Consider the following 48,009-nt stretch of genomic DNA (forward strand, 5'->3'; position numbering starts at 1 on the left):
CCCAAAACAGGAGTGCAAGGACGTTAATTGTCCGTGCCACGGCACTTTACCGGTGCGCGGCCAGGTGATCACCGGTAAGGTCGTGAGCGACAAGATGATGGGAACGGTCGTGGTTGCCCGGGATTACCTGCACTACGTCCGGAAGTACAACCGGTACGAGAAGCGCATCTCTAAAATCCACGCCCACAACCCCCCCTGCATCCAGGCAAAAGTCGGGGACCTTGTGAAGATTGCTGAATGCAGACCGCTCTCGAAGAGCACGACGTATGTTGTTGTCGAGGTGGAGCAGCCATGAAGGCAAAGCAGTCTAAGACGCCGAGATCGCTTGCAACCGGAACCCGGCTTGCATGCGCAGATAACACCGGTGCAAGGACAGTACAGATCATCTCTGTCTTTGGCTACCACGGTGTACGGCGCCGCCAGCCCAAACTGGGTCTCGGGGACCTCTGCACGGCCAGTGTCCAGAAGGGCACTCCCGACATGAGGAGGAAACTCGTCCGGGCAGTAGTCATCCGCGCGAAGAAGGAAATGCGCCGCCCCAACGGGCTCCGTGTCTCCTTTGACGACAACGCAGTAGTCGTTGTGGATGAAAAGAACGAACCCAAAGGAACCGAGATCAAGGGACCGGTCGCCCGTGAAGTGGCAGAACGGTACCCGAAGCTCGGGTCCATGGCGACAATCATTGTGTAAGGGGGAAAACATATGGTCAGAGTAATCAGTTCACAGCCGCGCAAACAGAGAAAGGCGCGGTACGATGCACCCGCACACATGAGGTCGAAATTCCTCAACGCGCCGCTCTCGGACGCGCTCAAGGAAAAATATTCCAAGAAGACCCTGCGCGTTGTTAAGGGTGACACCGTTAAGATCACCCGTGGCGACCATGTCGGCGAGGAAGGAGTTGTCGACGGCGTCGACACTACCAACTCAAAACTCATCGTGCACGGTGTCACATCCACGAAGGTTGACGGCACCGAGGTCCCGCGCCCGGTCGATGCATCCAAGGTGGAGATCACCAAGCTCAAGCTCGATGACAAGCGCCGCGTTGAAAAACTTGGGGGTAAGGAGTAATGTCAGATCACTTAAAGAGGCTTAACGCGCCCGACTCCTGGCATATCACGAAGAAGACCACGACGTTCGTGGCAAAGACTGCACCCGGCCCGCACAATGCTAACGCGATGCCGGTCGCAGTCTGGCTCCGTGACCAGCAGGGCCTTGCCCGCACCATGAAGGAAGTCAAGCAGATCCTCAAGCAGAAGGATGTTGTCATCAACGGCAAACCCTGCCGCGACCCCAAGATGGGGATCGGCATCTTCGATGTCATCGCCCTTCCCCGGGTCGGCAAGTACTTCAGGATCCTCCGGGACCTCAAGGGCCGGCACAAGACGGTCGAGATCGATGCAGAGGCAGCCCAGAAGCGCCTGTGCAAGATCGAGAACAAGACGGTTGTTTCCGGCGGCAAGGTTCAGCTCAACCTCAGGTACGGCGCAAACATCCTTGCCGACAACACCTACAAGTCCAACGATTCGATCGTTATCTCGCTCAAACCCGAGGACCGGTTTAAGATCCTCGAGCACTTCCCGTTCGCGACAGGCAACATGGCGACGATCATCGGCGGCAAGCACTCCGGCAAGGTTGCCCGTATTGTCGAGATCATCAATACGCCGGGCAGCGTCCCGAACAAGGTTATCCTTGAAGACGAGAAGACCAAGGAGCGTTTCGACACGATCACGCCCTATATCTACATGGTCGGAAAGGAAACCGTCTCAAAGACCAGCTGGGGGCTTGAACAGTGACCGCAATGCGTAATGTCCACATCGACAAAGTTGTCGTCCACATGGGTGTCGGCGAGAGCGGTGAAAGGCTCGTCAAGGCCGAGAATATCATGAAGACGATCACCAAGCAGACCCCGATCCGCACCATCGCGAAGATGACGCAGCCGGCGTTCTCCATCAGGAAGGGCGCTCCGATCGGGTGCAAGGTCACGCTCCGCGGCCAGCCGGCCGAGGACTTCTTAAAGACGGCCTTAACTATCGTCAACAAGACGGTCTTTGAGAGCCAGTTCGACAAGAGCGGGAACTTCTCGTTTGGTATCGAGGAGCACACCGACTTCCCCGGCATGTCCTACGACCCGCAGATCGGTATCTTCGGGATGGATGTCAATGTCGTGCTGGAAAGGAACGGCATCAGGATCACCCGCCGGAGAATGCAGCAGAAGAAGCTGCCCGAGAAACAGCGCGTGAAAAAGGAAGATGCAATCGCGTTCCTCAAGGAGGAATACTCGGCGGAGGTGCGCTAAATGGGTGGCGAAAGGAAGAAGATCTACGGTCGCGGTGCGAACGAGTGCAAGATGTGCGGGCGCAAGCAGGGGCTTGTCCGCCGGTACCACATCATGTTCTGCCGTCAGTGCTTCCGTGAGTGGGCACAGAAGATGGGCTTTAAGAAGATGAACTAAGGGAGTGAGCAAGATGACACGATTAAACACCATCGCAGACGGGATGAGTGCGTTAAAGAACGCAGGCGACACCGGTAAATCCGAGGTTACCATTGAACCCGCAAGCAAGCTCCTCGGCGCAATGCTGCGCATCATGCAGGAAGCCGGCTACATCTCCGGTTTCGAGTTCATCGAGGACGGCCGCGGCGGCCAGCTCAAGGTGCACCTCACCGGCAAGATCAACAAATGCGGCGCTATCTGCCCGCGTTTCTCGGTCCAGCTGGATGAGATGGAATTCTGGGAGAAGCAGTACCTGCCCGGCAAGAACTTCGGGCTCATGATCCTTTCGACCTCGCGCGGCGTTATGTCGCACATGCAGGCACGTCAGGAAGGCATCGGCGGCGAACTGCTCGGGTATGTCTACTAAGGGGAGATGTGAATCATGGCAAGCATAAGAAAAGTCAAGATCCCCGAGGGCGTCAAAGTCAAGCTCGAGGGATCGCAGCTTACGATTACCGGGTCCAAGGGCACGCTCGTCAGGAGCGTCCGGTTCCCCCAGGTAACCGTTACCTGCGACGACAAGGAGATCCACATCTCAACCGAGTCGGACCGTAAGGCTATCACCGCAATGGTGGGCACCTTCGAGGCACATGCAAAGAACATGTGCCGCGGTGTATCCGAAGGATTCGAATACCGTATGAAAGTGGTATACAGCCACTTCCCGATCCAGCTCAAGCTGCAGGGGAAGCGCCTTGAGATCGCCAATTTCCTTGGCGAGAAGAAGGCACGGTACGCAGATATCGCCGATGGCGTAACCGCCAAGATCGCAAACGACGAGGTCATCCTGACCGGCATCGACCGCGAACTGGTGGGGAACACTGCGGCAAACATCGAGCACGCAACCCATATCCGTTACCGGGACCCGCGGGTCTTCCAGGACGGAGTATACATGGTCCACAGGGGCTGAACTGATCAATGACAACGGAAACCAAGCGACTGATCCGTGTGCGCACAGAGAAGAGTGCTGTCTTCAAGCGCAGCGGGTTTGGTACAAAACCACAGCTCTCCGATTCCTGGAGAAAGCCCCGCGGACAGCACAACAAGCAGCGGGAACAGAAAAAGGCAAAGGGAGCACTGCCCAAGCCGGGATATGGAAGCCCGGTAGCAGTGCGCGGCATGCACCCCAGCGGGTTCTTTGAAGTGATGGTATTCTCGGAAAAAGATCTCGAGAAACTCGATATAAAGACCCAGGCGATCCGGATATCAGCCGGCGTCGGCGGGCGCAAGCGCAAGGCCCTTCAGGAAAAGGCAGCAGCGGCCGGCTTTAAGATCCTTAATACGAAGGTCATCAAGGACCTCGTGAAGAAGGAGAAGCCTGCCGAAGAGAAGAAAGAAGCGGCAAAGGACAAGAAAGAGACGAAGGACGCGAAAAAGGCGGCTCCGGCAAAGAAGGGCGCAGCAAAGGCAGAAGATGCCAAGAAGAAGGGCGCTGAAGAGAAGAAGCCGGCAGCAAAGTCTGCTTCCAAGTCTGCAAAACCTGCCGCAAAGCAGCCGGTAAAGAAAGAGGAGAAGGCCGCAGCAAAGCCCAAGGCAAAGGAAGCTGAAAAGGCCCCTGCAAAGAAAGCAGCTCCTGAAAAGAAGCCGGCAGCAGACAAGACCGGTGCAAAGAAGAAATCGTCCGGGGTGAAGAAGAATGACTGATGTAGCCGGCCAGAAACGCCTCGCAGCATCGCTCCTCAAGTGCGGTGTCAACCGCGTCTGGTTCGACCCCGAGCGTCTCTCCGACATCGAGAACGCCATCTCGCGCGAAGACCTCCGCGGTCTTATCACCGAGGGCGTTATCAAGGCGCACCAGAAGAAGGGCGTCAGCCGCGGCCGTGCACGCGCGCGCACCGCGCAGCGGTCATACGGTCACCGCAAGGGTGCCGGGAAACGCAAAGGTGCACAGGGTGCAAGAACTCCGAGCAAGCAGGCATGGATCCAGAAGATCCGCGCCATCAGGAAAGCACTCGTCGCACTCCGCGAAGAAAAGACGATCGACTCCCATCTCTACCGCGTGCTCTACCGCAAGGCAGCCGGCGGGCAGTTCCGGAGCGTCGCACACATGAAAGCTCAGATGGAGATCATCGCCGGGAGGCTGAAGTAACATGGCAACCGGACCACGGTATCTGGTCGCTTTCCGCAGGCGGAGAGAAGGCAGAACCGATTATTACCAGAGAACCAAACTCGTTGTCGCCGACGCACCCCGTATGGTTGTACGGCGGACAAACCGGCATGTTATCGTCCAGCTGGTCACTGCCGAGATGGACGGGGACAAGACCCTTGTATCGGCAAATTCGGCCGAACTGGAAAAGTACGGATACACCGGGGCAACGGCAAACACCCCCGCAGCATACCTGACCGGCATGCTCTTTGCCGCAAAGGCAAAGAAGGCAGGACAGGACCGTGCAATCCTCGATATCGGCCTTGCCCGGGCAACTCCCGGGGCACGGGTCTTTGCGGCGCTGAAAGGTGCTGTTGACGCCGGCCTCGAGATCCCGTACGGCGAGAGCATCCTCCCCACCGAGGACCGTCTCAAGGGTGAGCATATCGCGGCTTACAACGATAAAGCCAAAGATATCGTCAAGAATGTCGAGCAGGTGGCAGCCGCCATAAAGAAGGAGCTGGTGTAAATGGCATACGAAAAGGCAGAATGGCGCCCGGTCACCGGTCTTGGCAAGCAGGTCGCATCAGGAGAGATCAAGAGCATTGATCAGGTCCTCGAGAGCGGCCGGCCGATCAAGGAACCCGAGATCGTTGATATGTTCCTCCCGGACCTCGAAGACGAGGTCCTTGACATCGCCATGATGCAGAGGATGACCGACTCAGGCCGCCGGGTCCAGTTCCGTGCCGTCGTTATCGTCGGCAACCGGAACGGGTACATCGGCTTTGGCCAGGGAAAAGATGTCCAGGTCGGCGACGCGATCAAGAAAGCAATCACAAAAGCAAAGATGAACCTGATCAAGGTGGGCCGCGGGTGCGGCAGCTGGGAATGCGGGTGCAATGTCCTGCACTCTATCCCCCGGGAAGTCCAGGGAACCGCCGGCAGTGTCCGGGTCACCCTCAAGCCCGCCCCGCAGGGTATCGGCCTTGTCACCGGTGATATCAGCAAGAAAGTGCTCGAACTCGCCGGGATCAAGGATGCATGGACGTTTGCGCGCGGACAGACCCGCACGACGATTAACTTCGCCAAGGCAACGTTCAACGCATTAAAAGAAACCAACATGATCCGCACCGGGAGGTCGGAGTAAATGTACGCAGTCGTGCAGGTCCGCGGCGTGGTCAACACGCGCAAGGACATCAAAGACACCTTAAAGATGCTCCGTCTGCACCACATCAACCACTGCGTGCTTGTGGCAGACACTCCCGAAAACCTCGGGATGATCCGCAAGGTCAAGGACTATGTCGCGTACGGCGAAGTGGATGCAGCGACCTTAGAGACCCTGCTTTCGACCCGTGGCCGTGTTATCGGTGACGCACCGTTAACGGACGAGTACATCAAGTCCAACTCGACCTTTGGCAGCATCGTCGATTTCGCCCAGGCTCTTGCCAAGGGCGAGACCCGGCTGCGCGATATCCCTGGCCTCAAGCCGGTCCTCCGGCTTCACCCGCCACGGAAGGGGTACAAGACCACGAAGCGCACGCATGTTCAGGGTGGAGCGCTTGGCTATTATGGTCCGGAGATCAATACTCTCCTCTATAAGATGAGGTGAAGAGATGCCAACCAACAAACGTTCAAAATACCGCGGAACGCGGACGTGCGGCGGCGGAACCCACAAGAACCGCCGGGGTGCAGGTAACCGCGGCGGAAGGGGTCGCGCAGGCATCAATGCCCACCACTTTGTCAGGTGGTATAAGGAGTTCGGAGGCCCGGTCTTTGGCAAGAACGGGTTCTTCCATAACCCTGCGGTCTCGGTTTCCGCTATGGATGTCGGGATTATCGACCAGATCGTACCTTCGCTTCTCGCGCAGGGAATTGCCAAGCAGGAAGGAGACACCATTGTCCTCAACGCTGCCGACCTCGGGATCGAGAAGATCCTGGGCAGCGGCAGAGTGACAAAGAAACTCTCCATTACCGCAGCGGCATACTCCGAGCAGGCCAAGGCAAAGATCGAGAAGACTGGTGGAAAGGCGCAGGTTGCCTGATCCACTAAAAAAGTAATTTTTTGGTGAAATAATGGGAGACCTGCTGGATCGAATGGAACCCATTCTTGCTGCGATGCCCGCAGTCAAGAGCCCGGAGGGGCATGTCCACTTCAAAAACAAGCTGTTGTGGACACTGGGAATCTTAGTTCTGTATTTCGCGCTCACGAATATCCCGGTATTCGGACTTGCATCCAGTTCACAGGATGTGTTCATGTACTGGCGCGCCCTGCTCGCCGGTGCGAGCGGTTCGATCGTTCACCTCGGTATCGGTCCGATCGTCACGGCATCCATCGTGCTCCAGCTCCTGAAAGGTGCCGATATCCTCCATATCGATACGAGTGAGGCCCGCGGACAGGTCATATACATGGGTCTCCAGAAGATCCTCATCATCGTCATGATCCTGATCGAAGCTGCGCCGAACCTCATCGGCGGGTTCATGAAACCCGATCCGGCGATCGCGGCACAGTTCTTCGGTGGCAACCTCTTTGCCGTCTCTCTGCTGATCTTCATCCAGATCTGTATCGGTGGTATCCTCGTCGTCTTTATGGATGAAGTGGTCACCAAGTGGGGTATCGGTTCCGGTGTTGGTCTCTTTATCATCGCCGGTATCTCGCAGGCGCTCGTGAACGGGTTCGTCAACTGGTTCCCAGTAAGCGATCCCTACCCGGTCGGGTTCTTCCCGCGCCTGTTCTCCGTCCTGCTCGATGGCGCCAATTTCATCCAGTACTTTGGCAAGGATCTTCTGGCATTTGCCACGACTATCATCATCTTCCTCATCATCGTATACGTGGAATCCACCCGTATCGAGATCCCGCTTGCCCACGCGCAGGTCAGGGGTGCCCGTGCACGGTTCCCGGTAAAACTGATCTACGCCAGTGTCCTGCCGATGATCCTCGTGCGTGTGCTCCAGGCAAACATCCAGATGATAGGGATGTTTTTGTCCAACATCGGCATCACGATCTTTGGTACCTTTAACGGCCAGACACCGCAGAACGGCCTGATGTACTTCTTAGCGCCTATTAACGGCCCGTCCGACTGGATGTGGTGGACGACCGATCTCGGTCACGCCCCCTGGGAAGTCCTCTTAAGGATGGGTATCGATGTCACATTCATGGTTGTCGGGGGTGCGATCTTCGCGCTCTTCTGGATCAAGACCGCAGGTCTCGATTCAAAGGATGTCGCCCGGCAGATCCAGATGTCCGGGATGTCTATTCCCGGGTACCGGAGAAATCCGCAGGTGCTTGAGAAGTACCTGGACCGGTATATCCCCCGTGTCACCATCATCGGCGGTGTGTTCATCGGTATCCTGAGTGTGGTCGCAAACCTCTTCGGTGTGATCGGCTCTGTGAGCGGTACGGGGCTGTTACTGACGGTGAGTATCACGTACCGGTTGTACGAAGAGATAGCCAGTCAGCAGATCATGGAAATGTATCCGTTCATGCGGACATTCTTTGGCAAGGAGTAGTAAACAGGCAAGTGAGAGGCAATGGCAGCAGGAAAAAAGGTCATCATCACGGGTGTACCGGGTGTCGGTAAGACCACGGTCATCAACGAGGCATTACAGAAGTTAAAGAGCGAAGGGGTAGACTACCAGCCCATCAATTTTGGCACCTTCATGTTCGAGGTTGCAAAAAACGAGGGGCTCGTGGCAGACCGCGACCAGATGCGCACGCTTGACCGCGCCGACCAGAAAAGGCTCCAGCAGCGGGCTGCGCAGGCGATCGCAAAGATCCCCGGCAATGTCATGATCGACACGCACGCATCGGTCAAAACCCCCAAGGGCTATCTCGCCGGGCTCCCGGAATGGGTGCTCCGCGAGATCATGCCCGATATTATCGTCCTTGTTGAAACCGACGATGACCAGATCCTCATGCGGCGTCTTTCCGATGACACGCGCAACCGTGACAGGGAAGGCGCCCGCTCCATTGCCGAGCACCAGGCATTCAACCGGTCGATCGCCGCGGCATACGCGATGATGACCGGCTGTACCATCAAGATCATCACCAATCCCGACCACCTGCTCGACCTTGCGGCGGCAGAGATGGCCGATGTCCTCCGGTAAATTCCTTCTTTAGGGTGACGTCATGGATTTTGGCAAGTTCTGGGACAAGTACGGGTTATACGTCGCACTCCTCTTCATGTTTGCGATGATGATCTCGTACAGTATCGAGTGGCTGCGGGTCGGCGTCGGAAAGGCCCTTGATTCGGTCTTTGCGCCGCTTGTGGAGACGTTTGGCATACCGTTTTTCATCCTGATCGTAATTCTCTCGGCAGCGACCGGCCTGTACTCGTCCATTATCCAGAAGTACACGATCGATTACGAGCGGATGAACGAAGTGCAGGAGCGGATGAAGGGCTTCCAGAAAGAGTACCGCGAAGCCCTGCTCTCCAAGGACGAGAAGAAGATCAAGAAAATGGATACGAAAAAGGACCGGATGATGAAGGAGCAGCTCGAACTCTCCCAGCAGCAGTTCAAGCCCATGGCGTACATCCTCGTCCTGACCGTTCCCATCTTCTTCTGGCTCCTGTACCGGCTCAGCCAGCTGCCCAACGAGACGATCACCCTGCCTTACCAGGCCGGGGCGATCAGCCTGACTGCCCCGATGTTCTGGATCCTGCCGGCATGGATCGTCTGGTACATGCTCTGTTCGATCACCGTCAGCCAGGTGATCCGAAAGGCCCTCAACATCGGGGGGATCTGATGCGGATCACCGTGAGCGGGCTTCCCGGCAGCGGGACGACCTCGCTCTCACGGTACCTTGCAGAGCGCCACAATTTTACCATGATCTCGGCGGGGGAGGTCTTCCGCCAGTGTGCGAAAGAGCACAACATGGAACTTGCCGAGTTTGGCAGGCTTGCCGAACAGGATCCTGCCTTTGACAAGATGATCGACGCCCGGCAAAAAGAGATCGCCGAATCAAAAGACAATATCATTGTCGAGGGCAGGCTCTCGGGGTGGATGGTGGATAAGGCCGATCTTAAGATCTGGCTCTTTGCCCCCATCGAGTGCCGGCTCGAACGGATCGTATTCCGCGACCAGATCGCCGATCTTGAGACGGCAAAGAAGATCACGCTCGAACGCGAGCACTGCGAAGCGGTCCGGTACCGGCAGTACTACGAGATCGAGATCGGGGATCTTTCGATCTACCACATCATCCTGAATACCCAGCACTGGGGGATCAATGATCTCGGTGCGATTGTCGATACTGCCATTGCCCGGTTAACCGCGCCAAAGAACGCGGCATGACCGGAAATGCCAGCACCCGATAGTATATCTGTAAAGCCAGAGACCTCTTTTTATGCATGCCAGTCCCCCAAAGGAGGCGCATAAGTGACTTCCCGCGAGGGAGGTATCCGCATATCCCTTGTCCGGTCCTGGGATGCCGCGGAGATCGTTGCACTCTACCGGGCCGGGGGCTGGTGGAAGGACGAGTACGATCCGGCCGAAATTCCCGGGCTGATCCGGGGCAGTTTTGCATTTGCCGTTGCCCTCGACGGGACGGGCAGCCGGGCGGTGGGGATGGGGCGTGTGATCTCGGATGGCGTCTCTGACGCGTATATCCAGGACCTCGTGGTGCTCCCGGCCTACCGGAAGCAGGGCGCGGGAAAGGCCCTGCTCGAAGCGCTCCTCTCGGCCTGCAAAGAGGCCGGGCTCTCGTGGATCGCGCTCGTTGCCGAGCCCGGCTCGGAACCGTTCTACCGGGAGCTCGGGTTTTTGCCCATGAAAGGGCACGTCCCGCTCATGTACCGGGGTGAACCCTGATGCTCACCCAGGAGGATTTCCGGCCCGTGACCCTTGCGGACCGGGCGTTTTTCGAGGCGCACTACGCAAAGTACCCGCAGACCCACAGCGATAATACGTTTACCAATATGGTCTGCTGGAACCACTTCGCTCAGTACCGGTACGCGTACGTGAACGGGAACGTGATCCTCGCAAGCACGATCGCCGGCGCCACCCGGTTCCGGCCGCCTATCGGCCCCCGCGATCCCGCGCTCATGAAAGACCTGATCCGTTTCGCGTTTGAGTACGGCGACGATACGCCGGTTGTGGTCCTGGACCCGGCAACCGCCCAGTGGATCCGCGACCTCGATCCCTCCATCACGATCGTCCCGGACCGGGACCATTTCGAGTACGTGTACCGTGCGCTCGATCTTGCGGAACTCCCGGGCAAGAACTACCTCAAGATCCGCAGCCAGATCCACAAGTTCCGCAAAAACTGCCGGCACACGGTCGAGCCGGTCACGGCAGCAAACCGCACCGAGGTAATGGAATTTTTAGTGAAGTGGTGCGAGTGGAAGGGGTGCGAGAACGATCTCGTGCTCGCCCATGAAAAGGAGGCGGTCTTTTACGCCATCGACCATTTCACCGAGCTTCCCCTGCGGGGCCTTTTGATCCGGGTGAACGGGCAGGTCGGTGCCATCTCCCTCTTTGAGCGCCTGAACGCGGACACGGCGCTCGTACATTTCGAGAAAGGGCTGCCGGACTGCGAAGGGATCTACAAGGCGATAAACGCTGAGACCGCTACGGTCCTTGCCGGGGAAGTCGAGTACATCAACCGCGAGAGCGACCTCGGCGTTGCCGGCCTCCGCGAGGCAAAACTCCGGTACCACCCCCACCACATGGTCGAGGTCTTCTCGATCCGGCGCTAAAAAAATGCTTTTTTTTATATGACGATCGGTAACCCGAGCGTCCCGATGATCCCCGAGAAGATGATCTTGATGGCGATTGCCGCCACGAGCATCCCGAGAACCCGTCCCATGATATCCGTGATCACGGTCCCGAGGATATTTTGGATGGCAGCCGAGTAGTAGAGGATGATCCAGGTAACGGCAAGACAGAGCGTGATCGCAATAAAGGGGACGAGGATGCCGTAGTCTTTTGAAAGGAGCATCACGGTGGTAATCGCGCCCGGCCCGCAGAGGATCGGGGTGCCAATGACCACACCGGCCGCGGTGGGCATCGAGTCCTTGGACTTGCAGAGATCGATCCCGAGCGCCATCTCCATACCGAGCAAAAAGAGCAGGATGCCCCCGGCAACCTGGAACGTGGAGAGCGTGAGTCCCAGGACATTGAAGATGGCCGTGTTAAAGACCAGGAAGATGTACATCAGGATGCCGGCCACGGCAACGGCGATGAACGCCTGCTTGTGGATCTCCTTTGAGGTCTGCCCTTTGGTCATGCCGGCAAAGATCGGGACCGAGAGGATCGGGTCGAGGATCACAAAGAGCGCCGCAAACGCGTAGATGATACTGGATACGAGGTCAGCTGCCATACTTTTCCTTTCTGATCATGGGCAGTCCGGACGAATAAACCGGGCGGTTGTCCCTCCCCTCGCCGGTATGTATCGTTCACAATATATATTACCCGGGAACGGCCATCCTCCGTTAATGCGGGCGCCGGTTCCCGGCATAGCAGTCCGGAACCCGGGCCCGGCACGAGAGGAGGATATCAGGTATGGCTGGATCTGCATCTGCCACAGCAAAAGCAAAGGCGAAAAAACCCCGGGTGCGCCCGGTAACGATCCCGGAGAAACCCCGGGTTCCGCCGGCAAAGAAGCCGGTGACCACGGCAAAGAGTGCGATTGGAAGAAAGAAGACCACGGTTGCCGCCCCAAAGAGCAGCGATCCGAAAAAGCGGGCCGGCGCAAAAAAAGCCGCAAAGAAGGTCCCGGTATACAAGCTCATGCGGTACCGCTGCCGGCTCTGCGGGTACATCTATTCCCCCCTGCGGGGAGAACCGCAGCACGGGATTCCCGCGGGAACCCCGTTTGAAGACCTGCCTGAGGACTATGTCTGCCCGGTCTGCGGGTACCAGGGAAAAGGAAAGATCGGGAAATGGGGCTTTGACGAATGGGTCCCCACCCAGTACATCTGTTCGGTTTGCGGGTACGTGTACAATGAGAACCGCGGCGAACCCCACCGGGGGATAAAACCCGGTACCCGGTTTGAGGATCTCCCCGAAGATTATTCCTGCCCGGTCTGCGCACAGGACCCGAAAATCTCCGTCCGGTTCGGGAAGGTGTTAAAACAGGGCTTTGAACCGCTCTATATCCCGTAACGTCCCGGGTGCTGTTCTCTCCGGCACGATCCTTTTTTACCACGCGGTAAAAAAGGGCGTGCCTTAATACCGTACACGTCCATGCTGAATGTGCAACTATACGGATGTATCTGATTCCCTCTTTTTTTGGGGGAAGGGTGATGGTTATGCACAAGAGTCCGGATCCGGCAATGCAGCAGAAGCACGAAGCGCTTGCCCGGTTCCTCAATGTGGATAAATCCCAGCTCCGTGTCTCGAACGGCCACCTGTACGGCTTTAAGGCATTCTTCCATGGGAACGATGAGGCATACCTCGTTCTTACCGATGAAGAAGCCACCAAGGCGGCAGAGAATGCCGTGCAGGACAAGCTCTGGCTGATCTCCTTAGAGACCCTCTTTGCCTATTTCGATATCAATGCCTACCCGGCGGATCTCCTGGGAAAACTCAAAACTAAGGAGATCCGGCAGGCCAACGAGGAGATCAAAAAACTGATCTACCATACCTGCGGCATGGAGCCGCTCCGGCAGCGGATGCTCTCGTATGGCAACCGCAAGAACCTGCTTGCCGATTACGACCAGGAAGAGCACCGGCAGGACGGCTTTTTCATCTACCGGCTGTACTGACCGAATTGCATATCTCCTAGAGAAGGTGACAAGTTGCCGAAGAACAATATCAGGCTGACAAAATATTGGGCCGAGATCACCCTTGCAGGTATAATTGGTTTAGCGTGTTTTCTCAATCTCTGGAACCTCTGGTATGCGGGATTTGAAAACCCCTATTATGCAGCTGCGGTTCAGGCAATGCTTACGAACCCCCCGCTAGCATTTTTCAATCCCTATGATGCAGCAGGTTTTGTCACTATAGACAAACCTCCGGTTGGTCTCTGGGTTCAGGCCGCAAGTGCGGCACTTTTTGGATTTCATGGCTGGGCTCTGATCTTGCCACAGGTTTTGGCCGGGATTGGATCGGTATTTCTGATCTATCTCATCATCGAACGTCCGTTTGGGAAACCAGCAGGATTGATCGCCGCATTTATTCTTGCAACAACCCCGGTTTTTGTTACGACTTCGCGAATGGGCACCATGGATCTCCAACTGATATTTGTGGTACTGCTGGCACTATGGGTAGCACTCAAGGCTGCACGAGCCCAGTCCCTGAGTCTTCTTTTAGTGTCCATGGTCCTTGTGGGGATTGCGTTTAATATCAAGATGATACAGGCATTTGTTGTTGTGCCAGCCATTATTGCAGTTTATCTGCTGGGAACCACAGGTTCCCTGCGCCGGAAACTGTCTCATCTTGCCCTTGCAGTGCTTGTGCTTGCAGCAGTCTCTCTTTCATGGGCGCTAGCCGTTGATGCCGTACCTGCCGACCAACGCCCCTACATCGGAACGAGTGGGGATAATTCCATCATGGGGTTGATACTCGGCCACAATGGGGAAGAGGCCTTTGTCATTGATGAAAATGTCTGGAAATTAGATGGAATTGGTAATCCGGGGCCACTCCGTCTCATTGAGTACAACCTCTATGTTGAATTTTCCTGGCTGTTGTTGTTAGCCCTGATCGGTTTGTTTGTATGGTGTGATCGGCGGCATTTTTCCCATGCACTTACTTGCCTGAAAAGTTCCGACCGCTTTTCCGAGAAAGGGATCACACTGATAGCCCTCAGTCTCTGGCTGTTACCGGCGCTGGTCTATTTTAGTTTCACGCATGGAAATTGGCTTGCGTACTATCTGGCTACTATTGCTCCTCCACTGGCGGGCCTTATCGGAATAGGGGTGGTGGAGATGTACACAAATTACCTCAAAGATAGTGTAACGGGATGGTTGCTTGTTGTGGCAATAATTGTAACGGCACTTCTTCAGATCTTTATTTTCAGGAAGATATGGATCTATAATCCAGAAATATATGGGGTGCTCCTTATTCTTCTGGCGGGAGGTATATTTTGTTCTATACTCCTTGCCTGGCAGCGGATAAAACCCGGAACAAACCCTTCTGTCAGGAAATCCACGGTTATTGCAGGTATTGCAGTTATGACACTTCTTGTTGCCCCGGTTGTATGGTCCGGTCTTTCAGTAATTGAGTTGCATCCTGCTGCAAATTCGACTGATAGTAAATTAGAGGGTTTCCTCGTGTCTCATTCGGAAAATACTACCTTTTTAGCAGCAGTACCCAGTAGTTTTGATTTTGGAAGCTCCTTAAGCGTTGATACCGGCAAACCCGTTATGGCAGTAGGCGGTTATTTTGGGACAGATAGGATCCTTTCAATTGACCAGATGCCAGGTCTTGTGAAGAATAGAACGGTTAGGTATTTTTTTCTCCTTCCTGAAAACACATCCATTAATTACCGAATGGCCAGAGGTTATGGGGAAAATGCAGCAATTTATTCCTGGGTAGAGGATCATTGTATGCTCGTCCCCGACACAGACTGGAGGAGGAAGTCTACGGATTATTCATTATACAACCTGTATGATTGTATCGGTGCTGCATAAATCGAATAACATAATCATTCACATGCAAGCCGATTTGGTTTATTTTTCGGATACAGAATAAAAAATCCTACCTGCAGTAACTGCCACGTTTTATTGGGCGATAATTTATCTTTGGGAGACTTACACTGGTCTATACTATTTCCTAACTCCCGTCTCAACAAGGAAACTGCAAACTCTGTACCGTCTGGAATACGAATATGAGAATAGATGGAATACGCAAATATTGGGCCGAAATAATCCTTTTAGGGATTATCTGCCTCGCCGGGTTCCTCAACCTCTGGAACCTCTGGGATACCCCCTCAAATCTGTATTATGCAGCAGCAGTGCGGAGCATGCTTGCAAATCCCGGCATCGCATTTTTTAACTCATTTGATGCGGCTGGATTTGTTACCGTTGACAAACCTCCTGTCGGTCTCTGGGTCCAGGCCGCAAGCGCAGCAATGTTCGGGTTCAGCAACTGGTCGGTAATGCTCCCTTCGGCCCTTGCAGGCATCGGGTCGGTTGGGCTCATTTACCTCATCGTTAAACGGTCGTTTGGAAAACCCGCCGGTCTGATTGCAGCATTTGTCCTTGCGACAACTCCGGCTTTTGTCAGCACTGCACGAAGCAACATCCTGGATCCCCTGCTGATTTTTGTGATCCTGCTGGCGATCTTGGTTGCGCTCAAAGCGGCGCGCGATAATTCGTTCTGGTTCCTTGTTCTTTCATTTATCTGTCTTGGAATCGGGTTCAACATCAAGATGGTTCAGGCGCTCGTGGTTGTTCCGGCCATCATTGCAATCTATCTGTTCGGTGATGCGTTTCCCTCCCGACAGAAGATTATTCATCTCGCCATCGCGCTGCTGGTACTGGCTGCGGTCTCGCTTTCATGGGCGATAGCTGTGGATATGGTACCTGCCGATCAGCGCCCCTATATTGGCGGTAGCGGTGACAATTCTGTTATCGGATTGATGGTGGGTCACAATGGTGCAGAAGCATTTCAGGGTGAAGAACCAGATACTAACATCCCTCCTGCAGGTCTGTTTCGTTTATTCAGTCAGGGAATTGACACGTATTTCAGCTGGCTGATACCCTTTGCTCTGATCAGCTTATTTGTATGGTGGTGGTGGCCGGTATCGTACACACCTGCAGGTATCAGAAATGCCGGTTTCTTTTCAGAAAAAGGAATCACCCTTATTGCGCTTTGCCTCTGGTTGCTGCCGGGGCTGCTCTACTTCAGCTTTACACAGGGACACTGGAGTATGTATTACCTGGCCACAATTGCACCTCCCCTTGCCGGACTTGTCGGAATAGGTGCCGTGACAATGTATCGCGAATACCAAAGTGATCGATTTACCGGATGGGTGCTAATTATTGCGGTTCTGGTAACCGGTCTGGTGCAGATCTGGATGGAATCGCGACTTTTTATTTATGATCCTCTGGTAAACGGTGTGCTTCTTGGGCTTGAGCTGTTCGGGGGTGTTCTTTGCGTGGCGATACTGACATATCTGCGGATAAACAAAATTCAGCGCACCTCCGGAGTTACCCTGTCCGTGGTATGTATTGCCATTGCAGTTCTCCTTGTTGCTCCCGCAGGATGGTCCTGTGCTCCCCTTATGACCGTATCTGCATCGGACAATTCCGGGGAGGCATTAGCCGACTTTCTGCTCTCCCATGAGAACAATGCTACCTACCTCGCTGCAGTGCCTGCAAGTATGGATATCGGGGGATCCCTGATTGTCAGGACCGGAAAGCCGGTCATGGCACTGGGGGGCTATTTTGGGGCAGATCAAATTCTTACCGTTGATAAAATCCCCGGTCTGGTTCACAATGGAACCGTGAGATATTTTCTTGTTCCCACAACGGATTTTACTCAGGTGAGAATGTCCAATGGAGTAAGAGACAATCCTCAAAATGCTGCGATCTATACGCTGGTATCGGAACACTGCAGGAGTGTTCCTGTATCAGAATGGAGTGGAAGCAGGGAGAGCCTGTTGTTACGATCCCGGTATGCACTTTATGACTGCAACGGTGCGCTTTAAACCTCATGAAACCTTTGCAAGCTTCCGGAATGGTGCAGATCCTCGCGAAAAAAATCCCGCCCCGTCTCCCTTTGGGGACCTTGATTTCTTTTCTTCAGGTTGGTATCATAGCCAGCCTTGTCGATTTAGGTCTCCTTTATGTTTTTACTGAGTATTTCGGGATATGGTATCTCCTTTCGGCAGCTGCCTCCTATATCTGCGGTATGATCGTGAGTTACACTCTCAACAAGCGTTTCACGTTCCATAACGTAAACAAGCAGTACATTTGGCAGTTCTTCCTCTTTGCCATTGTTTCTACAAGCGGCCTTATCGTGAATATAAGCGTGATGTTTTTCGCGGTTACCTTTTTTTCGATATACTATCTTTATGCGAAGGTGATCTCCATGTGCATTACCTTTTTTTGGAACTACTCTTTCCAGAGCAGGATTACCTTTCAGGTCTGAATGCAGGGAAGATAAAAGTCTGATTATTGCGTTGTACCTCCTGCTTCATGTGTCCTGATTTCAGGTATTCCGTGCCACGACATTCACCTCTCGTTCTTTCTTTTACCCGGTAATCTTCCCCGTTGCTTCCCCATTTTAGCCCGGCTCCTTTCTCCGACGCGGGTTTCCCGTACCGTTCCGTCGGATCCCTCCCGAAATAAATATACCCCCCGACAGTTTACTTTCATCAATGAGCCTGAACTTCCCCGGATGTTTCCATCCCTCGCGGGCCGCCGTGATCGCGCTTGTTTGTTGTGCCGCGGTCATCCTCCTGCCCGGCGCCTTTGCCGCCGACGAATACTATACCGGCTACCTCGGCGACGTGATCGACCTGCACGGCTACTCCTATGGCGGGGGCAGTCAGGTCTACCTCTTCATGACCGGCCCGGGCCTGCCCGCAAACGGCGTGACCCTGACCGATACCGGCCTGCGTGCCGACCAGGGACATTTCACGATTGTTCCGCTCGACAGCAGCCAGCAGTGGTCGATGAAATGGGACACGTCGAGGATCTGGAACGATATCGACCCGGGCACGTACCTGGTCTACGTGACCATGGAGCCCGTTGACTATGCGCACCTCGGGGGCAGCAACTCGTACAAGACCCTATCAGTGTACCTCAAGGACGACAGTTCCCGCACCGGGAGCTCCAGCGTGTCCTACACCTTAAACCCGGAACGGCACAGCTCGACCGAAACCCCCACGAGTGCGACCCCGCTCCCCTCGGCAAAGGTCTCGGCGCCCACCGTTCCCACGACCCCGGTCCTGGAACCGACAGCACAGGCCCCGCCCACAAACCCCCTGACAACGGCCCGTGCCTCTGCCACAACGCGGGCACCCCTGCCGGGTCTCCTTCCGGTCATTGCCGTCCTTGCCGTGGCCGGTCTCCTGCTCTCGCGGCCGGCCCGCCGCGGGTAACCCCGGGCCCTACGGTATCCTCCCCCTTTTTCCCGGCCGGGCACTTTATCAGATCCTGTGCGTATCACTTCTATGATGGGATATGGACAGCTCCGCACTTCTTGAAACGGCACGCCACCTGGCCCGGGTGGGACGGTATACCGACGCAATCGCAGAATACGATAAGATCCTTGTCGCAGACCCACAGAACACCACCGCGCTCGAACAAAAGGGCGAGGTCTATTACATGCTCGGCCGGCACAAGGATGCCCTCGCCTGTTACGATCTCGCGCTCGAAAAGAACCCGCACCTCACCACGGCCTGGTTCGAGAAGGGCTATACCCTGCGCAAGTCCGGGCAGTTTAGCGAAGCCATCGCCTGTTTCGAACGTGTCCTTGCCCTCGACCCCGAGAACCTTCTCGCCATGGCAAACAAGGGTTACTCCTTAAACGCGCTCGGGAGGTACGAAGACGCCCTTGCCTGCTTCGAACGGACGCTCAAAGGTGGCACCATCAACATCCGGGCGCTGGTCTCCAAAGGAATTGCCCTCGTAAACCTTGGCAGGAACGCCGAGGCGCTTGCCGCCTTCGACGAGGCCGTCAGCCTCAACCCGATCAACTCGTTTGCCTGGAAGAACCGCGCCGATGTCCTCGACCGCATGGGCCGGACCGCGGAAGCAAAAGAGAGCCGCAGCCGTGTAATGGGCGCCTAGAAAGGAAACGTGCTATCCCTGCCGGCCCCTGGTGCCGGACATGGTATCTCTTTTTTTAAGGTAGTTTTGAGAGAAAAAACCCAAAAGAAAAAAATAGATTTAGATAAGTTTGAAAATCGGGTGGCTTTCCGATTTGCACTCGACGCCAAGCTGGCGGGTTGCCTCAAGGATAGTGATATCCGAGTAGGCCTGTGCGGTGATCATTGCTTCAACGTTCTCGATAGGTCCGTACATGATGAGGTCGGCACCGAGGGTGCTTGCAATCATGTTGCAGCCGATATCGGGTGCAGACCATGCTGCCTGCCTCATGCCGTCCATGCCGCCAAGGTAGTGGTGGCTCATCTGTTCGAGGAGTGCATCCTTGCCCTTGTAGCCTGCTGCCTGCACGGAGGGGGTCTTGCTTGTACCCTTCCAGCGCTTGAGCCAGGTCCAGGAGACCGTCATGTTGTGGTATGCACCACCGGTCGGGTATCCGTGGATGGCTTTGCAGGCGAGGATCTCACGGTAGGAACCACCGGAGCCGAGGCCGAGCGGGGTTGCCGCTGTATCCAGGATCGGGCGCTTGATACCGCAGTACTCTGCGATCTCGAGCATACCCTTGGTCTGTCCTGCTACGCCGCCTTCGGTGAGCACTTTCTCACGGCCGGCAACGGACGGGTCTGCGGGGTTGAACGCAAGGACGATGGCTGCATCGACGTCACTGTTCTTGAGTGCCTCAATGCTCTCGGGCAGGATTGAACCGTTGATCGAGTTGTAGATCGCACGGTTTGCAAGTCCTACCTCGGTCACGTACTCGCACGCGTGGGCGAGCGCCTTGGGGACCGACGAGTCCATCAGGAATGCAGTCTTGTTGTCGATACTGTCGAACCACGAGAAGTAGCTCTCGAATGCTTCCCCGTATTCCGCAATAATCTGGATGAAATGCGGAACACCGGTCAGATCGGAGAGTTCCTGACAGCGGTTCCAGAGTGCTTCTGCCTTTACCTTGTCGATCTTTCCTGTCTTGTCGTCAAGGACAATCTCCTGCTTGTTGTAGAAGATTGAAGCACCCAATACGGTCGGGTATTCACCGGGCTGTCCACCGATCTTGGTGCCGTTAAAATCCCAGACACTCTGTTCTTTCTCAAACTTGAACATGTTATTTACACCTCCATTACACCAATGCCATCAACCTAATTTGACGAAACGGAACACGAAAAGTACCAGCACGATCAATCCTGCCACGAGGCCGTACAGTATGCCGATGTCGCGCCCGATCTTTCTCCCAACACGCTGTGCCACTTCTGCATCCACGAATTCGAGTCTCTTCTCGATCTTGTCGAGACGCTTCTCGATTTCGAGGAACTGGGGGTTTGCACCCGCAGCTGCGACTTCAGCGCCGCCGGCCGCTTCCTTGACTTCAACGACCATGGCGTCCGCGGCGAACGCGCCGGGGTCTTTTGCCTTGAGTTCGCTGATCTTGGCCTTGATGGCGGAGAGGTCTTCGGACTCCATGATGTTGACAATGGAGACCTGTTCCTGGAAGCGCTTGATCGCTGCGTCATTGAGGTTCTCAATGAACGGGATTGCGCCTTCAGCTCCGACGATCCTGCCATCTTTTACGCCGCTCTTGTGGAGCGCAATCAAAGACTGGGCCGAGAGGTGACCCTTGACTTCGGTACCACAGAGGAGCACGAACCTGATGTTGGGGTTGGCGATGTAGTTTGCGATGACCTTTTCGAGACCGAGGTTCTCGGTCTTACAGGAACCGCACATTGCAGCACCTGCATCGCAGATGCCCTGTTCGTCGAGGTGAGAGCCCATGGTGATAACAGCAACGGGGCTGTTAGCATCTCCCGTGTGGAAGTCACCCTTGACGAGCGGCCATCCATTTGCCGGTGATTTCTTGTCTGCCATTTCTCTTCACCTCTAGATAAGTAATGCGGGTACCACGATCATGATCACCGCGATCAGCAGCCCGGCGACAAATGCGACAAGGCCGTTTGTGGTCGATGCCGAGTCGAACTTGTTGGTACGGGCCAGGATCTGTGACTTGTAACGGATGTTCTCGACCATGCCGTCGATTGCAACCATCCTGACCGGTCCTGCAGATTTTTCTTCTTCTGCCATCTCACTTCACCCCATCCATATGAATCCGATCAAAGTAAACGAGACGATCAGGCCGATCATTACACCTTCGATCTTCCCTGCATAGACACCTGCGGCAAACCTGTCGCGGTATCCGATGTCGGTCACCATCTTCTCGATGATCTTGATGCGTGTGGTGATGATTGCCATCTCGCCGGAGATCGGGCGTACTTCGCCGCCAGCCTCTTCCCCGCTGCCGCCAGCCGCTTCCTTGACTTCAACGACCATGGCGTCCGCGGCGAACGCGCCGGGGTCTTTTGCCTTGAGTTCGCTGATCTTGGCCTTGATGGCGGAGAGGTCTTCGGACTCCATGATGTTGACAATGGAGACCTGTTCCTGGAAGCGCTTGATCGCCGCGTCATTGAGGTTCTCAATGAACGGGATTGCGCCTTCAGCTCCGACAATCCTGCCGTCCTTGACACCGCTCTTGTGGAGCGCAATCAGCGACTGTGCGGAAAGGTGGCCCTTGACTTCGGTACCACAGAGGAGCACGAACCTGATGTTGGGGTTGGCGATGTAGTTGGCAATGACCTTTTCAAGACCGAGATTCTCGGTCTTACAGGAACCGCACATTGCGGCGCCTGCATCGCAGATGCCCTGTTCGTCGAGGTGAGAGCCCATGGTGATAACAGCAACGGGGCTGTTTGCGTCTCCCGTGTGGAAGTCACCCTTGACGAGTGGCCATCCGCTTGCCGGTGATTTCTTGTCTGCCATTTTATCTCACCATCACAAGCCGGAATGCAATGACTCCTGCAATGAGTAGTCCGATCGCAATCCCGTACCAGAACGCATTGATGCTGCCGCCGATAGCGAGCGTCTTCTCACGGCCGGGGAAGGATGCAACGTAGTTGCCTTCGCCGGAGAGCATGTTGACGAGATCGTCAGTAGATGCTTCGAGGACTGCTACCTTGTCAAGTACCGGGGAGAGCGATTCTCCTGCGGTGGTGACCGTGCCGACCATCGGGTCGGAGACGAGGCCGAATTCCGGAAGGACAATGACGTATGCCATGATTAGTGTCCCTCCACATCAGGAATCGGTTTCGCGTCGAGCCATGCAAATGCGTCGCGCTTCGAGAGCTTGATGTACTCGCAGTAGGTGTATACCCAGCCGATCAGTGCAATGAGGAGCGAGATGATGGCCGCTCCGGCGCTGATGAGGGCAAACGACATGACTGCTGCTACGATCATGCTTAAGAATCCGCACTCAGCGGTGAGCATGAGCATGCGGTCCTGTTTCCAGCCGGGGCCGAGGCACGCGTTGAACGGGTGCTGGACGGCGATGGAACCGAGCAGGAATGCTACTGCCACAAGGCCGCCGCCAATGAAGGAGACCTGGTAGCTGGGCATAGTGATCATGCCAAAGAGCGTGATGGAGCCGGTGGTAAGTCCCGTGAACGTGAAGCTGCCGGTGATTAAGACTGCAAAGCCCATGAGGGTGAGTGCACCGACGACTGCCAGTTCGGTAAGGGACTGGATCATGACCGGGATCTTCATGTTGAGGACCTCGTTTGCGAGGTACCCGAGAATGAGACCGATCACGGCTGCAAGGACGAGCGCAACGATGGGTGCTGCAATGCCGAACTTTGTTGCAAGGAGCATTGCAATGACACCGGAACCGAACGCGATCATACCTGCTGACGGGACACCGGTACCGATACCGTAGCTGCAGAGCACCTTGATGGTGTTGCTGCCCCAGATGAGGGCTGCGACAACGGCAAGGCCGCCGAAGAACGAGAACAGCCCGGTGTTGGTGACCACATTGAGATAAGAGAGGTACAGGCACACGATCGTAGCGACAAGGCCACCGATCATAATCTTGGTGTGCGGAATGCCTCCTTCGATTACTTCAACTTTTACGGACATTTCAGCACCTCTAGAGCACCACGATAAGGATCGCAACAAGTCCGCAGAGTGCAGATGCAACTGCCGATGCTACGACCGACCGGGGCCACCGCTTGAACTTGGGGTCGTGCGGGCCCTCGATGGTTCCCGTAATGTTGTACGCCGTAAGCACTGCGTTCACGAGGAACAGGCCGATTGCGAACATGCCTGCTGTGGCAATGGCGATCGGGAGAACCAGGTCTGCAGATGCGTTCATGACGGTGGGGAGCGTTGCCTTGTAGAGGCCGAGGAGCTCGATGTAGATGAGCGTACCGCCGGCACCACCAAGGATACCGCCGATGACACCGCCGACAAACGAGACGAACGGCAGGCCGTGGCCTTCCGTTCCCTGCGACTTGTACTCAGGCTGGCTGTCCCCGGTGATCGGGTCCTTTAAGACCTTGCCTGAGGCTGCGGGGATACCCATGCCAAAGACGTAGACGAAGTTGACCATCATACAGGTGACGGCCATCATCAGGCCGCCGCCGATACCGCCGGTGATTACCGCGATAAGGAGTCCCTGGTCTGCGGCCCATGCGCCGCCGAAGAGACCGGCAAGACCTGCACCTGCTGCGAGCATGGCGACACCGGTAGCGATACCGGGTGCTTGGCCCATTGCAGCGGGAGCGCCGCCGACCGGCACGAAGTGGACACCGAACCCGATGAGCACACCGCCGACGATGATGCCGATGAGGACCATGAGCACCATGATGCGTGAGTCAACCGGGACGATTACATAACAGACCCCGACAAGGATCAGGAGCAGGACAAGACCGACGACCATGGCGGCCGGGTTAAAGATCTTTCCTGACTGGGGTTTAGCTGCTACTGCGGTCATAACGTTAGGCCTCCTTTGCGGGTGCCGTGTACGGACCGTAGTTCTTGCGTGCCCAGACTTCCATGTACCTGTCGATGATCGTGAAGACGAGGATGATTAAGATACCGACAATGATCGCACCCCAGCCGGCGCCGACCTTCTCGAAGAGAATGGTACGCCAGAGTTCAAGGAATACGATAAGGCCAAAGCACAGGCCCGATGCGGGTCCGCCGAACTTTGCGGTGAAGTACCCGTTGTCGATGGAGTTGCGCTCGCCGGCTTCAGCATACCGGACAATGTTGCCTGATGCTGAGATCGGTACGCCTGCGCCGAACTTCTGGTTCTGGTACTGGCGTTCCTTGCCATAGAACGGGTTGCCGGTGGCAGACCCTGCAGCTCCGAGTGCGATTCCCCAGATGAACCCGAGCAGCGGCAGCGGGAACGGATGTCCCAGAGCGGCGTTGATCAGGTAACAGATGGTGACAGTACAGAAAATTGCTACAAAAGCATGAGCCATGGCGACGGTGGTCATGGACTTTAAGATGTCCACGTAGACCGGCTGGCCGAACTTCGCGAGACTTGCGGTTCTGCCCAGGTATGCTGTTGTTGAATAGATACCCTGAACAAAGACGGCAAGCAACGAGCCCAGGATAATTGCGAGGACCGCGTTAACATGCATGGCGAGAAACGCCCATGCAAGTCCTGCGCCAAGAGCACACCACAGTGCGTATGCCGGGGGTTCGCCTGCAACCGCCTTGTTGAATATGCGGTGCACGAAACCCATCTGCGGTGCGAGCTGAACCTGTGAGTTCGGGTCTCCCTGCGACCCGATGTTGGATTCAGTATCTTCCGCGGAACCGGCTACGGTGGCAAGAGCTCCTGCCAGTGCAGTAATTCCTATGCCAAATACTATTTGTTCCATTTAGCCTCCTCCCTGCGTGCGAATGCACGAGAGTATTCAAAATGCAATGCCACGCACATCGAGTTAAAACTCTTTGTGGTTATGGTAAAATTAGTGAGATCTTGATTAAAAGGTTTCGAAATCATATTCGGAAAAACAGGGTATTTAAAGCCCGAATTATTAAACCGGGTCTCTTGGTGGATTTTCCGGGCATATAGACTTGCGTTAATGAAAAATAGGTTGCGTTTGGGGCAAGCGGAGTTGTGTTTTCCGGGTAAGGGCCGGTCCGGTGCGGGCGGTGTCGTCATCCGGTCAGGAGATCTGTGAAGGTATTTTTGCAGATACTGCCGAACAGGATCCGGGAAGAGGATGTCAGACAATTCCATGATATCCCGGGACGGCTCCGGTCCCGGGCCGGTTGTTTCACCGGCCGGCGCGCCGGAGATCGCGGTGCTTGCCCGGTTCCACCGGCTGATGTTTGAGGAAATCTGGGCAGAGCGGGGTTTTCCCGTTGTTGAAGAGAGCATGCGGGCCGTTGAGGAGCAGTATATACAGAAGCTCCGCGAGGGTTTCTCTGACGGGAGCTGCCGTGCCTGGGTGGTAAAAAAGGACGGCCGCGTGGTCTCGGGCGGGGCGGTGAGCATCGCGGCCTATGTGCCGGTGCCGTTCGATCCGTCCTTGCGGATCGGGTTTGTCCACAGTATCTATACCGAAAAGGACGAGCGCCACCGGGGCCATGCCGGCCGGATCGTGCGGGCGGCAACGGCGTTCTGCAAAGATGCAGGGATCCACCGGGTGTACCTGTTTGCGAGCGCGGACGGGAAGCCGGTGTACGAGAAAGAGGGGTTTAGCGCTGTGGAGAACACGATGCTTGCTGTTCTTAGATAGTATGGGCCGGGTGCGATCATTCTTAGAATGTCAGAATAAGACCGGGACTAAAAAAAAAGAGGGAGTCCCCCCGCTCTTTTTTAGGCCAGCCGGTCTTCCTGCGCCTTAAGCGAGTGCGATAACGCTGTCGGCCCAGTTCTCGACCCGGATCCGAATGCTCTCGTTCTCGTACGACGAGAGCGTGATCTGGCGGCGGGCGATGTTGACGTAGTAGGTCTCGCCGCCGGGGTCGTGGCAGCGGAGCGTTGCAGAGAAGTTGTCTGCGTCCGGAGTGCGGACCGGGGTTCCTTTGTGGGCGGCGGTGTTTGCCAGATTAGCGAGCAGGGCAACGATACCGTCGTTGAATCCCGAGACGGTGTTGTAGGTCTCCGAGGTAACGCCAACGGTCTTTGCGGTGCTGTCCCGGTAGGCAATCCGTGCCGTGTAGCTTTCGCGGATCTTTTTTATGGGTGCCTGGTGTCCGCTCCGTGTCATGTACGAGGAGCAGCCGAACGGGTTGTTCACGATGACGGACTGGACGATTGCATTAAAGACGCCGATGTCCGGGATGGGCCCGGCCAGCATCCGGATGGCACATTTGACGCTGTGGTTCTGTTCGAAGTTTGCCATGGTTTTTTCACCTCCTTTTTTTGGTTCTTTTCTTCCTGTTTGTCTCGGGCGCCCTTTGACACGAAATTATGAGCAGTCTTAACATATATGCTTGCGAAAGGTTTTGGATCCGGGGCAGGAATGAGGCTGGTTTGAGGATCCGGGCGGGGAGCGTTGCGGATACAGTGAAAGGGAGGGGGATTGGGAAGATAAAGCAAAAGAGAAAATGGCTTTCGTTGAAAGCGGGGACAATTCAAAATAATAAATGACTACTTAACCGCAATTACGGTTCAAGCCGCAAAATAATTTATTATCTGCCAGATTGCTGGAGAAACAAGAGCGATATAGATTCCTCCATAAAATGCCAAGTCTAATAAGAAGTCATTCGGGTTAGACCAAAGCAAATAATTAACAAAATCGAAGGGATTGAATGGTGGTGCCAAACAGCATGCAATGAGACTTCCAATGAATAAACCAAGAACAAGGAAAAATAACGATAAAAATCCTATTTCTAGGCTCCACCATAATTCTGGGTTTAAGCCATATTTAGCAAAAATTAGGACTGCGTAATGTCCAATTAGAAAAATTTCAAAGAACCATATAGAAAAAATTAGAAACCAAGAGATAATTTTTTGTTTGTTAATATGTTGATTTTTCATCAAAAGCAGAAAAGATCCGGGAATTGCGAGATAAAAGAGAAGACTGGGAAAAAGTGTAATCCCATTCTTATCCGGAAATCCAATAAACACCACAATCCCTAAAATTAATGTAATATTGAATATTAGATAAACAAAGAACTCCCCAGATATTTTTTTGGCAATTTGTTGTTTTGGATTATCATATAGTGACGAGGAATACAATGTTATAATTAGGACAATTATAATCGCAGAAGCGGCAGTTATTCGAATTGCTTGAAAATAGATTAATGGAATATTTACTGAATTTAAATCCTCTAAATAATCGACTCCTTTTATAAATCCAATGAAAACAGCGATAATTGAAAATAACTTTAGGATATGATCTTGTAAATGAAAAGTTTCATGATTAATATTCTGGATTGATTGATTACATCTTTCACAAACGTCATCTCGGTCAAAATTCTCTTTTCCGCAGGCGGTACAAATTTTCATGTTTCTTGCTCTTATTTGGAGGTTGATTTTAAGTTAATTATTCGATAGATCGCTCTAGCTGAATAAAAATATTCTTTATCTTTGCATTTTTTTTGGGAGGTATCTTTCAGTTCTTCTTCGTAATCGGTTCTCATGAGTGCCTTACCCACACACCCCCACATGTGGGGGAGGGTACCCCCCACTTGAAAAATAGAAGGTAGGGGGGGTGGGGGGCACCCCCCTCCCCCCAGTGTCCGCAAATCGCAACCTCTTTTGCATGACCGCGACCTGTGTTTCGCGTGGAATTGTCGTCGAAGATTGGAAAAATGTGGATTTTTTGGAAAATCCGGATTGCCTGGTTTTTTTCTTTGAAGGGGGGGAGGGTGCCCCCGGTTTTTCCGGAAGAGGGGTGGGGGGGTGGCCCCCACCCCCTCCCCCTTGTTGCTTCGCGTACACCCGGTTTCGATTGCTGTTTTCCAGCGATTTTTTTTTGGAAATGTCCAGAACCTTTTTGTGGTGCCGCATCAACCAATCTGTAAACATCTGTAAATTTTACAAAAATTTACAGGTATTTGGCGATACAGACCGTTTGGGTGCAAGATGAAAAAACCTCATAAGCCGCCGGAACTTGAAAAATTATTCGCAGATAATAATCTGTTTAGTGAGTACGAGGCTCTATTTCTAAAGGCATCTCAAAACAGCGAAGAAAAAAAAGTAATCCATCAATTAACTCACACGTTCAACGAGATAGAATATATCCATTGGGATGATCTTCGCCGTAAAGAGATAAGCTATGACCCTCTCCTTTTCTGGTATTTCCTCAAAGTAACTCGTGAACGCAAGTATCACAAAATCCATATCGGTGAAGAAACTTTCCTCTTCTACATCCCGGAAAACTTCTCCAAGCAGCTCCATCTCATCGACAAGGCATCTCCCGCATCCTTTGACTGGCTGTTCGGGGAATCCCCAAGCGAGGCAAACAAGCAGCAGTATCTTGTCAATTCCCTCATGGAAGAGGCCATCGCATCCAGCCAGCTTGAAGGCGCTGCCACCACCCGGCCGGCAGCAAAGAAGATCCTTCGTGAGAAAAGAAAACCCAAAAACACCTCCGAGCGGATGATCGTCAATAATTACCAGACGATCCGCCGGCTCAAGGAATTGCGGGACAGACCGCTCTCCCGGGAACTCATACTAGATATTCATCACGAGATCACGAAAGGAACGCTGGAGAGCGAGACCGACGAATCCGCCTTCCGTACAACGGACGATATCGTGGTTGGCAGCAAGGCAGATCCCACCCAGATCTACCATTACCCGCCGGATGCTGTAAAAATTCCGGCAATGATCGACGATCTTATCGCATTTGCAAACAGCGATGAGGAGTTCATCCATCCAATTGTAAAAGCCATCATCATTCATTTCCTGATCGGGTATATCCACCCGTTTAACGACGGCAACGGAAGGACTGCACGGGCGCTCTTCTATTGGTTCGCTCTCAAGCACCACTACGATCTGCTGGAGTATATCTCGATCTCACGGATCTTCGTCCACGCCCCGGCCCAGTACTCTCGGGCATACCTGCTGACAGAGTCCGACAGCAACGACATGACCTATTTTATCGATTTTAATATCCGGATCATCAGCCGCGCACTGGATGACTTAAAACAATACATCCTCCATAAAAAAGACGAGGAATCTGCCTCCCTCTGGCTTGTCGAACAGATCCCCGATCTCTCGTTCAGGCAGGCGGAGATCTTACGGGATTTTATCCGGCACCCAACGCGATATTACGCCACAAGCGAGATTGCTGGAAAATACAAGGTATCTTTACCGACGGCAAGGGCCGATCTGATTCTTCTTGAAGAGAAAGGAAAAATCAGGAAGTATCTTGACGGAAAACGGCAGGTCTTCATGTTACGGGGCGAGGGAAAGTAAGCATAATTGTGTATAACCCTGCGTTACAAAACCTGCATTCCGACGCTCAATCTCTTCTCATTGCAATTTTCACCGCGCTTCAAACGGCCCCGGTTTTATAATCCGGTTCGAGGGACTTCCTAGGTGTCCTCCGGCGATCTCCCCCTTTAACGTACACCTCTATACGGTTTATAGCGGTTCCCGCACCGTTTTATCGCCCGTTCCCGCCCGCCCGTTTGCCCGCTTGTCCCGACCGTTGCACTCATTACCTCCGGCTTCCCACACCTTTTCATGGCAAACCTCTCGCACTTCATGATCCCGGCCGACGACGTGGCCCGGGCCCGGCGGTTCTATGCCGCCCTCCTTGGCTGGAAGATCGAGCCGACCGCTGCTCCCGAGACCATGGGACTTGGCGCGATGCAGTACCATGAGATAACCACCGGCCCGGTGGAGCCCGGTTCCCTCAACCACGGGGGATTGTACAAGCGGCACGAAAAGGAACCGATCCTCGACTTCGTCCAGGTCGGGGACATCGAAGGCGTTGTCTCGAAAGTGGAGATGCTCGGCGGAAAGGTCATGATGCCCGTCTCCGAGATCCCCGGCGTCGGGCTCACCGCCATGATCCTCGACACCGAGAACAACCTTGTCGGCCTCTGGTCGCCCGAAGGCCACGAATAACCGGGCCGCAAAGGCGATTTTGTTCCGGCAGCCGTGCCGGGCCGGCAGTCAGCGGGCATCCGGCCCGCCGGCTCTTTTTTCGAACAAAACGGGATGCCAGTCCGGCAAAAAAGAAGGCGTACCGGGATTGTTTAGTTCATCTTCCCGAGCGTAGGCTGGGAGAAGTAATCGTCCAGTCGTTTCGAGAGATCGTCGAGCATCACCGTGTGCCGGGTAAGGCGTTCGTCTTCGGTTGCCGGCGGGCGGCGTGCGCCCGGGACTTTTTGCAGCATTGCCATATCCCGGCCGTCCATGGGCCGGTAGAGAGTTGCGGCGGATTCCATCTCATTGCACCTAAGCACTATTGTGTGTAAGATCGATATATGTATTCTTATCTTTAAACTATAGAGAATACGGAGTCCGGGCGCGATCCGCCCCGATAGTATCGGCAGGTTTATGCAGGGACTGCCAAAATATCCCGCATACAGGTGAGAAGACTGGCAGCACCCTCAGACGAACCGATCACCGTAGTGCGGGTCCACTACGTAAAGGCAGGCTGCGAGGCGCAGTTCGAAGCCGAGCTCAAAAAATACATGGCAGCATTTACCGCCCTCCCCGCAAATCTCGGGATCACGATCTTCCGGCCCGGGCCGTACCAGGACGGCGTGTACCGGATCGTATACAAGTTCGCCTCGCAGGCAGAACTCGACCGCTGGCACGCCACCCCCGCCTATCACGCGTGGATAACAAGCGAACAGCAGCTCGCAATCGCCCCGCCCCGCACCGAAACCCTCTCGGGCCTGGAGACCTGGTTTACCCTCCCCGGGCAGCAGACCGTCCTTACCCCGCCGACAAGGGCCCGGCAGGCGCTCGTCACCTGGATCGCCGCCCTCCCGGTCTCGATTGTCATCTCGATCCTCACCGGGCCGTTCCTCGACAACGAACCGTTCCTCGTCCAGAAGGTCGTCTTCATCACGCTTCTCGTGGTCATCCTTACCTGGGCCGTGATGCCGCTTGCCACCCGGATCTTCTTCCGGTTCCTGTACCCCGGCGAGTCCGGCTCCCCCGTGACAGAGTAAGGCAGGAACCCCAGGGGGGGAAAAAACCGATGTGGTTATTGGGAAAGATAGCCCACCCATGAGCACCATGAAACAAACGGCCCGGGTACTCCTGTGCGGGCTCCTGTTATGCCTCGTTCTCCTCGGAACCGGCTGTACGCAGCAGCAGCCCGGTACTTCCCCGCAGGGCGCGGCCATTGCCCCGCAGGCAGCCGCCACCACCAATGGCTCGTTCGCTTTGTCGACAGCGCAGCCGCCTATGTAACGGCCCATGGCAAAGAAAAAGCCCTTGCCGAATTCAACAGCAGGAACGGCTCGTTCTTTACCGGCGAGCTCTACATCTATGCCTACGATTTCAACGGCACCACCCTTGCCCACCCGGTCAACCCCGAAGCGGTAGGAAAGGTGCGTGAGGGCGCAAACGGCGTCTTTGTCACCGAGTTTGCAGATGTCGTCAAAAACGGGAGCGGGTACTACCCGCTCGTGTACGTGAATCCCGCCCACAACGAGACCCTTGAGACCAAGCTGTGCTATGGCGTAAAGATCGACGATGACTGGTGGCTTGGCTCCGGAATCTACACCGGGCCCGTAGAGCCTGCCGTTACCGCATCGGCAGACGAACCTTCCACCACGCAGGATCTCAAAAGCTTCGTAGACGGTGCCGCAGCATATGCACAAAAGAACGGCAGGGGAGCCGCACTCTCTGCCTTCTCCAATAAAAACGGCCCGTTCGTTACCGGGAACGTGTACATCTACGCGCTGGACTATACGGGCCGCGCCCTCGCCCTGCCCTACCAGCCGCAGCTGGTCGGTACCAGCTTCTCCGACATCAGGGATACCGCCGGCCGGTACTACACCCGGACCGAGATCGCGCTCGCGAAGAGCGGCGGCGGGTACCTCCTGTACCAGTACCCGGACCCGTCCGACAACTTCACCGTGAAATACAAGGTCAGCTACGTGCGCCCGGTGGACGACTCCTACTGGATCGGTGCGGGGGTGTACACCCGCGACGACCTGCTGGTAAACGCCACCCTCCGGCAGTTCGTGGCCGATGCAAAATCCTTTGCCCGGATGAACGGAAAAGACCGGGCCCTTGCGGAGTTCAACAACCAGAACGGCTCGTTTACCCGGGGCGATCTCTACGTCTTTGCCTATGATTACAACGGTACCGTGCTCGCCTGGCCGTACCAGCCCGGCCAGATCGGGACAAACCGGATCAATGCCACCGACCCGATGGGATCGCACCACGTGCAGGCCATGCTCGCCGGCGCCCGGAACGGGACCGCGCTGGTGGATTATTACACGGTAAACCCGGCCACCAACACCACGGAGCTCAAGATCAGTTACGTCACGGACGTGGACGGCACCTGGATGCTCGGCGCCGGCCGGTACATGGAGCCCGGCCCGGTGGTTATCCGGGCATAATACCTTTTTTAAAAAACAGATCCGGGGTTAGTTCCCGTTCCGGTGCAGGGCATTTGCATCTTCCGCATAGTCCGGGTGGATCTCGTCCTTTAGGGCGAAGCTGATGATCAGGAGCGCAAAGCCCAGCACGAGCGAGAGAAGGAACGCGATATCAAAGCCCGCCGAGAGCACCTCCATCTTAATATCCGCCGGGGAGCTGTAGGTCACCGCATAGCGGTTTGCAATGCCCGTGATCCCGACAATGAGGATCAGGTTGAAGATCGCGATCCCGATAGGCATCGGTGCGGTCCGTTCGAGGCTGGTGAGGCTCGAGATCATCCCGGCTTTTGCCTTTGCAACCGACATCATGATCAGCGTTGTTGCCGGGGTTACGATTAAGCCCAGGCCAAAGCCGATGAGCGCAAGGGCAATGACCACGAAACCCGTTGCGGTGTGCACAAAGAGCTTGGTCATCATGAAATAGCCGCAGATCAGCGGCACGCAGGCGATGATACAGAGCCGGCGGGATCCGAGCCGGTTGTATGCCGCCCCGGCGATCAGGCCCGCCACCATCATGGCAAACGAGAGCGCGGTCATGATCAGGCCGGCGTTCGACGTTGAATAGCTGTGCACGTATTCGAGGTAGAACGGCAGCAGGTAGCTGATCCCCGAGAAGCTGAAGAAGACTAAAAAGAGCAGCAGGTTGGCGAGGAAGAAGTTCCTGCTCTTAAAGAGCCGGAGGTCGAGGAGCGGGTCGGCATGAACCAGCTCCTGCCGGACAAAGAGGCCAAGGGCGACAATGGCAAGGGCCGCTGCCCCGAGGATGACGGGAGAGGTCCAGTGCAGCGCCTCGCCTTCTGCCACGGTAAAGACAAGCGATGCAAGGCCCACGAAGACGAGGGCCGCCCCGGCCTTGTCGAGCCCGGTGCCGGTGGCGGGTTTTGGCTGCGATGCCGGGATCACTTTCGCGCCGAGAAGGATCGCAACGATCCCGACCGGCACGTTGATGAAGAAGATCCAGTGCCAGGAGAGGTACTGGGTCAGGATGCCGCCGATCGTCGGGCCGATTGCCGTCCCGAGCGCGGCAAAGAGCATGATGATGCTCATCGCCTTCCCTTTGAGGGTGAGCGGGATATAGGCCGCGATCATGGCAGCCGCCACCGACAGGAGCATGGCAGCGCCGATGGCCTGGAAGACTCGCGAAGCCACGAGCGAGGGAAAGCCGAGGATAAGTTCGGGCAGGACTCCGCAGAAGAACGATCCGAGGGTAAAGATGGCAAACCCGGCAAGGAAGATCTTTTTGTACCCGATAGTATCCGAGATTTTTCCGAAGACGAGCACGCAGCCCACCATCACGAGCAGGTACGAGGTCGTGACCCAGCTCACCGTAGTCGTGGAGAGGTTAAACGATTCGCTGATGGCCGGCAGTGCGATGTTGACGATCGTGCCGTCGAGGCTCGACATGAAGGTTGCAAGCGAGATGGAAAGGATGAGCAGGGTATATCCCTTGACGTTCGGCCCGTTCGGAATTTCCATCTGTTGGAGTTGTAAATACTGGTAAAAGAGAGTTGCGGATAATTCCCGCCTAAAAAGTTACCAGATGACCGGGCGCTCGCTTGCGTTCCGGTACAGGGCATCGCCCGGCGTAACCTCAGGGAAGGCGTCGTAGAACTCCGGGATATTAAAGACAACGCCGTCTACCCGGTATTTGTTGTCCGAATGGGGATCGGTATACACCCAGGTGCGCCGGGCATCGTCCCGTGCATTCTCCCTCCACGTCTGCGCAGCCGAGAAGAAGAACTCCCGGTCTGCGGTATGGTTGGATGCCGCTATCCCTGTGGTCTGGTTTCCTGTCTCCTTCCATGCATGGTAGGAGAGCGTCAGGCCGCCGAAATCCGCGATATTTTCTCCCAGCGTGAGGTTGCCGTTACTATAGAGCCCGGGGAGGACCTCGAAGGTGTTGTACTCGGTTACGAGCAGGCTGGTGCGGTTGTTGAAGTTTGCCGCATCCTCTGCCGTCCACCAGTCTTTGAGATTCCCGTCCTTGTCGTACTGCCGGCCCTGATCGTCAAAGCCGTGTGTCATCTCGTGGCCGATCACCCAGCCGATAGCCCCGTAATTGTGTGCAGCGTCTGCATTAGGGTCAAAGAACGGCGGCTGGAGGATCGCTGTCGGGAAGACGATCTCGTTGGTGGTCGGGTTATAATAGGCGTTTATCGTCTGCGGGGACATGTACCAGACGTTCGGGTCGACAGGTCTTCCGATCCGGGACAGGCCCGAGGGTCCGTAGATAAGGTTGTACGCCTGGACGGAACGGACATTCTTCACATAGGAATCCGACAGGTTGAGTCCCGCATAATCCATCCAGGTGTCGGGATACCCGATCTTCTGCCGCATTGCCGCCAGTTTTTCATGGGCCGCAGCTTTCGTGGAATTGCCCATCCACGTCAGGTTGGTAATCCGCTCGTCGAGGGTCTGCCGGAGGGAGACAACCATGGCCGATACCATCTCGCGTGTCCGGGGGTCCACGTATGCCGCCACGTACGCCTTGCCCACGGCATCGCTCAAGAGATCGCTCTCCGTTGTCTCGACGCGTTTCCACCGGGGTTTCATCTCTTCCACGCCATTGAGCGTGGTGCTGTAGAACGCGAAGTTCTCCGCCTCAAAGGAGGTGCTGAGGTACGGGGATGCGCTGTTGATCAGGTGGTACTTCAGGTAGACCTTCCAGTCTTCAAGGGGAGCGGTTTCAAGGAGGGTATTGAGCTCTTTTACGTACCGCGGCTGGTGGATATTGATCCGGCTCACCGGCCCGGACCCGGGGAGGGATGCAAGCTGATCCCACCCGATGGCGGGATACTGCTGTTCCAGTTCGGCCGGAGTATAGAGGTTGGTGGTAGTTGCAGGATCGCGGTTCTCCTCGGTACTGAAGTGGGATGCGGCAAGGGTCTTTTCCAGGGAATAGACGGTATCTGCATCAGCCGCAGCCTTAGCTTTTGTCTCTCCCGAGAGTTCGAAGACCCGGGCAATGTGCTGCCGGTACGCGTTCTGGATCTCCACGCTCTGGTTGTCCGTTCTCAGGTAATAGTCCCGGTCAGGCATCCCAAGCCCGCCCTGTTCGAGGCCCGGGACCATCTCGCTGCTGTTTTTGGGATTGTTCTCTGCCCAGTAAGAGTATACCGGGCTGTCCCCGTGTGCGAGGAGCGTGATCGTGGCATTGGTCAGATCGCTTCGCGAGTTGATCGCGTCGATCATTGTAAGATCGGCGGAGAGCCCGGTGAGGCCTTCCTTATCGATCGTTCTATTATCCATGCCCGACCGGTAGAACTGGCCTATGAGAGTGATGTTCCGGTCAGTATTCCCGGGTGTTGTGTTTGACGCGTTTACCAGGAGGGCATGGAGATCATCGTCTACGGTGTCACCCAGCGCGGAGAATGTCGAGTAACTTTTTTTGTCGGCCGGAATCGGGTGCGTTTCCAGCCATGCATCGTTTACATAGGCGTAAAAATCGTCGCCCGGCCGGACGGACAGGTTCAGGACAAACCCGGCATCCGGTGCCGGTGTTGAGGCAGCCGGCGTAACCCCTGCGGGGCTTGTACACCCGGCAGAGAGGAGACAGAAGATCGCGATCAGGATCAGTACCACGCGTTTCACAATGCATACGTGTCTTTTTTACCGGTGAATAAGGGTATGGCCGCGCCGGCTCCCTCCCGTTTTACCCGCCCCGGTCGAACGCCGGCACCGGAACCTGCCGGCGCGTTTTTTGCATTCCTCCCGTGAAAATATCCCTAATACGGGCCCGGATTGTCATTCCGGGAAGAAAGCGTATATCCCGGTACCAAGAGATCACTGATATGTGGCAATAGTACCACAACCACTGCAAAGGAAGTGATTACTACGTCGAAAAAGAACAACAAGGTCGCAGGGAAGGCCGCTGTTGCAAACGACAAGTCTGCCGCCAAAGATGCAAAGAAGAGTGCATAAGCACCGGTCCCTTCATTACCTGCCCCGCAGTCTCCCGGCACCAGGCGTTTCCTGACGGGAAGAACGGGAATATGCAAAGTAACTCATGAAAATACCATGCCGGAACCGTGCCTGCCGGACCGGCAGCCGGTTCCCGGACTGTTTTTACCGTTCCCTTACCCCTGCATCGCCATTTTGCGCATCAGCGCCATCACGCCGGGTTTTGGCGGTTTTCTGGGGGCAGCAGGCATCCCGAATCCCATGTCCATGGGCGGTTCGGCAAACATCTCTTCATCCAGCCGGCTGCCGATCTCCTCGAAGATCCGCTTGTATGCAACGCAGTGCGGATCGACCCCTTCGATCCGGCCCGGCGTCGGTGCCATGGCATTGTACGGGCACCCTCCCCGGCAGTAGCGGATGTGTCTGCACTTCCCGCACGCCGTATCAACGTAGTCCTTGAAGGCAAGCATCAGTTTTCCCGCCGGCGAGGCCATCAGGTCGTCCAGCGACGGGTGGTCCGCGACATTCCCCATCACGTACTCCGGCATCCCGACAAACCGGTAGCAGGGGTAGATGCTCCCGTCGGGCCCGATCGCAAACGTGCTTCCCATGCAGTCCACGTACGTGCAGACGCTCCCGTGCCGGGTAAAGACGCACCGGCACAGGTCGCTGATGTTCATGATCTCGATCTTGTCCATGTGTTCGAGCGCTTGGTCGAGGAGGTAGACCAGCAGTTCCCCGTACTCCGCCGGTTCGAGCGCCCATTCCTTCGGGTTCTCCGAACGCAGGGAGGGAAGCGCCGGGTGGAGCTTCAGCACGAAGCCCTCGTCGAGGAAGAACCGGACGATCTCCTCCTTTCTCTTCACCGACTTGTTCGTGAACGTGCAGATGAACCGGACGGATAGGCCGTGGTCCCGGGCGATTTTGTAGCCCTGCATCGTCTTTTTGAAGTACCCGTCGCCCCTTTGAGAATCCGTGATCTCCTCCGGCCCGTCGATGCTCGACCCGAGGGGCACGTGGTATGCGGCGAGCGCCTCCGCTATCTCCGGGGTCATCCGCCAGAGGTTGGTCTGCATGGCAAAATCGGGGCGCATCCGGGCGCAGCCTTCAGAAAGGAGCGGGAGGGCCTGCCGGTAGAAGTCCGCCCCGGCAAGGAGCGGTTCGCCGCCGTGGAAGGTAAAGGTCACCCGTTCGCGGTCGACCCCGTTGAGCCACTGTACGATATCCCGGACCGTGTCCACGCTCATGACCGGCGATCCCTCTTCCGAGCTCCAGCAGTACTTGCATTTCGACGGGCAGCCCAGCGTCGGGATGATCATGACGTGGAAGGGGTTTTTCATTACAGTTTTTCTCTTCCGTCAGGGCATAAGGATTTTCATCAACGGATAGCCGTCAAGTGTGAAGAGAAACGGCCGGTTTTCTTCTTTGCCCCCCGACCGGTTATCGTACGGGGGCCGGCAGGGATAAAAAAAGAAGTTAGTGGCAGCGCGGACCGTGCCCGCAGGCGTGAGGCTTCTTGAGATCCTCTTCCGACTGGCAACAGCAGGTAGTGCCAAATTTTAAGGGGGACGTGCAGGCTTCCCGGTGGCTGATCCCGGCTTCGTGTTCAACATGCTTCTCGCCGCAGGCGCAGGTGTGCTCGTCGATGCATCCCCGCCGTGCTGCTGGTTTGCTGGTTACTGGTTCTGTCATGGTATCACGCTCGTATTTTAGTATAATTACTCATATGCGCATAAATCATTTAAACTGTTGCACCCTGACATACCCCTGCCGGCTGCTTTCCCCGTAACGAAAAGGCTAATTCCCCTTTCGCCTGATATTTCACCATGACCTCCCGGCTCTCCCTTACGGTCCTTGTCGATAATACCGCCCTCACGGATCGCGACTTCATGGGCGAACCCGGGCTCTCGTTTTTTATCGAAACCGCCGGAAAGAAGATCCTCTTCGATACCGGGTTGTCGGGGCTCTTTTTTACCAATGCGGAGAAGATGGGAATCGACCTCTGTGACCTGGACTGCCTCATCCTCTCGCACGGGCATAGCGATCACACCGGGGGGCTTCCCGTACTCGCCCGGAACCTTACCGGTGCAACGGAAGGAAAAGCGCCCCGGCGGCCCTGCCTTGTCGCCCATCCCCGCTGCTTCTGGCCAAAAGCAAAAGATGGCGAAAAGAACGGTTCGCCGATGAGCGAAGAGGAGGCAGGCCGGCAGTTCCCGACCAGCCTTTCCGAAAAACCGGTCTGGATCACGGACGATCTTGTGTTCCTCGGGGAGATCCCGCGGAGATTTGCATTCGAAAAGGGCGATCCGGGGAAGCGGACGATCCACACTCCCGGCGGGAACACAGAACCGGATTACCTTGTCGATGACACCGCTCTTGCATTCCGCTCAGGTACGGGGCTTGTCATCATCACCGGATGCTCGCATGCCGGGATCTGCAATATAACCGAATATGCCCGGGAGGTCTGCGGGGAGAACCGGGTTTCGGATATTATCGGCGGGCTGCACCTTCTTTCTCCCACGCCAAAACAGCTCGCAAAGACGGGGAAATACCTAAACCGCCTCCATCTGGATGCGCTGCATGCCTGCCATTGCACATCGCTGCCGGCAAAACTCGCCCTTGCTGCCTATTGTCCCCTGCAGGAGACCGGCGTGGGGATGAGGATTGAATGGTAAGATCCCGTTGTTAGCCCTTCCGGGCCGGCAGTTCCGGGACGATTGCATAGAAGACGCCCCGTTCCATCCGGTGCGATGATATTTTCCCGTCCCGCTCAAAAGAACCGAGGATCTCTGTCACCTCGTCCCCGGAAAGCCCGGTCACCCGGACAAGGTCTTCCACGGTAGCGGGACGCCGGCAGAGCATGGCATACATCAGGTCTGCGGCAGCCGTCCGCCCCATCACGCCCGGTGAGACCGGCGGGGTCGTACCGGCGATTCCTATTCCCGTGGTGCCGAGAACCGTTCGCACCCGTTCGAGTTCGCTGGCGGATGCTGCCCGGACCCAGGTGTCCGCCGGCGGCCGGTCGAGGGTGTTGAGCTGGATATAATCGGGCCGGATACGGCCGATTGCTGCCTTGAGCCCGGCCAGTTCTTCGTCCGTGGTATTCAGGCCGGGGATAATGAAAAGTTCGAGCCAGAGCTGCCCGGTATAGCGTTTCCGGAAGCTGACCATCCCGTCGATGATATCCGCTATCTTCAGGGACGGGTCCGGGTGGTGGATGCGTTCGAAGGTCTGCTGCGAGACCGAGGAGAGGGTCGGGATCACCCGGTCGGCGGGCAAAAGCTCGTCCTGTACGGCCGTGTCCGAAAGCAGGCTCCCGTTCGTGAGCACGCTTACGGTATATTCCGGGAATTCCCGTTTGATCGCGGCAATGACAGGGCCCAGGGCAAGCGAGAGGGTCGGTTCCCCGGAGCCGGCAAAGGTGATCGAATCGAGCGCCGGCCGTGTGGAGAGCACCCTGCGGAGCTCTGCCATCACCACCCCTGCCGGGACGAACTCCTGACGGGCCAGCGTCATTTCCGTGGTGTGGCCGCACTCGCAGTAGGCACAATCATAGGAGCATACCTTGAACGGGACGAGGTCAACGCCCAGGGAAAGGCCCAGCCGGCGCGAAAGCACCGGGCCAAAGATATGTCGCTGCATCACAACTCCCGATCGTTTCCCTGCCGGGGGTATTTGCCCCCGATCCTTTTTAGATCCAGATAGGCTGACAGGGTTTGAATGGCTTGTGCTCCGGGAACCGATCCGCTGCACGGCAGTCTTACAAAAAGATGCCCGGATCGCAAACTCACACCCTAATCCAAAAAAAAATACCGCCCGGCTGTTTTCAGGTCTTTCCTGGAACGCCGGAGCGGGAGAAAAAAAGAAAAAAAATTTGGTTTGGGGACGTTGCCGTGCTTACCTTGCGGGGATGATGAGCGAGCGCTCGCCAGCGGGCATGAACTCGCGGATTGCACCCTTTGCGAACTCGCGGCGGGGTTCGGCAAAGTCGAACTTGAGCGACGGGTCAGCGAACGTGATCTTGATCAGCGGGGACAGGACCCATGCATCCTGGCGGCCGTAGTGGGCTGCGGATGCAATGGCTGCGTACTCTCCCTGGTGACCGACGTTCATTGCGTAGTTCGGGTAGTTCGGGCCACGGAGCTCACCGACACAGCCCTCGTCGGGCCGGACAGAGAGTGAGTTTGCGGAACCGCACTGGTCCTGCAGGTCGTAGCCGAAGAAGCCGAGACGTGACCAGCCTTCCTTGTGGGCGAGCATGGACATGTACCATCCGTTCAGGCCGGCGTTGGAGTTTGCCGTGGCCAGAGAGGTGGAGATACCGGATGCTGCTGCAAGGACGGATGCACGCTGGGAACCGCCGAAGTGGTCCTCGAGCGTGGTCGGGAACTGTTCGTACTGCTCCATACCGTAGAGGGTAACCTCGGTTGCAATATCGTTGACGACTTCCTGGGTAGCCTTTGCCTTTGCAATGCCGCCGTGCTTGGACTTGATATAGTCAAGACCATAGTAGCAGAAGTCATCGAGGATGTTGTCGGTGTATGCAGCGGTTGCATACTGGGTGAATCCGACACCGCCGGACATGTAGCTGCCCAGCCAGATCTGGTCGAAGAGCATCGTACCGCCGCCGACCACTTCAAGGGATGCCTTGACGGGGTCGTTCGGGTACTTGCGGTCTGCCTGGATCATATCGCCGAAGTGACCGAACTTGATGCCACCGGGCTCGTTCGGGCCACGTGCACGGCGAGCCGGCAGGATGTCACCCATCTGGATAACACCGGCGTGCTTTGCCGCAAACGACAGGTCAGCGACTGCTGCTTCACCGGCGCACATGCGGTACGCGGCGATGAAGGACATACCGATCTGCATGGCGGACCACCGGGAGGTCGTTCCACCATCGCAGGTCCTGCTGACGGTTGTCGGGATGTGGACAGCCTGCCACATGGACTTGCCGACTGCTGCCTTGAGGGCTGCTGCCTGCTTTGCCGGGAAGAGCTTGTCGAGGTTTAAGACGAACTGGGGTTCGAGGTCGTCTGCCATCTCGTCGTCACCGGTAAAGACCTTGACGTAGCAGTCATCGACGAGTGCCGGGTGGGTCTCGACCATGTGTTCCTGGACGACTGCGCCGCCGGGCATTGCATGGTTAAGGACGTGGAGGTACTCGTTGATGGTCTCAGGGGTAACCTCCTTCCCCAGACGCTTCTGGAGGGTGTTGTGGGCGAGGTCGAGGCCGACGATGATCGTCCGGCGGATGTCGTCCCACATCTGCTGCATTGCAGCGTTGTTGACGAAGTGGAGGTCATCACCTTCAACGAAGACACCGGTGCCGCTGACTTCGTAGGTCATCAGCTGGCGCTGACCGAGCGGGATACCGCCAAGGTGGCAGCGCTTGGGGTCGTACATTGAGATGCCGCGCTCCATTGCGACTTTCTGGCCTTCCTTTAAGAATTCCATCTTCCTGGGGGACTGTTCGAGACCCTTGCGGCCGAATACGGTGTTGGTTGCGGTCGGGTCTTCTGCGAACTTCTCCTTCATTGCCTTCAGGAAGAGTTTCTGGGATCTCTCGATTTTTGCTTTTCCTGCCATCGTAATCACTCCTTCGGCATGAAGCCGTACTTGGTCCTCAGCGAGTGGATGCGCTGGATGTACTCGACATACTCTGCATCCTCACGGAAGCCGGTACCGACGAGCGAGTGGTACATGACGGTGTGTCCCTTGAGCCACTTCTCATCCATCGGCTTGCCGATCTTGACTTCTGCGTCGAGGGGCTCACCGATCTGGTTCTTGACATACTTTACAACGCCTGCCTTCTTGTCGAGGACACAGCGCTGGAGCATATCGAACATCATACCGTTCTCGTCGAGACGGAGGGAGTGTCCGTGCACGGTTGCACCGCGGATACCTGTGCGGGCCGGGTCAAAGAGCTCGGTTCCGACAAGTTCCTTTGCGTACTTCTCGAGATCTCTCTCACGGCACTCGATAATCTGACGGCCGGAAAGTGTACCCGGGTCGATCCCGCGGTATCTGTACATCTCGAGCCAGGACCGGACATACGGCTGGCAGGGTGCGTTGTACATCGAGTCAGCGAACTGGATGTAACGGACACGGTCGCCGGCCTTTGCGCCGTCGGTCGGGGTGACGATCTTGCGGATCGGGCAGGCTGGTTCCTGCTGCTCTGCAAGGGGCGGGTGTGCTGTGGGGTATGCCGAGCCGGGGGCACGGTGTCCCATAATCAGTACAATATCCTTATCGGTAACATCGCGGAGCTTCTCCAGCTTGTGGGATGGGTCAAGCTGCTTGCGCCGGTTCTGGGCGACAACGGTGGAGCCCGGACAATACTGTGGTTTGTATGCCATTGTTAAATCACTCCAATGATTCCTTCTTTTTGATCAGTCTCATAACCGCCGAAATGACTTCTGCCATTTTCTCGCGTGTGGGGGTCTGGCCGCGGGTCACGCCGCTGACGATCTCCATGACCGTACCTTTGGTACGGATCTGGTCCGCCGGCGGCATCACGTACGCGGTCTTCACACCCTCTTTTGCGAGATCCTCGTAATCGATCGGTGACTGGGAAACTACGATCGCCTTCACGTTGCATGCGGTAAGGATGAACCTTACTTTATGCACCACATGGGAACGGACATTCCCGTGGTGGAGGATGGCGACCTTGTGTTTTTCGATCTGCACGATCTCTTTTTCGGTAAGCCCGAAGTAGGCGCCAAGGGCGGATCCCGCGATTTTCGGGGCATCCGGCGGGACGCCGCTTCCCGCGTTGAGTACGAGCGTACTGATGCTGTACTCCACACCCTGCTGTCGCAGTCCTGACGTAATGTCACAGACTGGCTTCGTGACATGGCGGCGTCCCGGCGACATCCCGACAACAATAACGTCGGGGTACCGGCACTCGGAGATGGTACCGCGCTGGGCGATACCCCCTCCTTTTCCCATGCCCATTGCCTCGCGGCAGTCGACTACCTGGGTTACACGTCCGATCGGCATGATTTACTTGATTCCCTGGATGATTACCGGGCCTGAACGGCTCTTTGGATCCGAGAGACCTAAGATGTCCCTGTCGGCGTTTGGTCCGTATTTTGCATAGTCCACCAGAGACGGTGAGGTCTTCATGAACTTGCCTTCCTGCAGACGACAGGTGAATTCTGTGATACTCTCTTCGCACGCGGCTTTCAGTGCAGGAATAACCTCGCGGTTCTCCAGCTCCAGCAGGATGGTCCCCACATGGACCTGTAATTCAAGCTCCTCGGTACCGACGCAGATGGTGTCTCTCATCGTATGAGGATTGGCAACACCTTTTGCCGGGCCGTAGGGCACGACGGCGGGCAGACGCGGGCCGTTTAAGACCATGCGCCGGATTCCGCCGGCTTTTAACAGGTTGTTGAGGAGCCGTTCCACTGTATCAGGGTTCATCAGGCGTTCTGTGACAACCCTGCACTGCGGGAACGTGGCTTCAGTCATTGGTATCAGTCGGGTTTAGACACCCTTTGCAATGGTCTGGATCGGGTGCTTGAATGCCTCGATCTGCCCGAATGTGTCCTGGTAAACCTTACTGGTTCCTTCAGGGCTGAACATCTGGGTACCTGCATCAAGTGCGCAGGCTGCTACGATACAGGGGATACCAACACCGGCTGCGTGACGGGTAACAACGTGGTTACCGTTGAAGACACCGGGGCCGCCGCCACCGTAGATCGAGTGGCTGAAGAACGAGAACCCGACTGCCACACCCATTGCGCGGCCGAAGTCGGAACCGGGCAGGCCGGTCTCGTGCTCGAGCAGGTCGTTGAAGTAGAGCAGGGTTGCAGATACTGCCTGGGCGAACCGTCCAGCACCACAGTTGACCATGGTTGCTGCAAGGGTACCGGCAGATGCATATGCGTTCCACATCATCGGGTCCTTGGTCTCGTAGAAGATATAGCCGCTCTTGCCCTTCTTGCCTGCCTTGATGACCTTGTCCTCAATGGCACGCTCGACAAGGCTCTGGACGACAGTACCGACCGTGCCGGTCTTGCCGTTCTTCTTGACGAGGTCGTAGACGATGTTGTTCGCGTTAAGACCCTGGTATGCGTAGAGAAGGAGCTGTGCACGCTCGAACGGGCCGATTGCTGCGCCCATTTCGAACTCACCGGCCTGTTCAAAGGTCGCTGCGAGTGCTGCACCCTGCATTGCATTCCGGTGGGTCATCATGACCGCGTGGTTTGCCTGGATGTTACGGAGAGCGTACCCGAGACCTTCGTTGTTCTGCGGGATGGACAGGATCGAGACGACATTGCCGCCCTGCATGTCCATGGTCTGCGGGTAGGTACCCCAGACTGCGCCCTTGACGTATGCGCCGTCGAACATACCAATCTTGTACTGTTCGAGGAGTGCATAGGTGGTGGCTGCTGCAATGCTCGTGGTGGTTACATCGTAGGTTGCTGCTGCCCTGATACGGGCAGACGGAACCTCGACGAGGAGCATCTTGCCGCCGGCGACCTTGGTGATCTTGGTGTCGTCGCCATCGGTAACCTGGATCATTTCCTTGATCTTGGCTGCGATTGCGTCGGCATCCTTGACACAGCTGCAGCTGAGGCTGCGGCCGAGGATCTGGTTGGACTTGCCGCCCATCTTACCGGTCTTGAGTGCTTCCTCGATGCCGCCAAGGTTGACTGCTGCAGTCCTCTTGGTGAGATCGATGAGCTCAAGGGAACCCTTGTTGGACAGCGGGCTGATCTTGTCCAGCGTGACATTGCTCTTTAAGAGCTTCCCCTCATCATCGTAGAGGTCGATTGAATCCTTGTATTTTGCCATGTTCTTTCCTCCGAAATTTGGATTTAAGCGATACAGTACTGGAACTGAACGATGGTAGTTACTAACAGAAACACTGGTTATGAGTGAAAGTCGCTATTGCACGTCCCCTAGATCGGGACATTGATTAATTCCCAATTTCCCCTTATAAGCGTTCCGATTTTATACCGGAAATTATTTTTATAAAACATCGTGGATATTATGGAAAAGAGAAGATACGTTCAAATATTACATAATGGGCGGGTTTTAATTTTATACGCAGTACTACCCGGAGAACCCAAAGTAATACTGAATCTGATTACTTGTTAAAAAATCTTCTATTTTTCAATGCGCTTTTTCCTAAAAAAAGGGTCTGACAGGATCCCTGGCAAAAGGATCCTCATTTGAGGGTTTATTTCTGGTTTTCCGTGATTGGGCTCGGGCCCAGTTCGTTGATGGTCTTTACGACATCGGTAATGACTTTTCCCCACTTTGCACCTTCCGATGCAGAGACAAAAGTCATACGGAACCGGCGGTCGTCGAGGCCGATGCTCTTCATGAGTCTCTTGACCATGAACATTCTCTTTGCAGCCTTGAAGTTGCCTTCAAGGTAGTGGCAGTCACCGAAGTGGCAGCCGGAGATAAGCACGCCATCGGCCCCATCGGCGAATGCCTTGAGGACGAAGAGTGAATCGAACCGGCCGGTACACATGACACGGATGATCCTGACATCTGGCGGGTACTGGATACGGCCGCCGCCGGCAAGATCTGCTCCTGCATAGGAACACCAGTTGCAGACCATGCCGAGGATCTTGGGCTGCCAGAATCCGGGCCCGCGTTTCGGGATTGGGAAATCTCCAGGTGCAGACATTTACTGCTCACCTCCGAGCAGGAACGCATCGATCTGAGCAACGATCTGCGGGGTTGCAAAGTGCTGCATCCAGATCGCTCCGCCGGGGCAGAAGCCACCGCAGGTACCGCAGCCTTTGCACTTGGCTTCGGTGACCTGCATGACCGTCCGCCCGTTCTTCTCGACAAGCGAGAGGGCGCTGTACGGGCAGAGGTTGACACACATGCCGCAGCCTGCGCATTTGTCTTCGAGACACATGGCAAAGTACGGTTCGAGTTCGACTTCACCCATGTGGATCGGGATACTGGCCGCAGATGCCGCACCTTCTGCCTGTGCTACCGTGTCAGGGATATCCTTTGGTCCCTGGCAGACACCGGCAAGGAATACACCGGCAGTGGTGGTTCCGCAGGGGTTGAGCTTCGGGTGGGCTTCCAGCAGCCAGCCGTCCATGGAGCAGGAGACGCCGAAGAGTTTCCTCGTCCGGTTGGTGTCTTCCTTGGGCTGGATTGCCGCTGCGAGGACAACGAGATCGACTTCCATGTCGATCGGGCGGTCGAGCAGGGTGTCGTCTGCATATACGTGCAGGTTCTTCGTCTTGGGGTCCTCGAGGATGTTTGCCACACGGCCGCGGATGAACTTCGCGCCCTCGTCCTGGATACGGTAGTAGAACTCTTCGTACATCTTACCGAACGACCGGATATCCATGTAGAAGATGTAGGGTATGCACCCGGGGATCTTCTCCGTGATCTGGTGGGCGTGTTTCAGCGAGTACATGCAGCAGAACCGTGAACAGTACGGCTTGCCGACACCGGTGTTGTCCCTGGATCCTGCGCAGAGCACGAATGCAACGCGCATCGGGGTCTGTCCATCGCTCGGGCGAACCAGGTGGCCGCCGGTCGGGCCGGATGCACAGATAAGCCGCTCGAATTCAAGGCTCGTGATGACGTTCTCGTACCGCTTGTATCCCCATTCCTCTTTCTTCTCGATGGGGAAGATATCGTACCCGGTAGCGAGGATGACCGTCCCGACTTTGAGCTTGACAAATTCGTCTTTCATCTCGAGGTCGATTGCACGCTTCTCGGGACCGCATGCAGTCACGCAGAGGCCGCACTTGACACAGGCGGAAAAATCGATCGTGTAGATAAGGGGAACGACCTGTGGGTGGTTGATGTAGATGGCCTTTCTCGGCTTCATCCCGATCTCAAACTCGTTGGGCTTGACAACCGGGCAGACTGCATCGCAGTCCCCGCAACCATTACAGCCGCCGCCGACAATGCCCTTTGCTGCGGCTTCTTTCGGGGTCATTACGCCGCGGGCCTTCTTCCTGACGGTAACCTCGAAGTTGCCGATGTACCCTTCCACCTCGTGGACCTCTGACCAGGTCATGAGCTCGATCTTCTCGCTTCTGCCCACGTCCACCATCTTTGGTGTCAGGATACACTGCGAGCAGTCGAGTGTCGGGAAGGTCTTGTCGAGCTGGGACATGCGTCCGCCAATGCTCATGTCGGACTCGATGAGGTAGGTCTTGATGCCTGCTGCTGCAAGGTCAAGGGCTGCCTGCATGCCGCCGACACCTGCACCGACGACCATTGCGGTCGGTTCCACGGGCACGGACTTCGGGTACAGGTCCTGGAGGAGTGCAGCCTTTGCGACTGCGATCCGGACTGCATCCTTTGCCTTCTCGGTCGATCCTTCGCGGTCGTGCATGTGCACCCATGAGTTCTGCGCACGGATATTTGCCATTTCGAACCTGAACGGATTCAGGCCGCCTTCCTTTGTTGCCGTCCTGAAGGTCGGTTCGTGGAGACGGGGGGGACACGACGTA

General features: G+C 55.9%; 58 protein-coding genes. 33 read left to right on the top strand and 25 right to left on the bottom strand.

The annotated features are described in order from the left end of the window. From BP758_RS06675 to BP758_RS06770, 20 genes are all read left to right on the top strand, one after another. Nucleotides 1-295, top strand: a 295-nt coding sequence (locus BP758_RS06675; protein WP_292369994.1) for a 30S ribosomal protein S17, incomplete at its 5' end; no start/stop codon positions are given. Next, nucleotides 292-690 carry a 50S ribosomal protein L14 gene (locus tag BP758_RS06680; protein ID WP_292369996.1) on the top strand — a complete coding sequence of 133 codons (399 nt, stop codon included), beginning with the start codon at nucleotides 292-294 and terminating at the stop codon, nucleotides 688-690. The genes BP758_RS06675 and BP758_RS06680, both read left to right, overlap by 4 nt. A gap of 12 nt (nucleotides 691-702) precedes the next feature. Further along, a complete protein-coding gene (rplX, locus tag BP758_RS06685) occupies nucleotides 703-1,068 on the top strand; it encodes a 50S ribosomal protein L24 (protein WP_292369998.1) in 366 nt (121 codons plus the stop codon). Then, the gene (locus tag BP758_RS06690) at nucleotides 1,068-1,793 is read left to right on the top strand and encodes a 30S ribosomal protein S4e (RefSeq protein WP_292370000.1); all 726 of its coding nucleotides are present in this window, start codon (nucleotides 1,068-1,070) and stop codon (nucleotides 1,791-1,793) included. Before rplX ends, BP758_RS06690 begins: the two co-directional genes overlap by 1 nt. Before the next feature lie 5 nt (nucleotides 1,794-1,798). Next, nucleotides 1,799-2,296 carry a 50S ribosomal protein L5 gene (locus BP758_RS06695; protein ID WP_292370101.1) on the top strand — a complete coding sequence of 166 codons (498 nt, stop codon included), beginning with the start codon at nucleotides 1,799-1,801 and terminating at the stop codon, nucleotides 2,294-2,296. Continuing rightward, complete coding sequence (locus BP758_RS06700) at nucleotides 2,297-2,452, top strand: 30S ribosomal protein S14 (protein ID WP_012106085.1); 156 nt, start codon at nucleotides 2,297-2,299, stop codon at nucleotides 2,450-2,452. A 13-nt stretch (nucleotides 2,453-2,465) separates the two neighbouring features. Beyond that, the gene (locus BP758_RS06705) at nucleotides 2,466-2,858 is read left to right on the top strand and encodes a 30S ribosomal protein S8 (RefSeq protein WP_292370005.1); all 393 of its coding nucleotides are present in this window, start codon (nucleotides 2,466-2,468) and stop codon (nucleotides 2,856-2,858) included. A 15-nt stretch (nucleotides 2,859-2,873) separates the two neighbouring features. Further along, nucleotides 2,874-3,398 (top strand): 50S ribosomal protein L6, encoded by a 525-nt coding sequence (locus tag BP758_RS06710; RefSeq protein ID WP_292370007.1) that lies wholly within the window; start codon nucleotides 2,874-2,876, stop codon nucleotides 3,396-3,398. An 8-nt stretch (nucleotides 3,399-3,406) separates the two neighbouring features. Continuing rightward, nucleotides 3,407-4,132 (top strand): 50S ribosomal protein L32e, encoded by a 726-nt coding sequence (locus BP758_RS06715; RefSeq protein WP_292370009.1) that lies wholly within the window; start codon nucleotides 3,407-3,409, stop codon nucleotides 4,130-4,132. Next, nucleotides 4,125-4,577, top strand: coding sequence for a 50S ribosomal protein L19e (locus BP758_RS06720; protein WP_292370011.1), 453 nt, complete (start codon nucleotides 4,125-4,127; stop codon nucleotides 4,575-4,577). The genes BP758_RS06715 and BP758_RS06720 overlap by 8 nt, the downstream gene beginning before the upstream one ends. A 1-nt stretch (nucleotide 4,578) precedes the next feature. Then, complete coding sequence (locus tag BP758_RS06725; protein ID WP_292370012.1) at nucleotides 4,579-5,103, top strand: 50S ribosomal protein L18; 525 nt, start codon at nucleotides 4,579-4,581, stop codon at nucleotides 5,101-5,103. Continuing rightward, nucleotides 5,104-5,721 (top strand): 30S ribosomal protein S5, encoded by a 618-nt coding sequence (locus tag BP758_RS06730; RefSeq protein WP_292370014.1) that lies wholly within the window; start codon nucleotides 5,104-5,106, stop codon nucleotides 5,719-5,721. It abuts the gene before it with no gap. Beyond that, nucleotides 5,722-6,183: a 50S ribosomal protein L30 gene (locus BP758_RS06735; protein WP_292370016.1), complete on the top strand. Its 462-nt coding sequence runs from the start codon at nucleotides 5,722-5,724 to the stop codon at nucleotides 6,181-6,183. A 4-nt stretch (nucleotides 6,184-6,187) separates the two neighbouring features. Beyond that, nucleotides 6,188-6,616, top strand: a complete 429-nt coding sequence (locus tag BP758_RS06740) for an uL15 family ribosomal protein (RefSeq protein ID WP_292370019.1) — start codon at nucleotides 6,188-6,190, stop codon at nucleotides 6,614-6,616. Between the two features lie 31 nt (nucleotides 6,617-6,647). Further along, nucleotides 6,648-8,081: a preprotein translocase subunit SecY gene (secY, locus tag BP758_RS06745; RefSeq protein ID WP_292370021.1), complete on the top strand. Its 1,434-nt coding sequence runs from the start codon at nucleotides 6,648-6,650 to the stop codon at nucleotides 8,079-8,081. Nucleotides 8,082-8,102: 21 nt separating this feature from the next. Next, nucleotides 8,103-8,678, top strand: coding sequence for an adenylate kinase (locus tag BP758_RS06750; protein ID WP_292370022.1), 576 nt, complete (start codon nucleotides 8,103-8,105; stop codon nucleotides 8,676-8,678). Nucleotides 8,679-8,700: 22 nt separating this feature from the next. Further along, nucleotides 8,701-9,318 carry a DUF106 domain-containing protein gene (locus tag BP758_RS06755; protein ID WP_292370024.1) on the top strand — a complete coding sequence of 206 codons (618 nt, stop codon included), beginning with the start codon at nucleotides 8,701-8,703 and terminating at the stop codon, nucleotides 9,316-9,318. Continuing rightward, on the top strand, nucleotides 9,318-9,863 hold the full coding sequence (gene cmk, locus BP758_RS06760; RefSeq protein WP_292370026.1) for a (d)CMP kinase: 546 nt from the start codon (nucleotides 9,318-9,320) through the stop codon (nucleotides 9,861-9,863). Before BP758_RS06755 ends, cmk begins: the two co-directional genes overlap by 1 nt. Before the next feature lie 84 nt (nucleotides 9,864-9,947). Then, a complete protein-coding gene (locus BP758_RS06765; RefSeq protein ID WP_292370028.1) occupies nucleotides 9,948-10,379 on the top strand; it encodes a GNAT family N-acetyltransferase in 432 nt (143 codons plus the stop codon). Next, on the top strand, nucleotides 10,379-11,266 hold the full coding sequence (locus BP758_RS06770; protein ID WP_292370030.1) for a DUF2156 domain-containing protein: 888 nt from the start codon (nucleotides 10,379-10,381) through the stop codon (nucleotides 11,264-11,266). Before BP758_RS06765 ends, BP758_RS06770 begins: the two co-directional genes overlap by 1 nt. A gap of 14 nt (nucleotides 11,267-11,280) precedes the next feature. Here the strand turns inward: BP758_RS06770 and BP758_RS06775 are convergent, their stop codons facing one another. Next, on the bottom strand, nucleotides 11,281-11,889 hold the full coding sequence (locus tag BP758_RS06775; RefSeq protein WP_292370031.1) for a MarC family protein: 609 nt from the start codon (nucleotides 11,887-11,889) through the stop codon (nucleotides 11,281-11,283). 182 nt (nucleotides 11,890-12,071) lie between these two features. Between BP758_RS06775 and BP758_RS06780 the strand changes: the two genes are divergently transcribed. The 7 genes from BP758_RS06780 to BP758_RS06810 all read left to right on the top strand — a co-directional run bounded on the left by BP758_RS06780 (nucleotide 12,072) and on the right by BP758_RS06810 (nucleotide 19,252). Continuing rightward, nucleotides 12,072-12,674: a rubredoxin gene (locus tag BP758_RS06780; protein ID WP_292370032.1), complete on the top strand. Its 603-nt coding sequence runs from the start codon at nucleotides 12,072-12,074 to the stop codon at nucleotides 12,672-12,674. Nucleotides 12,675-12,820: 146 nt separating this feature from the next. Next, a complete protein-coding gene (locus tag BP758_RS06785) occupies nucleotides 12,821-13,276 on the top strand; it encodes a hypothetical protein (protein ID WP_292370034.1) in 456 nt (151 codons plus the stop codon). A gap of 33 nt (nucleotides 13,277-13,309) precedes the next feature. After that, entirely contained in the window at nucleotides 13,310-15,142 is a 1,833-nt protein-coding gene (locus BP758_RS06790) for a glycosyltransferase family 39 protein (RefSeq protein WP_292370036.1), read from the top strand. Between the two features lie 197 nt (nucleotides 15,143-15,339). Continuing rightward, nucleotides 15,340-17,163, top strand: a complete 1,824-nt coding sequence (locus tag BP758_RS06795; RefSeq protein ID WP_292370038.1) for an ArnT family glycosyltransferase — start codon at nucleotides 15,340-15,342, stop codon at nucleotides 17,161-17,163. Nucleotides 17,164-17,192: 29 nt separating this feature from the next. Beyond that, a complete protein-coding gene (locus BP758_RS06800; RefSeq protein ID WP_292370040.1) occupies nucleotides 17,193-17,606 on the top strand; it encodes a GtrA family protein in 414 nt (137 codons plus the stop codon). Nucleotides 17,607-17,835: 229 nt separating this feature from the next. Next, nucleotides 17,836-18,561 carry a hypothetical protein gene (locus BP758_RS06805; RefSeq protein WP_292370041.1) on the top strand — a complete coding sequence of 242 codons (726 nt, stop codon included), beginning with the start codon at nucleotides 17,836-17,838 and terminating at the stop codon, nucleotides 18,559-18,561. Between the two features lie 82 nt (nucleotides 18,562-18,643). After that, the gene (locus BP758_RS06810) at nucleotides 18,644-19,252 is read left to right on the top strand and encodes a tetratricopeptide repeat protein (RefSeq protein ID WP_292370043.1); all 609 of its coding nucleotides are present in this window, start codon (nucleotides 18,644-18,646) and stop codon (nucleotides 19,250-19,252) included. Nucleotides 19,253-19,351: 99 nt separating this feature from the next. On the opposite strand, the gene mtrH is transcribed toward BP758_RS06810, so the two are convergent. Genes mtrH through mtrE form a run of 8 tightly spaced genes read right to left on the bottom strand, consistent with a single transcriptional unit; the run spans nucleotide 19,352 to nucleotide 24,999 of the window. After that, nucleotides 19,352-20,389, bottom strand: coding sequence for a tetrahydromethanopterin S-methyltransferase subunit H (mtrH, locus tag BP758_RS06815; RefSeq protein WP_292370045.1), 1,038 nt, complete (start codon nucleotides 20,387-20,389; stop codon nucleotides 19,352-19,354). A gap of 30 nt (nucleotides 20,390-20,419) precedes the next feature. Next, the gene (mtrA, locus tag BP758_RS06820) at nucleotides 20,420-21,148 is read right to left on the bottom strand and encodes a tetrahydromethanopterin S-methyltransferase subunit A (RefSeq protein ID WP_292370046.1); all 729 of its coding nucleotides are present in this window, start codon (nucleotides 21,146-21,148) and stop codon (nucleotides 20,420-20,422) included. A 12-nt stretch (nucleotides 21,149-21,160) separates the two neighbouring features. Beyond that, the gene (locus tag BP758_RS06825) at nucleotides 21,161-21,361 is read right to left on the bottom strand and encodes a tetrahydromethanopterin S-methyltransferase subunit F (protein ID WP_292370048.1); all 201 of its coding nucleotides are present in this window, start codon (nucleotides 21,359-21,361) and stop codon (nucleotides 21,161-21,163) included. A gap of 6 nt (nucleotides 21,362-21,367) precedes the next feature. Continuing rightward, nucleotides 21,368-22,093, bottom strand: a complete 726-nt coding sequence (mtrA, locus tag BP758_RS06830) for a tetrahydromethanopterin S-methyltransferase subunit A (RefSeq protein ID WP_292370050.1) — start codon at nucleotides 22,091-22,093, stop codon at nucleotides 21,368-21,370. A gap of 1 nt (nucleotide 22,094) precedes the next feature. Continuing rightward, the gene (gene mtrB / locus BP758_RS06835) at nucleotides 22,095-22,388 is read right to left on the bottom strand and encodes a tetrahydromethanopterin S-methyltransferase subunit MtrB (protein WP_292370052.1); all 294 of its coding nucleotides are present in this window, start codon (nucleotides 22,386-22,388) and stop codon (nucleotides 22,095-22,097) included. A 2-nt stretch (nucleotides 22,389-22,390) separates the two neighbouring features. After that, the gene (gene mtrC, locus BP758_RS06840) at nucleotides 22,391-23,242 is read right to left on the bottom strand and encodes a tetrahydromethanopterin S-methyltransferase subunit MtrC (RefSeq protein ID WP_292370054.1); all 852 of its coding nucleotides are present in this window, start codon (nucleotides 23,240-23,242) and stop codon (nucleotides 22,391-22,393) included. A 10-nt stretch (nucleotides 23,243-23,252) separates the two neighbouring features. Continuing rightward, nucleotides 23,253-24,098, bottom strand: coding sequence for a tetrahydromethanopterin S-methyltransferase subunit D (gene mtrD, locus BP758_RS06845; protein ID WP_292370057.1), 846 nt, complete (start codon nucleotides 24,096-24,098; stop codon nucleotides 23,253-23,255). 4 nt (nucleotides 24,099-24,102) lie between these two features. After that, nucleotides 24,103-24,999 carry a tetrahydromethanopterin S-methyltransferase subunit E gene (gene mtrE / locus BP758_RS06850; protein ID WP_292370058.1) on the bottom strand — a complete coding sequence of 299 codons (897 nt, stop codon included), beginning with the start codon at nucleotides 24,997-24,999 and terminating at the stop codon, nucleotides 24,103-24,105. Nucleotides 25,000-25,347: 348 nt separating this feature from the next. On the opposite strand from mtrE, the gene BP758_RS06855 reads away from it, so the two are divergent. Further along, the gene (locus BP758_RS06855; protein ID WP_292370060.1) at nucleotides 25,348-25,866 is read left to right on the top strand and encodes a GNAT family N-acetyltransferase; all 519 of its coding nucleotides are present in this window, start codon (nucleotides 25,348-25,350) and stop codon (nucleotides 25,864-25,866) included. Nucleotides 25,867-25,971: 105 nt separating this feature from the next. Here BP758_RS06855 and BP758_RS06860 read toward each other — a convergent pair whose 3' ends face one another. The 3 genes from BP758_RS06860 to BP758_RS06870 all read right to left on the bottom strand — a co-directional run bounded on the left by BP758_RS06860 (nucleotide 25,972) and on the right by BP758_RS06870 (nucleotide 28,478). Then, on the bottom strand, nucleotides 25,972-26,475 hold the full coding sequence (locus BP758_RS06860; protein WP_292370061.1) for a hypothetical protein: 504 nt from the start codon (nucleotides 26,473-26,475) through the stop codon (nucleotides 25,972-25,974). A gap of 269 nt (nucleotides 26,476-26,744) precedes the next feature. Continuing rightward, complete coding sequence (locus BP758_RS06865) at nucleotides 26,745-27,584, bottom strand: zinc finger Ran-binding domain-containing protein (protein WP_292370063.1); 840 nt, start codon at nucleotides 27,582-27,584, stop codon at nucleotides 26,745-26,747. A 705-nt stretch (nucleotides 27,585-28,289) separates the two neighbouring features. Next, the gene (locus BP758_RS06870; protein WP_292370065.1) at nucleotides 28,290-28,478 is read right to left on the bottom strand and encodes a hypothetical protein; all 189 of its coding nucleotides are present in this window, start codon (nucleotides 28,476-28,478) and stop codon (nucleotides 28,290-28,292) included. 93 nt (nucleotides 28,479-28,571) lie between these two features. On the opposite strand from BP758_RS06870, the gene BP758_RS06875 reads away from it, so the two are divergent. Together BP758_RS06875 and BP758_RS06880 are read left to right on the top strand one after the other, a co-directional pair. Beyond that, nucleotides 28,572-29,498 (top strand): Fic family protein, encoded by a 927-nt coding sequence (locus BP758_RS06875; RefSeq protein ID WP_292370066.1) that lies wholly within the window; start codon nucleotides 28,572-28,574, stop codon nucleotides 29,496-29,498. 270 nt (nucleotides 29,499-29,768) lie between these two features. Then, nucleotides 29,769-30,155 carry a VOC family protein gene (locus BP758_RS06880; RefSeq protein WP_292370068.1) on the top strand — a complete coding sequence of 129 codons (387 nt, stop codon included), beginning with the start codon at nucleotides 29,769-29,771 and terminating at the stop codon, nucleotides 30,153-30,155. A 131-nt stretch (nucleotides 30,156-30,286) separates the two neighbouring features. Here BP758_RS06880 and BP758_RS06885 read toward each other — a convergent pair whose 3' ends face one another. Next, the gene (locus BP758_RS06885) at nucleotides 30,287-30,478 is read right to left on the bottom strand and encodes a hypothetical protein (RefSeq protein WP_292370070.1); all 192 of its coding nucleotides are present in this window, start codon (nucleotides 30,476-30,478) and stop codon (nucleotides 30,287-30,289) included. A 144-nt stretch (nucleotides 30,479-30,622) separates the two neighbouring features. Here BP758_RS06885 and BP758_RS06890 point away from each other — a divergent pair, with 144 nt between their 5' ends. Beyond that, nucleotides 30,623-31,213, top strand: coding sequence for an antibiotic biosynthesis monooxygenase (locus tag BP758_RS06890; protein ID WP_292370072.1), 591 nt, complete (start codon nucleotides 30,623-30,625; stop codon nucleotides 31,211-31,213). 108 nt (nucleotides 31,214-31,321) lie between these two features. Then, on the top strand, nucleotides 31,322-32,617 hold the full coding sequence (locus tag BP758_RS06895; RefSeq protein WP_292370074.1) for a cache domain-containing protein: 1,296 nt from the start codon (nucleotides 31,322-31,324) through the stop codon (nucleotides 32,615-32,617). Nucleotides 32,618-32,644: 27 nt separating this feature from the next. Here BP758_RS06895 and BP758_RS06900 read toward each other — a convergent pair whose 3' ends face one another. The 4 genes from BP758_RS06900 to BP758_RS06915 all read right to left on the bottom strand — a co-directional run bounded on the left by BP758_RS06900 (nucleotide 32,645) and on the right by BP758_RS06915 (nucleotide 38,248). After that, complete coding sequence (locus tag BP758_RS06900) at nucleotides 32,645-34,132, bottom strand: MFS transporter (RefSeq protein ID WP_292370076.1); 1,488 nt, start codon at nucleotides 34,130-34,132, stop codon at nucleotides 32,645-32,647. A gap of 57 nt (nucleotides 34,133-34,189) precedes the next feature. Continuing rightward, the gene (locus BP758_RS06905) at nucleotides 34,190-36,247 is read right to left on the bottom strand and encodes a M13 family metallopeptidase (RefSeq protein WP_292370077.1); all 2,058 of its coding nucleotides are present in this window, start codon (nucleotides 36,245-36,247) and stop codon (nucleotides 34,190-34,192) included. Nucleotides 36,248-36,732: 485 nt separating this feature from the next. After that, complete coding sequence (locus tag BP758_RS06910) at nucleotides 36,733-37,896, bottom strand: TIGR04083 family peptide-modifying radical SAM enzyme (RefSeq protein ID WP_292370079.1); 1,164 nt, start codon at nucleotides 37,894-37,896, stop codon at nucleotides 36,733-36,735. Between the two features lie 136 nt (nucleotides 37,897-38,032). Next, nucleotides 38,033-38,248 (bottom strand): hypothetical protein, encoded by a 216-nt coding sequence (locus BP758_RS06915; RefSeq protein ID WP_292370081.1) that lies wholly within the window; start codon nucleotides 38,246-38,248, stop codon nucleotides 38,033-38,035. A gap of 134 nt (nucleotides 38,249-38,382) precedes the next feature. Between BP758_RS06915 and BP758_RS06920 the strand changes: the two genes are divergently transcribed. Then, on the top strand, nucleotides 38,383-39,231 hold the full coding sequence (locus tag BP758_RS06920; RefSeq protein ID WP_292370083.1) for an MBL fold metallo-hydrolase: 849 nt from the start codon (nucleotides 38,383-38,385) through the stop codon (nucleotides 39,229-39,231). Between the two features lie 10 nt (nucleotides 39,232-39,241). Here BP758_RS06920 and BP758_RS06925 read toward each other — a convergent pair whose 3' ends face one another. The 8 genes from BP758_RS06925 to BP758_RS06960 all read right to left on the bottom strand — a co-directional run. Beyond that, nucleotides 39,242-40,198 (bottom strand): radical SAM protein, encoded by a 957-nt coding sequence (locus BP758_RS06925; protein WP_292370085.1) that lies wholly within the window; start codon nucleotides 40,196-40,198, stop codon nucleotides 39,242-39,244. A gap of 255 nt (nucleotides 40,199-40,453) precedes the next feature. Beyond that, nucleotides 40,454-42,142, bottom strand: coding sequence for a coenzyme-B sulfoethylthiotransferase subunit alpha (gene mcrA / locus BP758_RS06930; protein WP_292370087.1), 1,689 nt, complete (start codon nucleotides 42,140-42,142; stop codon nucleotides 40,454-40,456). 5 nt (nucleotides 42,143-42,147) lie between these two features. Continuing rightward, a complete protein-coding gene (gene mcrG / locus BP758_RS06935; protein WP_292370089.1) occupies nucleotides 42,148-42,912 on the bottom strand; it encodes a coenzyme-B sulfoethylthiotransferase subunit gamma in 765 nt (254 codons plus the stop codon). Nucleotides 42,913-42,919: 7 nt separating this feature from the next. Further along, complete coding sequence (gene mcrC, locus BP758_RS06940; protein WP_292370091.1) at nucleotides 42,920-43,555, bottom strand: methyl-coenzyme M reductase I operon protein C; 636 nt, start codon at nucleotides 43,553-43,555, stop codon at nucleotides 42,920-42,922. 3 nt (nucleotides 43,556-43,558) lie between these two features. After that, nucleotides 43,559-44,029: a methyl-coenzyme M reductase operon protein D gene (gene mcrD / locus BP758_RS06945; protein WP_292370093.1), complete on the bottom strand. Its 471-nt coding sequence runs from the start codon at nucleotides 44,027-44,029 to the stop codon at nucleotides 43,559-43,561. Between the two features lie 15 nt (nucleotides 44,030-44,044). Further along, complete coding sequence (gene mcrB / locus BP758_RS06950; protein WP_292370095.1) at nucleotides 44,045-45,358, bottom strand: coenzyme-B sulfoethylthiotransferase subunit beta; 1,314 nt, start codon at nucleotides 45,356-45,358, stop codon at nucleotides 44,045-44,047. 388 nt (nucleotides 45,359-45,746) lie between these two features. After that, on the bottom strand, nucleotides 45,747-46,205 hold the full coding sequence (locus BP758_RS06955; protein ID WP_292370097.1) for a hydrogenase iron-sulfur subunit: 459 nt from the start codon (nucleotides 46,203-46,205) through the stop codon (nucleotides 45,747-45,749). Further along, on the bottom strand, nucleotides 46,206-48,009 hold a 1,804-nt coding region (locus tag BP758_RS06960), incomplete at its 5' end, for a CoB--CoM heterodisulfide reductase iron-sulfur subunit A family protein (protein ID WP_292370099.1).

Origin of the sequence: Methanoregula sp. UBA64, from assembly GCF_002502735.1 — an archaeon.
Classification (GTDB): Archaea; Halobacteriota; Methanomicrobia; order Methanomicrobiales; family Methanospirillaceae; genus Methanoregula.

Bases quoted from the DNA above. Each gene is read 5' to 3' on its own strand.
- BP758_RS06915 (WP_292370081.1), bottom strand. From the start codon at position 38,248: ATGACAGAACCAGTAACCAGCAAACCAGCAGCACGGCGGGGATGCATC.
- rplX (WP_292369998.1), top strand. From the start codon at position 703: ATGGTCAGAGTAATCAGTTCACAGCCGCGCAAACAGAGAAAGGCGCGG.
- BP758_RS06720 (WP_292370011.1), top strand. From the start codon at position 4,125: ATGACTGATGTAGCCGGCCAGAAACGCCTCGCAGCATCGCTCCTCAAG.
- mcrC (WP_292370091.1), bottom strand. From the start codon at position 43,555: ATGCCGATCGGACGTGTAACCCAGGTAGTCGACTGCCGCGAGGCAATG.
- BP758_RS06690 (WP_292370000.1), top strand. From the start codon at position 1,068: ATGTCAGATCACTTAAAGAGGCTTAACGCGCCCGACTCCTGGCATATC.
- BP758_RS06705 (WP_292370005.1), top strand. From the start codon at position 2,466: ATGACACGATTAAACACCATCGCAGACGGGATGAGTGCGTTAAAGAAC.
- BP758_RS06885 (WP_292370070.1), bottom strand. From the start codon at position 30,478: ATGGAATCCGCCGCAACTCTCTACCGGCCCATGGACGGCCGGGATATG.
- BP758_RS06710 (WP_292370007.1), top strand. From the start codon at position 2,874: ATGGCAAGCATAAGAAAAGTCAAGATCCCCGAGGGCGTCAAAGTCAAG.
- BP758_RS06900 (WP_292370076.1), bottom strand. From the start codon at position 34,132: ATGGAAATTCCGAACGGGCCGAACGTCAAGGGATATACCCTGCTCATC.
- BP758_RS06910 (WP_292370079.1), bottom strand. From the start codon at position 37,896: ATGAAAAACCCCTTCCACGTCATGATCATCCCGACGCTGGGCTGCCCG.
- BP758_RS06795 (WP_292370038.1), top strand. From the start codon at position 15,340: ATGAGAATAGATGGAATACGCAAATATTGGGCCGAAATAATCCTTTTA.
- BP758_RS06800 (WP_292370040.1), top strand. From the start codon at position 17,193: ATGGTGCAGATCCTCGCGAAAAAAATCCCGCCCCGTCTCCCTTTGGGG.
- BP758_RS06750 (WP_292370022.1), top strand. From the start codon at position 8,103: ATGGCAGCAGGAAAAAAGGTCATCATCACGGGTGTACCGGGTGTCGGT.
- mtrC (WP_292370054.1), bottom strand. From the start codon at position 23,242: ATGTCCGTAAAAGTTGAAGTAATCGAAGGAGGCATTCCGCACACCAAG.
- BP758_RS06825 (WP_292370048.1), bottom strand. From the start codon at position 21,361: ATGGCAGAAGAAGAAAAATCTGCAGGACCGGTCAGGATGGTTGCAATC.
- BP758_RS06875 (WP_292370066.1), top strand. From the start codon at position 28,572: ATGGAAGAGGCCATCGCATCCAGCCAGCTTGAAGGCGCTGCCACCACC.
- BP758_RS06730 (WP_292370014.1), top strand. From the start codon at position 5,104: ATGGCATACGAAAAGGCAGAATGGCGCCCGGTCACCGGTCTTGGCAAG.
- BP758_RS06880 (WP_292370068.1), top strand. From the start codon at position 29,769: ATGGCAAACCTCTCGCACTTCATGATCCCGGCCGACGACGTGGCCCGG.
- BP758_RS06925 (WP_292370085.1), bottom strand. From the start codon at position 40,198: ATGCAGCGACATATCTTTGGCCCGGTGCTTTCGCGCCGGCTGGGCCTT.
- BP758_RS06855 (WP_292370060.1), top strand. From the start codon at position 25,348: ATGTCAGACAATTCCATGATATCCCGGGACGGCTCCGGTCCCGGGCCG.
- BP758_RS06785 (WP_292370034.1), top strand. From the start codon at position 12,821: ATGCACAAGAGTCCGGATCCGGCAATGCAGCAGAAGCACGAAGCGCTT.
- BP758_RS06870 (WP_292370065.1), bottom strand. From the start codon at position 28,478: ATGGAGCTGCTTGGAGAAGTTTTCCGGGATGTAGAAGAGGAAAGTTTC.
- mtrH (WP_292370045.1), bottom strand. From the start codon at position 20,389: ATGTTCAAGTTTGAGAAAGAACAGAGTGTCTGGGATTTTAACGGCACC.
- BP758_RS06805 (WP_292370041.1), top strand. From the start codon at position 17,836: ATGAGCCTGAACTTCCCCGGATGTTTCCATCCCTCGCGGGCCGCCGTG.
- mtrD (WP_292370057.1), bottom strand. From the start codon at position 24,098: ATGACCGCAGTAGCAGCTAAACCCCAGTCAGGAAAGATCTTTAACCCG.
- BP758_RS06715 (WP_292370009.1), top strand. From the start codon at position 3,407: ATGACAACGGAAACCAAGCGACTGATCCGTGTGCGCACAGAGAAGAGT.
- mcrG (WP_292370089.1), bottom strand. From the start codon at position 42,912: ATGGCATACAAACCACAGTATTGTCCGGGCTCCACCGTTGTCGCCCAG.
- BP758_RS06680 (WP_292369996.1), top strand. From the start codon at position 292: ATGAAGGCAAAGCAGTCTAAGACGCCGAGATCGCTTGCAACCGGAACC.
- BP758_RS06725 (WP_292370012.1), top strand. From the start codon at position 4,579: ATGGCAACCGGACCACGGTATCTGGTCGCTTTCCGCAGGCGGAGAGAA.
- BP758_RS06895 (WP_292370074.1), top strand. From the start codon at position 31,322: ATGCCTCGTTCTCCTCGGAACCGGCTGTACGCAGCAGCAGCCCGGTAC.
- BP758_RS06865 (WP_292370063.1), bottom strand. From the start codon at position 27,584: ATGAAAATTTGTACCGCCTGCGGAAAAGAGAATTTTGACCGAGATGAC.
- mtrB (WP_292370052.1), bottom strand. From the start codon at position 22,388: ATGGCATACGTCATTGTCCTTCCGGAATTCGGCCTCGTCTCCGACCCG.
- mcrD (WP_292370093.1), bottom strand. From the start codon at position 44,029: ATGACTGAAGCCACGTTCCCGCAGTGCAGGGTTGTCACAGAACGCCTG.
- BP758_RS06735 (WP_292370016.1), top strand. From the start codon at position 5,722: ATGTACGCAGTCGTGCAGGTCCGCGGCGTGGTCAACACGCGCAAGGAC.
- BP758_RS06700 (WP_012106085.1), top strand. From the start codon at position 2,297: ATGGGTGGCGAAAGGAAGAAGATCTACGGTCGCGGTGCGAACGAGTGC.
- mtrE (WP_292370058.1), bottom strand. From the start codon at position 24,999: ATGGAACAAATAGTATTTGGCATAGGAATTACTGCACTGGCAGGAGCT.
- BP758_RS06775 (WP_292370031.1), bottom strand. From the start codon at position 11,889: ATGGCAGCTGACCTCGTATCCAGTATCATCTACGCGTTTGCGGCGCTC.
- mtrA (WP_292370050.1), bottom strand. From the start codon at position 22,093: ATGGCAGACAAGAAATCACCGGCAAGCGGATGGCCACTCGTCAAGGGT.
- mcrB (WP_292370095.1), bottom strand. From the start codon at position 45,358: ATGGCAAAATACAAGGATTCAATCGACCTCTACGATGATGAGGGGAAG.
- mtrA (WP_292370046.1), bottom strand. From the start codon at position 21,148: ATGGCAGACAAGAAATCACCGGCAAATGGATGGCCGCTCGTCAAGGGT.
- BP758_RS06770 (WP_292370030.1), top strand. From the start codon at position 10,379: ATGCTCACCCAGGAGGATTTCCGGCCCGTGACCCTTGCGGACCGGGCG.
- BP758_RS06920 (WP_292370083.1), top strand. From the start codon at position 38,383: ATGACCTCCCGGCTCTCCCTTACGGTCCTTGTCGATAATACCGCCCTC.
- BP758_RS06810 (WP_292370043.1), top strand. From the start codon at position 18,644: ATGGACAGCTCCGCACTTCTTGAAACGGCACGCCACCTGGCCCGGGTG.
- BP758_RS06860 (WP_292370061.1), bottom strand. From the start codon at position 26,475: ATGGCAAACTTCGAACAGAACCACAGCGTCAAATGTGCCATCCGGATG.
- BP758_RS06740 (WP_292370019.1), top strand. From the start codon at position 6,188: ATGCCAACCAACAAACGTTCAAAATACCGCGGAACGCGGACGTGCGGC.
- BP758_RS06955 (WP_292370097.1), bottom strand. From the start codon at position 46,205: ATGTCTGCACCTGGAGATTTCCCAATCCCGAAACGCGGGCCCGGATTC.
- BP758_RS06755 (WP_292370024.1), top strand. From the start codon at position 8,701: ATGGATTTTGGCAAGTTCTGGGACAAGTACGGGTTATACGTCGCACTC.
- mcrA (WP_292370087.1), bottom strand. From the start codon at position 42,142: ATGGCAGGAAAAGCAAAAATCGAGAGATCCCAGAAACTCTTCCTGAAG.
- secY (WP_292370021.1), top strand. From the start codon at position 6,648: ATGGGAGACCTGCTGGATCGAATGGAACCCATTCTTGCTGCGATGCCC.
- BP758_RS06780 (WP_292370032.1), top strand. From the start codon at position 12,072: ATGGCTGGATCTGCATCTGCCACAGCAAAAGCAAAGGCGAAAAAACCC.
- BP758_RS06695 (WP_292370101.1), top strand. From the start codon at position 1,799: ATGCGTAATGTCCACATCGACAAAGTTGTCGTCCACATGGGTGTCGGC.
- cmk (WP_292370026.1), top strand. From the start codon at position 9,318: ATGCGGATCACCGTGAGCGGGCTTCCCGGCAGCGGGACGACCTCGCTC.